At 64.2% G+C, this 55,956-nt stretch carries 57 protein-coding genes (1 of these 57 only partly in view); 31 read left to right on the top strand and 26 right to left on the bottom strand.

The genetic code is table 11. The features are described from left to right. On the bottom strand, positions 1-970 hold the 5' portion of the coding sequence (locus N7650_RS21900; protein ID WP_279899992.1) for a PLP-dependent cysteine synthase family protein. It extends 125 nt beyond the left edge of the window; the window shows 970 of its 1,095 coding nt (coding positions 1-970); its start codon is at positions 968-970; the stop codon falls past the left edge of the window. Positions 971-1,175: 205 nt separating this feature from the next. Here N7650_RS21900 and nhaA point away from each other — a divergent pair, with 205 nt between their 5' ends. Next, on the top strand, positions 1,176-2,357 hold the full coding sequence (nhaA, locus tag N7650_RS21895; RefSeq protein WP_009398594.1) for a Na+/H+ antiporter NhaA: 1,182 nt from the start codon (positions 1,176-1,178) through the stop codon (positions 2,355-2,357). 66 nt (positions 2,358-2,423) lie between these two features. On the opposite strand, the gene N7650_RS21890 is transcribed toward nhaA, so the two are convergent. Continuing rightward, a complete protein-coding gene (locus N7650_RS21890) occupies positions 2,424-2,888 on the bottom strand; it encodes a glycine zipper 2TM domain-containing protein (RefSeq protein WP_009398593.1) in 465 nt (154 codons plus the stop codon). 144 nt (positions 2,889-3,032) lie between these two features. Between N7650_RS21890 and N7650_RS21885 the strand changes: the two genes are divergently transcribed. Next, positions 3,033-3,266 carry a hypothetical protein gene (locus N7650_RS21885; RefSeq protein ID WP_279899991.1) on the top strand — a complete coding sequence of 78 codons (234 nt, stop codon included), beginning with the start codon at positions 3,033-3,035 and terminating at the stop codon, positions 3,264-3,266. Here the strand turns inward: N7650_RS21885 and pdxH are convergent. The 5 genes from pdxH to dinG all read right to left on the bottom strand — a co-directional run bounded on the left by pdxH (position 3,263) and on the right by dinG (position 10,930). After that, positions 3,263-3,910, bottom strand: coding sequence for a pyridoxamine 5'-phosphate oxidase (pdxH, locus tag N7650_RS21880; RefSeq protein ID WP_009398591.1), 648 nt, complete (start codon positions 3,908-3,910; stop codon positions 3,263-3,265). The two genes, N7650_RS21885 and pdxH, sit on opposite strands and share 4 nt — an antisense overlap. Positions 3,911-3,929: 19 nt before the next feature. Further along, positions 3,930-4,937: an OmpA family protein gene (locus N7650_RS21875; RefSeq protein WP_279899989.1), complete on the bottom strand. Its 1,008-nt coding sequence runs from the start codon at positions 4,935-4,937 to the stop codon at positions 3,930-3,932. Positions 4,938-5,024: 87 nt separating this feature from the next. Further along, positions 5,025-6,170, bottom strand: a complete 1,146-nt coding sequence (locus N7650_RS21870) for a serine hydrolase (RefSeq protein ID WP_279899988.1) — start codon at positions 6,168-6,170, stop codon at positions 5,025-5,027. Positions 6,171-6,387: 217 nt separating this feature from the next. Continuing rightward, the gene (locus N7650_RS21865; RefSeq protein WP_279899987.1) at positions 6,388-8,634 is read right to left on the bottom strand and encodes a beta-galactosidase; all 2,247 of its coding nucleotides are present in this window, start codon (positions 8,632-8,634) and stop codon (positions 6,388-6,390) included. Positions 8,635-8,785: 151 nt separating this feature from the next. Beyond that, positions 8,786-10,930 (bottom strand): ATP-dependent DNA helicase DinG, encoded by a 2,145-nt coding sequence (dinG, locus tag N7650_RS21860; RefSeq protein WP_279899986.1) that lies wholly within the window; start codon positions 10,928-10,930, stop codon positions 8,786-8,788. Positions 10,931-11,029: 99 nt separating this feature from the next. Between dinG and N7650_RS21855 the strand changes: the two genes are divergently transcribed. Next, a complete protein-coding gene (locus N7650_RS21855) occupies positions 11,030-11,494 on the top strand; it encodes a CopD family protein (RefSeq protein ID WP_009398585.1) in 465 nt (154 codons plus the stop codon). Between the two features lie 82 nt (positions 11,495-11,576). On the opposite strand, the gene N7650_RS21850 is transcribed toward N7650_RS21855, so the two are convergent. The 4 genes from N7650_RS21850 to N7650_RS21835 form a co-directional block, all read right to left on the bottom strand. Beyond that, complete coding sequence (locus N7650_RS21850) at positions 11,577-12,335, bottom strand: hypothetical protein (RefSeq protein ID WP_009398583.1); 759 nt, start codon at positions 12,333-12,335, stop codon at positions 11,577-11,579. After that, entirely contained in the window at positions 12,328-12,600 is a 273-nt protein-coding gene (locus N7650_RS21845) for a DUF1145 domain-containing protein (protein WP_009398581.1), read from the bottom strand. The genes N7650_RS21850 and N7650_RS21845 overlap by 8 nt, the downstream gene beginning before the upstream one ends. A 59-nt stretch (positions 12,601-12,659) precedes the next feature. Next, positions 12,660-13,382 carry an OmpA family protein gene (locus tag N7650_RS21840; RefSeq protein ID WP_009398579.1) on the bottom strand — a complete coding sequence of 241 codons (723 nt, stop codon included), beginning with the start codon at positions 13,380-13,382 and terminating at the stop codon, positions 12,660-12,662. A 90-nt stretch (positions 13,383-13,472) separates the two neighbouring features. Beyond that, the gene (locus N7650_RS21835) at positions 13,473-14,171 is read right to left on the bottom strand and encodes an OmpA family protein (RefSeq protein ID WP_037060005.1); all 699 of its coding nucleotides are present in this window, start codon (positions 14,169-14,171) and stop codon (positions 13,473-13,475) included. 140 nt (positions 14,172-14,311) lie between these two features. Between N7650_RS21835 and N7650_RS21830 the strand changes: the two genes are divergently transcribed. The 8 genes from N7650_RS21830 to N7650_RS21795 all read left to right on the top strand — a co-directional run bounded on the left by N7650_RS21830 (position 14,312) and on the right by N7650_RS21795 (position 22,239). Beyond that, positions 14,312-14,806, top strand: a complete 495-nt coding sequence (locus N7650_RS21830) for a DUF6231 family protein (protein WP_009398574.1) — start codon at positions 14,312-14,314, stop codon at positions 14,804-14,806. Between the two features lie 4 nt (positions 14,807-14,810). Next, positions 14,811-15,287, top strand: coding sequence for a YchJ family protein (locus N7650_RS21825; RefSeq protein ID WP_009398572.1), 477 nt, complete (start codon positions 14,811-14,813; stop codon positions 15,285-15,287). A gap of 2 nt (positions 15,288-15,289) precedes the next feature. After that, entirely contained in the window at positions 15,290-15,763 is a 474-nt protein-coding gene (locus N7650_RS21820; protein ID WP_170394326.1) for an LEA type 2 family protein, read from the top strand. Positions 15,764-15,769: 6 nt separating this feature from the next. Next, positions 15,770-15,973 (top strand): SEC-C metal-binding domain-containing protein, encoded by a 204-nt coding sequence (locus tag N7650_RS21815; protein WP_279899982.1) that lies wholly within the window; start codon positions 15,770-15,772, stop codon positions 15,971-15,973. Positions 15,974-16,204: 231 nt separating this feature from the next. Then, a complete protein-coding gene (locus N7650_RS21810) occupies positions 16,205-16,846 on the top strand; it encodes a glutathione binding-like protein (RefSeq protein ID WP_009394438.1) in 642 nt (213 codons plus the stop codon). Positions 16,847-16,969: 123 nt separating this feature from the next. Beyond that, entirely contained in the window at positions 16,970-19,399 is a 2,430-nt protein-coding gene (locus N7650_RS21805; protein WP_279899980.1) for a penicillin acylase family protein, read from the top strand. A gap of 165 nt (positions 19,400-19,564) precedes the next feature. Then, complete coding sequence (locus tag N7650_RS21800; protein ID WP_279899978.1) at positions 19,565-20,584, top strand: ligase-associated DNA damage response exonuclease; 1,020 nt, start codon at positions 19,565-19,567, stop codon at positions 20,582-20,584. Next, the gene (locus N7650_RS21795; RefSeq protein ID WP_009394435.1) at positions 20,581-22,239 is read left to right on the top strand and encodes an ATP-dependent DNA ligase; all 1,659 of its coding nucleotides are present in this window, start codon (positions 20,581-20,583) and stop codon (positions 22,237-22,239) included. Before N7650_RS21800 ends, N7650_RS21795 begins: the two co-directional genes overlap by 4 nt. A 139-nt stretch (positions 22,240-22,378) precedes the next feature. Here N7650_RS21795 and N7650_RS21790 read toward each other — a convergent pair whose 3' ends face one another. From N7650_RS21790 to N7650_RS21755, 8 genes are all read right to left on the bottom strand, one after another. Beyond that, positions 22,379-23,836: an MFS transporter gene (locus N7650_RS21790; RefSeq protein WP_100228073.1), complete on the bottom strand. Its 1,458-nt coding sequence runs from the start codon at positions 23,834-23,836 to the stop codon at positions 22,379-22,381. Further along, complete coding sequence (locus N7650_RS21785; protein WP_009394432.1) at positions 23,733-24,722, bottom strand: prephenate dehydrogenase dimerization domain-containing protein; 990 nt, start codon at positions 24,720-24,722, stop codon at positions 23,733-23,735. The genes N7650_RS21790 and N7650_RS21785 overlap by 104 nt, the downstream gene beginning before the upstream one ends. 3 nt (positions 24,723-24,725) lie before the next feature. Further along, a complete protein-coding gene (gene pabB, locus N7650_RS21780; RefSeq protein ID WP_009394430.1) occupies positions 24,726-26,735 on the bottom strand; it encodes an aminodeoxychorismate synthase component I in 2,010 nt (669 codons plus the stop codon). Continuing rightward, positions 26,723-27,091 (bottom strand): chorismate mutase, encoded by a 369-nt coding sequence (locus tag N7650_RS21775; RefSeq protein WP_279899974.1) that lies wholly within the window; start codon positions 27,089-27,091, stop codon positions 26,723-26,725. The genes pabB and N7650_RS21775 overlap by 13 nt, the downstream gene beginning before the upstream one ends. A gap of 17 nt (positions 27,092-27,108) precedes the next feature. Beyond that, positions 27,109-28,389: an aminotransferase class I/II-fold pyridoxal phosphate-dependent enzyme gene (locus N7650_RS21770; protein ID WP_009394428.1), complete on the bottom strand. Its 1,281-nt coding sequence runs from the start codon at positions 28,387-28,389 to the stop codon at positions 27,109-27,111. Continuing rightward, positions 28,386-29,231, bottom strand: coding sequence for an RsmD family RNA methyltransferase (locus tag N7650_RS21765; protein ID WP_009394427.1), 846 nt, complete (start codon positions 29,229-29,231; stop codon positions 28,386-28,388). Before N7650_RS21765 ends, N7650_RS21770 begins: the two co-directional genes overlap by 4 nt. Further along, complete coding sequence (locus tag N7650_RS21760; RefSeq protein ID WP_009394426.1) at positions 29,228-30,658, bottom strand: FAD-dependent oxidoreductase; 1,431 nt, start codon at positions 30,656-30,658, stop codon at positions 29,228-29,230. Before N7650_RS21760 ends, N7650_RS21765 begins: the two co-directional genes overlap by 4 nt. A gap of 368 nt (positions 30,659-31,026) precedes the next feature. Next, positions 31,027-31,689 (bottom strand): LuxR C-terminal-related transcriptional regulator, encoded by a 663-nt coding sequence (locus tag N7650_RS21755; protein ID WP_009394425.1) that lies wholly within the window; start codon positions 31,687-31,689, stop codon positions 31,027-31,029. 320 nt (positions 31,690-32,009) lie between these two features. Here N7650_RS21755 and N7650_RS21750 point away from each other — a divergent pair, with 320 nt between their 5' ends. The 7 genes from N7650_RS21750 to pdeM all read left to right on the top strand — a co-directional run bounded on the left by N7650_RS21750 (position 32,010) and on the right by pdeM (position 39,357). Further along, entirely contained in the window at positions 32,010-32,792 is a 783-nt protein-coding gene (locus N7650_RS21750) for a transporter substrate-binding domain-containing protein (RefSeq protein WP_279899972.1), read from the top strand. A gap of 64 nt (positions 32,793-32,856) precedes the next feature. After that, the gene (locus tag N7650_RS21745; RefSeq protein ID WP_009396468.1) at positions 32,857-33,585 is read left to right on the top strand and encodes an ABC transporter permease; all 729 of its coding nucleotides are present in this window, start codon (positions 32,857-32,859) and stop codon (positions 33,583-33,585) included. Continuing rightward, complete coding sequence (locus tag N7650_RS21740; RefSeq protein WP_009396469.1) at positions 33,582-34,292, top strand: ABC transporter permease; 711 nt, start codon at positions 33,582-33,584, stop codon at positions 34,290-34,292. The genes N7650_RS21745 and N7650_RS21740 overlap by 4 nt, the downstream gene beginning before the upstream one ends. A gap of 12 nt (positions 34,293-34,304) precedes the next feature. Beyond that, entirely contained in the window at positions 34,305-35,420 is a 1,116-nt protein-coding gene (locus N7650_RS21735) for a M14 family metallopeptidase (protein WP_279899971.1), read from the top strand. A gap of 9 nt (positions 35,421-35,429) precedes the next feature. Continuing rightward, positions 35,430-36,194 carry an ATP-binding cassette domain-containing protein gene (locus N7650_RS21730; RefSeq protein WP_009396471.1) on the top strand — a complete coding sequence of 255 codons (765 nt, stop codon included), beginning with the start codon at positions 35,430-35,432 and terminating at the stop codon, positions 36,192-36,194. 54 nt (positions 36,195-36,248) lie between these two features. Next, complete coding sequence (locus N7650_RS21725) at positions 36,249-38,714, top strand: ligase-associated DNA damage response DEXH box helicase (protein WP_279899970.1); 2,466 nt, start codon at positions 36,249-36,251, stop codon at positions 38,712-38,714. After that, positions 38,698-39,357 (top strand): ligase-associated DNA damage response endonuclease PdeM, encoded by a 660-nt coding sequence (gene pdeM / locus N7650_RS21720; RefSeq protein WP_279899968.1) that lies wholly within the window; start codon positions 38,698-38,700, stop codon positions 39,355-39,357. The genes N7650_RS21725 and pdeM overlap by 17 nt, the downstream gene beginning before the upstream one ends. Positions 39,358-39,359: 2 nt before the next feature. On the opposite strand, the gene N7650_RS21715 is transcribed toward pdeM, so the two are convergent. Then, positions 39,360-39,584 carry a hypothetical protein gene (locus N7650_RS21715; protein ID WP_009396477.1) on the bottom strand — a complete coding sequence of 75 codons (225 nt, stop codon included), beginning with the start codon at positions 39,582-39,584 and terminating at the stop codon, positions 39,360-39,362. A gap of 85 nt (positions 39,585-39,669) precedes the next feature. After that, positions 39,670-40,236, bottom strand: coding sequence for a dCTP deaminase (dcd, locus tag N7650_RS21710; RefSeq protein WP_009396478.1), 567 nt, complete (start codon positions 40,234-40,236; stop codon positions 39,670-39,672). Between the two features lie 335 nt (positions 40,237-40,571). On the opposite strand from dcd, the gene N7650_RS21705 reads away from it, so the two are divergent. Beyond that, on the top strand, positions 40,572-40,781 hold the full coding sequence (locus N7650_RS21705) for a cold-shock protein (protein WP_009396490.1): 210 nt from the start codon (positions 40,572-40,574) through the stop codon (positions 40,779-40,781). Positions 40,782-40,933: 152 nt separating this feature from the next. On the opposite strand, the gene apbC is transcribed toward N7650_RS21705, so the two are convergent. After that, the gene (gene apbC, locus N7650_RS21700; protein ID WP_009396492.1) at positions 40,934-42,028 is read right to left on the bottom strand and encodes an iron-sulfur cluster carrier protein ApbC; all 1,095 of its coding nucleotides are present in this window, start codon (positions 42,026-42,028) and stop codon (positions 40,934-40,936) included. 154 nt (positions 42,029-42,182) lie between these two features. On the opposite strand from apbC, the gene metG reads away from it, so the two are divergent. The 7 genes from metG (at position 42,183) to N7650_RS21665 (ending at position 47,990) form a co-directional block, all read left to right on the top strand. Then, positions 42,183-44,225: a methionine--tRNA ligase gene (gene metG / locus N7650_RS21695; protein ID WP_279899967.1), complete on the top strand. Its 2,043-nt coding sequence runs from the start codon at positions 42,183-42,185 to the stop codon at positions 44,223-44,225. Between the two features lie 59 nt (positions 44,226-44,284). Continuing rightward, a complete protein-coding gene (locus N7650_RS21690) occupies positions 44,285-44,962 on the top strand; it encodes an Rnf-Nqr domain containing protein (RefSeq protein ID WP_279899966.1) in 678 nt (225 codons plus the stop codon). Next, the gene (locus tag N7650_RS21685; RefSeq protein ID WP_009396500.1) at positions 44,959-45,930 is read left to right on the top strand and encodes an RnfABCDGE type electron transport complex subunit D; all 972 of its coding nucleotides are present in this window, start codon (positions 44,959-44,961) and stop codon (positions 45,928-45,930) included. Before N7650_RS21690 ends, N7650_RS21685 begins: the two co-directional genes overlap by 4 nt. Continuing rightward, entirely contained in the window at positions 45,927-46,535 is a 609-nt protein-coding gene (locus N7650_RS21680; protein ID WP_009396502.1) for an RnfABCDGE type electron transport complex subunit G, read from the top strand. The genes N7650_RS21685 and N7650_RS21680 overlap by 4 nt, the downstream gene beginning before the upstream one ends. Before the next feature lie 8 nt (positions 46,536-46,543). Further along, entirely contained in the window at positions 46,544-47,071 is a 528-nt protein-coding gene (locus N7650_RS21675; protein WP_279899965.1) for an Rnf-Nqr domain containing protein, read from the top strand. Next, positions 47,068-47,706, top strand: coding sequence for an endonuclease III (gene nth, locus N7650_RS21670; RefSeq protein ID WP_279899964.1), 639 nt, complete (start codon positions 47,068-47,070; stop codon positions 47,704-47,706). Before N7650_RS21675 ends, nth begins: the two co-directional genes overlap by 4 nt. Before the next feature lie 104 nt (positions 47,707-47,810). Next, on the top strand, positions 47,811-47,990 hold the full coding sequence (locus N7650_RS21665) for a hypothetical protein (RefSeq protein ID WP_009396510.1): 180 nt from the start codon (positions 47,811-47,813) through the stop codon (positions 47,988-47,990). 67 nt (positions 47,991-48,057) lie between these two features. Here N7650_RS21665 and N7650_RS21660 read toward each other — a convergent pair whose 3' ends face one another. After that, positions 48,058-48,684, bottom strand: a complete 627-nt coding sequence (locus N7650_RS21660) for a response regulator transcription factor (RefSeq protein ID WP_009396511.1) — start codon at positions 48,682-48,684, stop codon at positions 48,058-48,060. Between the two features lie 464 nt (positions 48,685-49,148). Here N7650_RS21660 and N7650_RS21655 point away from each other — a divergent pair, with 464 nt between their 5' ends. Continuing rightward, positions 49,149-49,667, top strand: a complete 519-nt coding sequence (locus N7650_RS21655) for a hypothetical protein (RefSeq protein ID WP_009396512.1) — start codon at positions 49,149-49,151, stop codon at positions 49,665-49,667. Positions 49,668-49,697: 30 nt separating this feature from the next. Here the strand turns inward: N7650_RS21655 and N7650_RS21650 are convergent, their stop codons facing one another. After that, the gene (locus N7650_RS21650) at positions 49,698-50,915 is read right to left on the bottom strand and encodes an argininosuccinate synthase (RefSeq protein ID WP_009396513.1); all 1,218 of its coding nucleotides are present in this window, start codon (positions 50,913-50,915) and stop codon (positions 49,698-49,700) included. 128 nt (positions 50,916-51,043) lie between these two features. Then, positions 51,044-52,039 carry an OmpA family protein gene (locus tag N7650_RS21645; RefSeq protein ID WP_279899960.1) on the bottom strand — a complete coding sequence of 332 codons (996 nt, stop codon included), beginning with the start codon at positions 52,037-52,039 and terminating at the stop codon, positions 51,044-51,046. Positions 52,040-52,169: 130 nt separating this feature from the next. Between N7650_RS21645 and pyrC the strand changes: the two genes are divergently transcribed. Together pyrC and rnt are read left to right on the top strand one after the other, a co-directional pair. Beyond that, positions 52,170-53,216, top strand: coding sequence for a dihydroorotase (gene pyrC, locus N7650_RS21640; protein ID WP_279899959.1), 1,047 nt, complete (start codon positions 52,170-52,172; stop codon positions 53,214-53,216). After that, entirely contained in the window at positions 53,213-53,887 is a 675-nt protein-coding gene (gene rnt, locus N7650_RS21635) for a ribonuclease T (RefSeq protein WP_064303657.1), read from the top strand. Before pyrC ends, rnt begins: the two co-directional genes overlap by 4 nt. A 63-nt stretch (positions 53,888-53,950) precedes the next feature. Here the strand turns inward: rnt and N7650_RS21630 are convergent, their stop codons facing one another. Then, positions 53,951-54,553, bottom strand: a complete 603-nt coding sequence (locus tag N7650_RS21630; protein WP_009399747.1) for a peroxiredoxin C — start codon at positions 54,551-54,553, stop codon at positions 53,951-53,953. Between the two features lie 230 nt (positions 54,554-54,783). Between N7650_RS21630 and N7650_RS21625 the strand changes: the two genes are divergently transcribed. Both N7650_RS21625 and bfr read left to right on the top strand, forming a co-directional pair. After that, the gene (locus N7650_RS21625) at positions 54,784-55,005 is read left to right on the top strand and encodes a bacterioferritin-associated ferredoxin (protein ID WP_279899957.1); all 222 of its coding nucleotides are present in this window, start codon (positions 54,784-54,786) and stop codon (positions 55,003-55,005) included. A 208-nt stretch (positions 55,006-55,213) separates the two neighbouring features. Beyond that, positions 55,214-55,684 (top strand): bacterioferritin, encoded by a 471-nt coding sequence (gene bfr, locus N7650_RS21620; RefSeq protein WP_009399751.1) that lies wholly within the window; start codon positions 55,214-55,216, stop codon positions 55,682-55,684. The last annotated feature ends 272 nt before the right edge of the window (positions 55,685-55,956 follow it).

Genomic DNA, 55,956 nt, shown 5'->3' with positions numbered 1-55,956 from the left:
TCGTCGCGTAGCGCTCCCCACTATCGCACAGGATCGCCACGATCGACCCCGACTCCCCCGCCGATTGCATATGCAGCGCCGCCTGCAAGGCCCCGATCAGGTTGGTCCCGCTCGAGCCGCCGACCCGCCGTCCCAGGCGCTGCGCCAGGTAGTGCATGGCCGCCAGCGACAGTGCATCCGGCACCTTGACCATCGCATCGATCACCGCCGGCAGGAACGAGGCCTCGACCCCCGGCCGACCAATGCCCTCGATGCGCGAACCGCAGTCCAGGCGCAGCGAACGATCGCCACTGCGATAGCAATCGAAGAACACCGAACGCTCGGCATCTGCGCATAGCACCCGCGTCGCGTGGCGGCGGTAGCGCACGTAGCGGCCCAGGGTCGCCGTGGTCCCGCCGGTGCCGGGGCTGGAAATCAGCCAGGCCGGTTCGGCATGCCGCTCGAAGTGCATCTGGCTGAAGATCGACTCGGCGATGTTGTTGTTGGCACGCCAGTCGGTGGCACGCTCGGCGTAGGTGAACTGATCCATGAAGTGGCCGCCGCTTTCCCAGGCCAGACGCTCGGACTCGGCGTAGATCTGCGTCGGGTCCTGTACCAGGTGCGGCTGGCCACCATAGAACTCGATCTGCGCGATCTTTTCCCGCGATGTGGTGGCTGGCATGACCGCGATAAAAGGCAAGCCCAGCAGCCGGGCGAAATACGCTTCGGAAATGGCCGTCGAACCGCTGGACGCCTCGATCACCGGCGCTCCGGGGCGCAACCAGCCATTGCACAAGGCATAGAGAAACAACGAACGGGCCAACCGGTGCTTAAGGCTGCCGGTGGGGTGGCTGGACTCGTCCTTGAAGTACAGGTCGATATCCGGAAAGCCCGGCATGGACAGGGGAATCAGATGAGTATCGGCACTACGCTGGAAGTCGGCCTCGATGATGCGAATGGCTTCACGGACCCAGGTGCGGTGATGATTCATGGGGCGGTTCTCATGCGTCAGGGGCAAATGGCTGTAGAAACGACTACCGTCCATTAGGCAACTTCCTACATCCTTGCCAGAAAAGCCCGATAGCCATGAAAACACTGAAACAGCTTATAACAAAAAAGAATATAGTTTTTATTTTAATGAATATCACAACGGGTTAGGGTGTTCGACCTTTTTGTCATTCGATGGAGGAGCGACCTTGCCTCTACGTAGCACATTCACCCGGTTCTTCCAGCTCGAAGCCGCCAGCGGCCTGCTGCTGATCGCCGCTGCGGTGCTGGCCCTTATCGTCAACAACTCGCCGCTGTCCTGGCTCTACAACGGCCTGCTGGAGGTACCGGTGGCCGTGCAGGTGGGTGCCCTGAGCATCGCCAAGCCGCTGCTGCTGTGGATCAACGACGGCCTGATGGCGCTGTTCTTCCTGCTCATCGGCCTGGAAGTCAAGCGCGAGCTGGTCGAGGGGCATCTGTCCAAGCCGTCCCAGGTGGTCCTGCCCGGCGCGGCAGCCCTTGGCGGCATGCTGGTGCCAGCCCTGATCTACTGGTTCATGAACCGCGACAACCCCGCCGCGATCGCAGGCTGGGCCATACCCACCGCCACCGACATCGCCTTCGCCCTCGGCGTGCTGGCGCTGCTCGGCAAGCGCGTGCCGGTGTCGCTGAAGCTGTTCCTGATGACCCTGGCGATCATCGACGACCTCGGCGCGATCATCATCATCGCCCTGTTCTATTCCGGTGCCCTGTCGACCCTCTCGCTGATGCTGGCAGCCGCCTGCATCGCCGCACTGATCGCGATGAACCGCCTCGGCGTGGTCAAGTTAGGTCCGTACCTGGTGATCGGCCTTGTCCTCTGGGTCTGCGTACTCAAGAGTGGCGTGCATGCAACCCTGGCGGGCGTCACCCTGGCGTTGTGCATCCCGTTGCGCACGCGCAATGCCGAAACCTCGCCCCTGCTCACCCTGGAACACGCCCTGCACCCGTGGGTGGCCTTCGGCATCCTGCCCTTGTTCGCCTTCGCCAACGCCGGCGTGTCCCTCGCCGGGGTGACTCTTGAAAGCTTTACCCACGCCGTGCCCATGGGCATTGCCGTGGGCCTGCTGGCGGGCAAGACCATCGGGGTGTTCGGCCTGACCTGGATCGCCATCAAGCTGGGCCTGGCCGCCCTGCCGGCCGGGGCCAACTGGGGGCAGGTCCTCGGCGTGGCGATTCTCTGCGGCATCGGCTTCACCATGAGCCTGTTCGTCGGCTCCCTGGCCTTCGTCCCCGGCGCCAGCGAGTACGTGGGCATGGACCGCATGGGTATCCTCACCGGTTCGGTCCTTGCGGCCATCATCGGCTACACCATCACCGCCCTCTCCAGTCCGAAACAGCCAACCAGCTGACGATCGAGAGTCGTAAAAAAACCCCGAGCGGCTCAAGCCGACCGGGGTTTTCTTTTGCCGCAAGCCTTAGTGACTGACGCGGCTGGTGCCGTTTACGGTCATGATGCGCACGCGCTCGCCGACCCGGAAAATCTCGTTTTCCTGAACCTGCTGCACATAGGCACGCATGCTGCCGTCGTCTTCGCGCACGGTGATTTCCACGCCCTGGGTACGGGTCAGACCTTCTTCGGCGGCAGAGCCGGCCAGACCACCGGCAACCGCACCGATCACAGCGGCGACGATACTGCCGCGGCCGCCACCGATGGCGCTACCGGCAACCCCGCCGACCACCGCACCTGCACCACCGCCGATTGGCGTCTTGGTGCCTTCGATCTTGACCGGGCGCAGGGATTCGATGGTGCCCATGCGCACGGTCTGCACGCGGCGCGCCTCGTCACGGGAATAGGAATCACCGGACAGGTTCGAGGCACAACCGCCCAGCAACAGCGACATCGTGGTGAACGATGCGACCAGCAGTACAGATTTACGCATAGGAATCACTCCTTAAGACAGGTGCCCATTAGACTGCGCGCGTTGACGACTGTCACGACGTGCGATGGATAAAATTGCTTTCATTCAGCTCCGGTACAGGGGCATTCGGTCGGAACCGTCAGACAACCTGCAGGAAGAATAGACATGGATTACTTCATCATCGCCATCACCACCCTGGCCGGCCTGTATTTCCACGGCTGGCTCTATGTGCGGATCAGACGATGGACCGATCGTGACCTGGCGCTGTCCTTTGCCGGCAAGGACGAAGGCAAGCGTACATACATGCTGCAAAGGTTGGATGCGGCAAGAGCGCAAAAGGTCAAGCGAAAGGAGCTGGCGGCCTGGCTGGAACGCGAGGCCGCCACCTACGCCGGTTAAGGAGCCAGGCGCTCACGCAGCCAGTTGCCCTGCTCCAGACGGTAATTCAGGCGGTCATGCAGACGGCTGGCGCGCCCCTGCCAGAACTCGATGCGCTCCGGAAGCAGCCGGTAACCACCCCAATGCTCCGGGCAGTGCGGCTGGGTATCGCTGAAGCGCTGCTCGGTAGCCTTGAGCAGGGCCTCAAGCTCGCCACGGTCGGCGATCACCCGGCTCTGCGGCGAGGCCCAGGCGCCCAAGCGACTGCCCAGCGGGCGTACCTGGAAATACGCGTCGGACTCCTGCGCCGACACCTTCACCACCCGTCCTTCGATACGCACCTGCCGCTCCAACGCCGGCCAGAAAAAGGTCATGGCGGCGAACGGGTTGGCCAGCAGATGCTGGCCCTTGGCACTCTCGTAGTTGGTGAAGAAGGTGAAACCGTGCTCGTCCAGGCCCTTGAGCAGCAGAACACGGCAATGCGGTCGGCCATCGGCATCGACGGTGGCCAGGGTCATGGCGTTGGCTTCCACCGGCGCCTGCTCGGTTTTCACCGCGTCGGCGAACCACTGGTGGAACAGGGCGAACGGCTCGGCCGGGGCTTGCGCCTCGGCCAGGCCGTCACGGGTGTAGTCACGGCGCATATCAGCCAGTGTCTGGGTCATCTACAGCGTTCCTTGAGGATCAGTTGGTCTTCGCAGGGCTGTTGTTGACTGCCACCTTCTTGGCGGCAGGCTCGGCTTTTTTCGCAGCCGCTTTGGCTGGAGCCGCTTTTTTAGAGGCCGCGGCGGTTTTCGCCGGGGCGGTTTTCTTCGCCGTGGTGGCCTTGGCCGCGGCTTTCGCGGCAGCCTTGGCCGCCGGTTTTGCAGCAGGCTTGGCGGCAGCGGCGGCCGGCTTGACGTCCTGCACCGCGACCAGCTCGGCCGGGCTTGGGGTCGGTTGCTTATATTTGGCCACCAGGGCGACCAGCGTCTCTTGCGGGGTCAGGATCATTTCCACGCGGCGGTTCAGGGAGCGGCCCTGGAGGCTGTCGTTGGCCGCACGCGGAGCGACCGAGCCCATCCCGCGCAGGGTCAGGCGGTCACGCTGCAGGCCACTGAGACGGAAGATCGCCGACACCGATGCGGCGCGCTCCAAGCTGAGTTTCTGGTTAGTGGCGGCAGCGCCACTGCTGTCGGCATGGCCGAGGATCAGCACAGCGGTTTTCGGATCGGTTTCGATTACCTTGGCCACCTTAGTGATCGGGCCGAGGCTGATCGGCAGGAGCATGGCCGGACGGTCCGGGTTGTAGCCGCTGTCCACTGGCAAGGTCACCACCAGCACGTCTTCGCGGCGCTCCAGCTCCAGCTTGCTGTCCTTGATCGCCTCGCGCACCTTCGGCTCGTAATTATCCAGCCAGGCCTGGGTGGCCTTGACGTCGACCTTGGGCACCGCAGCGACCTTGTCCGCAGGTTTGTCATCGCTGCCGCCGAACGGCCACCACCAGTTGCCGCCCTCGGACTTGGCTTCGGCCTTGGCCTCGGACCTGGCGACCTTCTCCTGCACCGCTTCCTTCACTTCCTGGTCAGCCACCTTGTCCGAGCCGAACGGCCACCAGCCGTGGCCACTGTCCGCAGCGCCTTTCTGGGGGTTCTGGGCGCAGCCAGTGATGGCCAGGCACAGGGCGAGAGCTAAGGTTTTATGTGAAGACATCAGCGATACACCATGAAAATGAAGGAAAAATAGAAAAGAGCTGGTCACAGAATAGCCAACCGTGCCCGCGAGTACAGTGGCACCCGATCAAAGGCAGTCGGCGAGAACCCGCACCAGTTTCTGCGCGCGAGGGTCCATGAGGATGTAGGGGCCCAGGGTATTGGTGACGAACCCGAAGGCAACGTCATGTTCCGGATCGGCGAAACCTACCGAACCGCCCGCCCCGGGGTGCCCGAAGGCGCGAGCGCCAAGGCCGAAGGTGGCGTTGGCCACGGTGGGCTGGTCGAGCATGCAACCGAGGCCGAAACGGGTCTGGGTCAGGAGCGTCCTGTCGTCGCCAAGGCTGTGTTCGCGGGTCAATTCGTCGAGCAGTTCCGACTCCAGCAGGCTGCCGTCCAGAAGACCGGCGTAGAAACCGGCCAGGCTGCGGGCATTGCCGTGACCATTGGCCGCCGGCTGCTGCATGCGCCGCCACTCGGGCTTGTTGGTGCTGGTGAGGATCGCCGGGGGATTGGTGAAGGCCCGGGTCGACAGGGCCTGGGGTTCGCTCATGGTGACCTTGAGCAGGCGCTGCGCCGCTGCATCGCCCAGGTTGCCCTTGCCCCGGGCAATATGGGCGACGCGGTGGAATTCGGCATCGTCCAGGCCGATGTGGAAATCCAGCCCCAGGGGCCTGGCAGTGCGGGCGACGATGGATTCGCCGGGGCCGCGGCCATCGGCACGGCGGATCAGTTCACCGACCAGCCAGCCATAGGTGATCGCCGCATAGCCGTGCGCGGTCCCCGGCTCCCACCAGGGGGCTTCGGCGGCCAGGGTGTCGACCATGGTCTGCCAATCATAGAGGGCTTCGGCGGGAAGCAGTTCGCGGATCGCCGGGAGGCCGGCGCGGTGGCTGAGCAGTTGGCGCAGGGTCACCGATTCCTTGCCGGCCTGGGCGAACTCGGGCCAGTAGCGGGCCACCGGGGCGTCCAGTTGCAGCTTGCCCTCGCCCACCAGTTGCAGGGCGGTCACGGCGGCAAAGGTCTTGGTGCAGGAAAACAGGTTGGCGATAGTGTCGCTGTGCCAGGCCTCATGGCCGTCCTTGTCGGCCGTGCCGGCCCAGAGGTCGACTACCGTCTCGCCACCGACCTGGATGCACAGGGCCGCACCGCGCTCCTGGGGATCATCGAAAAGTGCCGCAAAGGCCTCGCGTACCGCCTCGAACCTGAGTTCGAAATGACCCTGGATCTGCACCCGTTGACTCCCCTGGAAGCTGACTGAAAAGTGGCGTGCATTGTTTCAGCCCGCGAAGGATTTTGGAACAGACATGGGTCGGACAATGACCACTATTCATGTGGGCAACGCGCAACCTGTGGGAGCTGGCTTGCCAGCGATAGGGCCAGGCCTCACAACATCTTTGTCATTGCCGGCCTCATCGCTGGCAAGCCAGCTCCCACAGGGGGTTTGCGTGCTACTTGTTGGCGGGCTCGGCCTCGGGCTTGTGCGCCACACCCACGATCTGCTTCCCGACCTGCAGATTGGCCTTGCGCACCTGTTCGATAAAGCCCTGGTACGGCACATCGGTAATCCCCACCAAGCCGAAATGACCGTTTTCGCCATCGAGCAGGCGCCCGCTGGCCGGCTGGTCGAAGAACTGGAACCAGTGCACACCGACGATCGCCGGCTCCTCCAGCGCCGCCTTGAGGAACGCGGCGTAAGCCGGCCCGCGGTCCTCTTCCCGTGCCACCTCCATCGGCCCCGGCCAGAACGGCCCGCGATCGCGAGAGCCGAAGTGGAACTCGGAGACCAGCACCGGCTTGTCCAGCTCGCGCAAGCGGGCGAAGTCGTAGCCATCCTGGGGTTTGGGCGTATAGAAGTTGAAACTCAGGACATCGCAGTACTGGGCGCAAGCCGCCACCGCTTCCGGTGTGGTCACGGCGAAACGACCGCCCAGCAGCAGATGGTTGGGCGCATGCCATTTCAGGGCATCGGAGATGGTCTTGAAGTAGGCATCGGCGAAGGAGCGCTGGAAGTGCTTGAAGTCTTCTTCGATCTGCGGGTGCTCGGCGCTTGGCAGCGGCGCCTCGAAGCCCGGATCTTCCATCAGTTCCCAGGCGGTCAGCTGGATACCCCAGGCCTTGGACAGGCCTTCCTGGTTACGGTACTTGTCGCGCAACTGCTTGAGGAAAGCGCGCTTGGCCGGTACGTCGGTGGTCAGGCGCAGGGTGCCGTAGGCCAGGCCATAGCGGGATTTCGGGTCATCTCCCGGGGCTGCCCAGGCCAGTTCGTTGTCGGCGAAGTAGCCGATCAGGAACGGGTCGTCACGATGATCACGGGCGGCGATGGCCACGGCACGCTCGGTGGCCATGGCGAAACGCGGGTCGAACGGGTCGGGCATGGCGCCCCACCAGTCCATGCCGGTGCTGATGCTGGCGTAATCGCCGACGATCGCCAGCGGCAGGGTGTAGGGCACCCGCTCGGCCTGTTCCAGGCTCGACTCGCTCCAGTTGCCAAGGGTGTTGAAGCCCCAGGCCTGCAGGCGATCGAGGGTGTGGGCTTGCCAGCGGGCGGTGTCGAGGACAGGCGGCGGGCAGGGTTTGGCATCTGCCGTCGGCGTCGGACACGGCTTGCCGTAGGCCCTTTCCAGGTTGGCGGCATAGAAATCGAACCAACGGCCCTGGTTGAAGTTGCGGCCTTTCGACGAGGCATTGCCGTCGTTGTTGTTACCTTCGCCGTAGAAGGCAGCCAGCGGCGAGTCGGCATTCGGCAAGTCGCTGAACATGCTTTCGCGACCGGCGACATAGGTGCGCCCGGGCTCGTCATTCACCGCATTGACGCCCAGGGAGTAGAACGGATGCCCTTCCGGGGTCACCAGGTACCAGCGACCATCGCGCTTGACGGTGCGGAAGAAGCCCTTGGCATCGAAGGTCTGGCCGCCGGTCCAGCCGCCGAAGCGGTCCAGCGGTTGCTTCTCGCGCTCGGCGAGCCAGGTCTTGAGTTGTTGCTGTTCTTTACCGGCTGCGGCCTTGAGCTGTTCGTCGCTGGCGACCTTTTCCGGCCAGCGGCCCCGGCTGTATTGGCCGTAGCCGTCGATCAGCTGGCTATAGGCGGCCTGTTGCAGGCGCTCGTCATCCTGCACGTTGATCCGCTCGATGAGCACGCTCTGGGCGACGTTGGGCTGGTTCATCGACAGGCTGATGGCGCTGACCTGGCTCAGGTCCAGCTCGCCGCTGCTGCTGGCAACGATCAGGCGCTGGCCCTCGTACGTCCACGGCATCGGCGGACCGGCGCGCATGCCCTGGCTCAAGGACGAAGCGGCCTGCAGCGGGATCACCACGGTCTGCGCCGGGCCGGCGGGCAGGTCGATGCGGCTGGTGAGGGTCTTGCCATCGGCGCTCTGCACAGTGACGTTCAGGGTCAGGGCCCAGTCCATGCCGCTTTGCAGGCGCAGGGTCAGGGTTTTCTGCGCGGACCAGTCCCACACGCCGGACTGCGGGCTCATGCGCAGGCTGGGCCGCGGCACCGGGTTGAACACCACCCGCCGCAGCACCTCACCCTCGGCCGTCTGTTCCGCGTTGTACTGCGGCAGGCTGGCATCCTCGGTCGCCACGTTGACCACCGAGGTCGGGCGCACGAAGTTGAACAGCGTCTGTTGCGCAGCCAGCAAGGGTTGGCTGAGCACTAGCAGGAAGGCGGCAGGAAGGGTACGGCGCAACATGGGGCTGGAGTTCTCCTTGAGGGGCCTTTTCAGGGGCCTTGGTTCCGGTGATAGACAGCGGCAAGTGCAAAAGATTTTAGGCCTCATCGCTGGCAAGCCAGCTCCCACACCCCTGTGGGAGCTGGCTTGCCAGCGATGAGGCCCTCAAGAACTACGAAATTTCCCGACGGAACGGCGGCAGCGCATTGAGGATAGCCTTCCCATAGCGCTGGGTGACCACCCGACGGTCAAGCAAGGTGATGGTCCCGCGATCCAGCTCGGTACGCAGCAAACGCCCGCAGGCCTGGATCAGCTTCAAGGAGGCATCCGGCACGGAGATCTCCATGAACGGATTGCCTCCCCGCGCTTCGATCCACTCGGCCAGCGCCGCTTCCACGGGATCGTCAGGCACGGCGAAAGGAATCTTGGCGATCACCACGTGCTCGCAGTACGCCCCCGGCAAGTCCACGCCCTCGGCGAAACTGGCCAGGCCGAAGAGTACGCTGGACTCGCCGTCATCGACCCGTGCCTTGTGCTTGTTCAGGGTTTCCTGCTTGGACAGGTTGCCCTGGATGAACACCTGCCGGCGCCAGTCGCGGTCCAGGCCGTCGAACACGTCCTGCATCTGCTTGCGCGAGGAGAACAGCACCAGCGACCCCCGCGAGCCTTCCACCAGTTCCGGCAGGTCACGGATGATCGCGGCGGTGTGGGCAGCGGCGTCCCGCGGGTCGGCGCGCAGGTCCGGGACCCGCAGCACGCCAGCGTCGGTGTGGTGGAACGGGCTCGGCACCACCGCCGTGACCGCGGCCTTCGGCAGGCCCGAGCGCATGCGGAAACGATCGAACGTGCCCAGTGCGGTGAGGGTCGCGGAGGTGACCAGGGCACCATGGGCGACATTCCACAGGTTGCGCCGCAGCATCTCGGCCGCAAGGATCGGGCTGGCATTGACCTCGATATCGAACAGCGCGCCGCTTTCGGCCAGGGTCAGCCAGCGCGCCATGGGCGGGCTGTCTTCCGGGTCCTCGGCGGTGAAGGCGGTCCACAGCTCCCAGTTGCTGCCCGCGCGGGTCAGCAGGTTGCCGAACAGCGGGTACCACTCTTCGGCCTGATGGCTGGGAATACCGATATTGACCTCGCCATCCATGCCTTCCTTGAGCAGGTCGGCCAGGCGGGTGAACAGGTCGTTGAGGCGGGCGAAGCCCTTCTTCAACTCGATGCCGATCTCGCGGATATGCTCCGGGACCACCCCGCCGATGAAGCGGTAACGCGGGCGTTCACGGCCTTCGGCATCCTCGCCGGGGCGGAAATCGGCGACCTGCTCGCAAGCGGCGAACATGAATTGCTGGTGGTTCTTGATCTCCCGCGCCAGCTCGGGAACCTGCTCGATGTACTTGCCCAGGTCACCCGGCAACGGGTTCTGCGCCAGCAGCTTGGTCAGGTTCTTCGCGGTCTGCTCCAGCCAGTCCGCCGTGGAGCGCAGGCGGCTGTAGTGGGCGAAGTGGCCGATGGCCTTGTCCGGCAGGTGATGACCTTCGTCGAACACATAGATGGTGTCGCGCGGATCCGGCAGCACTGCACCGCCGCCCAGGGCCAGGTCGGCCAGGACCATATCGTGGTTGGTGACGATCACGTCGACCTTGCCCATGCCTTCGCGAGCCTTGTAGAAGGTGCACTGGCCGAAGTTCGGGCAGTGGCGTCCGGTGCACTGGCTATGGTCGGTGGTCACCCGTGCCCAGTCCTGGTCTTCCAGGGCGGTGGGCCAACTGTCGCGGTCACCGTCCCAACGGTTGCCGGCCAGCTTCTCGATCATGCTGTTGAAGAGTTTCTGGCTGGCTTCGTCCACCTCGATCCTGAAGCCTTCTTCCTCGAAAAGCTGGGCCGTGGCGCTTTGCGCATGGCCTTCCTGGAGCAGCAGGTCGAGTTTCGACAGGCACAGGTAGCGGCCTCGGCCCTTGGCCAGGGCGAAGCTGAAGTTCAGGCCGCTGTTGCGCATGAGGTCGGGCAAATCCTTGAAGACGATCTGTTCCTGCAGGGCGACGGTAGCGGTGGCGATCACCAGGCGCTTGCCGGCAGCCTTGGCCGCGGGAATCGAGGCGAGGCTGTAGGCCACGGTCTTGCCGGTACCGGTACCGGCTTCCACCGCCACCACCGCCGGTTCGCCGCTGCGCCGGCCTTCGTCATCGCAATCGATGTCGCCGAGGACCTTGGCCACTTCGGCGATCATCAGGCGCTGGCCATAGCGAGGCTTGAGGCCCTTGGCCTCGAGGAAACGCGAATAGGCGCCCTGAATCTGGGACTTGAGTTCGTTGCTGATCATGGTCTCGGGCGCCCGCGAAGGGCTGGATATATTTTCAGTGTTTCGAATGAGCGGGCTATCATACCCGCCAATTTCCCTTTGCGCTGAATGGAGTGCCCGATGACCGCCTTTGCCCTTCCTTATAGCCTGCATGTGCTGGCCGCCCTGGTGTGGGTCGGCGGCATGTTCTTCGCCTGGATGGTCTTGCGTCCGGCGGCCGCCACGGTGCTGGAGGGCCCGGCCCGCTTGCAATTGTGGCTGGAAGTGTTTTCCCGGTTCTTCAGCTGGGTATGGATCGCGATCCTGGTTCTAGCAGTCAGTGGTGTCGGGATGTTGCATATGCACTTCGGCACCCTCGACACCGCGCCGCGGCATGTGCAGGTGATGATTGGCGGCGGCATCGCGATGTTCGCGCTGTTCATGCGCATCCAGAGCCTGCTGCTACCGGAAATGCGCAAGGCAGTGGAGGCCGGGGACTGGGCAGCGGGCGCTGCCGTACTGGGAAAAATCAGGAAGATGGTGGGGATCAATCTGCTGTTGGGGATTGCCGTGGTATTGGTGGCAGCTACCCGGCTTTCCTTCTGACTTCGAGGGCCTCATCGCTGGCAAGCCAGCTCCCTGTGGGAGCTGGCTTGCCAGCGATGAGGCCCTGAAGAACAAAGAAGATTCAGAGGCGCTGAACACTCAACTCGCCAGCAGCCCCAGCCATCCCAGGCTGCCCTTCCAGCCCGGGCCGGCCATCGGCCCCGGCCTCGGTGCGATACACCAGGCAGCCCTTGCTCGCCCCACCCTGCCCGGCTTTGCCCGCTGCACCGGCCTTGCCCGGCGCCCCACCTTCAAGCCGCACCTTGATCTGTTCGGCCGGATAATCCGCCGGCAATGCCAGGCGCACCCGGCCACCGGCCGAGCCGTCGTGGCCGTCGCCACCGTTGTCGCCATTCGCCCCGCGACTGGCCGAACCCCAGGTGCAGCCGCCGGCCTTGCCATTGGCGCCATCCAGCCCGACATACCCCGGCGCTCCGGCGCCGCCCCGGGCGTCGATGGCCAGTACGGGCGCCTGCAACTGCTGCAAGCGCAGATCGAGGTTGCGCCCCGGCCTGGCGGCGCGCTCATAGGTACCGGCCATGCCGGTGGCGGTAATCAGGCTGCCTTCATCCAGTTGCGCCCGCTCCACCGCGATGCGCAAGGTTTCATCGGCCGGCACCACGGAAATCCGCGCGTCACGTCCCAGGTGCAGTTGGTCGACCTTGAGCTCCACCAGGCTGGCCGGCAGGACCAGGGTGGCCGAGTCCGCCACCTCGAGCCGCTCCAGATGCACCACGCCGGCCTTGCCCGCCAGGCGCAACACCGAGTGGGGCTCGACGTTCAGTGAACCGGCCAGGGCCAGCGGGCTGAACATCGCAGTCAACAGCAACAGCTTACGCATGCGGTACTTCCTTGGGTGCGGGAATGGAGAGGATATGGAAGATGCCCACCAGGAGGATCTGCAAGCGGTCGAACCAACGGTGGCTGCGCTCGCGCAGGCGACCGTTATAGAACAGCACTTCCAGCAGGTGCAAGCCCAGCAGGGCGGCGCCCGCCAGGTTGATCAACTGATGGAAGGGTTTCTCCGCCGGCATCAGCAGATTGGCCAGCACCACCCACCAGAACAGCACGGTCAGGACCTTGAACAGGCCCAGCAGTGTTTTCATCCGTCGTTCTCCTCAAACCGTGGCGGCCCGTGCGCAAACGGACCGCCAGCGTTGCCGGATCAATTCAGATGCAGCTCGACCCGGCGATTCTGCGCACGCCCTTCGTCGGTTTCGTTGTCGGCCACCGGCTCGCTTTCGCCACGGCCCATGCTGGTGACTTTCTGCGGCGCAATGCCCTCGTTTATCAGCCAGGTCGCCACCGCCCCGGCACGCCGTTCGGAGAGCGCCTGGTTGTAGGCATCGGTGCCCTTGCTGTCGGTATGCCCGACCACCCGGATACTCAGGACCTGCGCACCGCTCAATCTTTCCACCAGCCCTTGCAGTTGCTGCCGGGCCGCCGGGGTCAGTTCGGCGGAATCGAAGGCGAACAGCACGTTGCCCTGGTCGCTCAGGGTAATCACCTCGGGCTGCGGCGGTTCAGGCTCGGCGACCTTCTGCGCAGGCGGGTACTGCGGCAACGGGCAGCCGTTGTGGCTGACTGGGGTGTTGGCCGGCGTATCCGGGCAACGGTCGCGGCGGTCGAAGACCCCGTCACCGTCCTGGTCGCCATCCTGGACAAAACAGATCAAGCCACCGGCAATGGCACCGGCCGCCGCGCCACCACCGGCCCAGGCCGAACTTTCGATGGCGCCGAGACCGCCACCGACCAGCCCGCCCAGCAGGCTGCAGATCGGCCAGGTACGTTGATTGAGCGGAGCGCTGCCGTCGCTGTGGGTTGCACAACCTGAAAGCAGGCCGGCTGCCAGTAACACCGGAAGCGCGGCCTTGGTGAGTGCGTTCATGGGGAAATGCCTCCTGTGTTACCGGCCATTACCGGCACACAGGAGTAAAGACCGGCCCGTGGCAGTTCTCAAGCCACGGGCCGCGGGACATCAACGCTGGATCTTGATCTCGGTACGGCGGTTCATGGCCCGGCCTTCCGCAGTTTTGTTATCGGCGACCGGCTGGCTTTCACCTGCGCCGCTGACCGAAACGAAGTAACCCTGCGGCACTCCGCTTTCCACCAGGTAGCGAACCACCGAGTGGGCACGTTTGTCCGACAGCCGCTGGTTGTAGGCATCGGAGCCGACACTGTCGGTATGTCCGGTCACGGTCAGTTGCACACCCTCTTTCTCTGCCCGCAGGCGTTCGGCGATGGTGTTCAGGCGCGACTTGTCGGCAGCGGTCAGCTTGTCGGAGTCGAAGGCGAAGTGCACATCGCGGATGACGATGGTTTCCTCCTTCACCACCACCACTTCCTCGACCACAGGCGGTGCGGGCGGAGCCAGCGGGCAACCGGTGGCATCCACCGGAGTGCCACGCGGCGTGCCCGGGCACTTGTCGCGGCTGTCCGGTACGCCATCGCCGTCTTCATCGCCATCACCATGCACCCAGCAATACGCAGCCGCCATCGAGCCGCCCACCAGCGCGCCCCAACCCGCCCAACTGCTGCTTTCAATGGCGCCCAACGCGGCACCGCCGACACCCCCGACCGCCGCGCATTTCGGCCAGTCGGTCTTTTGCAGACCTGCACAACCAGTCAGTACGCTGGTTAGCAGAACCAGAGGTAAAGCTGTGCGAACTATGCTCATCTGTTGCTTCTCCATGGGAAATGTGCCTTGCGGTACCGCTGCTCTGGGAGTAAAGACCGCCGATTCCATCTCCGCCAGCAATAAGCCATGACGCGAAAGCCTTTGCCCGCTAGGCTTGGCGGAACAGACGAGGATCTTCGATGACCGAGAGTTTTTCTTCGCGCACGCCGCAACAGGCCCTGGCGGCGCTGCTGGATCACTACGCCCCGCACAGTGTGCTGCTGGTGGGTGCGTCCTTCCCTGCACTCGACGCCTTCGCCGCAGCGCATCCGCGAGCCAGCATCGATATCGCCAGCCCCGGCCCGCTGCCGGCAGAACTGGCCGGCAAGCGCTACGACCTGGCGTTGCTGGTGGATTGCCTGGAGCACCTGGAGAAACGCGACGGCCTGCAACTGCTGGGCGGCATCCGCAATCTCAATGCCAGTCGTATCGCCGTGCTCGCCGACAAGGGCGCCAGCCAATGGGAAGACCGCGACTTCTATTCCCTGGCCTTGCAGGCCAGCGAGCGTTTCCGCCGCGACGAGCAGGTGCTCGACCTGTTCACCTACGACGTGCGCGACTACAAGCAGGTCCCGGATTGGCTCAACGCCAAGTTCTGGGCCAACCCGCAAAATTTCGGCAAGTACTGGTGGTGACACGATGAGCGTTTCGGTTTGTCCCTGCGGCAGCGGCAACCTGCTGGACGCCTGCTGCGGGCATTATCACGCCGGGCATCCGGCTCCCGACGCCCAGGCCCTGATGCGCTCGCGCTACAGCGCCTATGTGCTGGGCCTGGTCGATTACCTGGTGGCTACCACCCTGCCGGTGCAGCAGGCCGGGCTCGACCGCGCCGCCATCGCCGCGTGGAGCGCCCAAAGCACCTGGCTGGGACTCGAGGTTGAATCGGCCGAGGTGTTCGGCGGCCAGCCCGAGCATGCCTTCGTTACCTTCACCGCGCGCTGGCACGACCTGGACGGTGAACACAGCCACCGTGAGCGCTCGGCCTTCGTGCAGAACCAGGGCCGCTGGTATTTCATCGACCCGACCGTGGGCCTCAAGGCCGGGCGCAACGACGCCTGCCCCTGCGCCAGCGGGCAGAAGTTCAAGAAATGCTGTTCGAGTTACGTCGGTAACTGAGCATGGCGATGCTGGCGCGCCTGCTGCTGTTCAGCCTGCTGCTGGGCCTGGGCGGTTGCGCCAGCTGGTTCGACAGCGACTGGCGCGAACCGCAAGTGCACCTGGTCAAGATCGAAACGGTGAAGGCGCGCCTGCTGCAGCAGCATTTCATCCTTCACCTGCGTATCGATAACCCCAACGACAGCACCCTGCAGGTTCGCGGCCTGAGCTATGCCGTACGCCTCAACGACATGCTGCTGGCCGAAGGCGACGACGGCCAGTGGTTGCGGGTCGATGCCAATGGCAGCCGGATCTTCAAGGTCGAGGTGCGTACCAACCTGTGGAAGCACGCCAGGCCGGTGGCGAAGATGCTGCGCCAGCACACGCCCCTGCATTACCGCCTCGAGGGCACGCTGCGCACCGGATTATTCTTCGCCCGCGACCTGCACTTGGCGCGCAGTGGTGAGATAATCCCCGGCGATTTTTTCCCGGAGTAACCTGCAATGAACCAGCAACCCCACGTCCACGGCCCAGACTGCAACCACGACCACGACCACGATCACCACCACGACCACGGCCATGTACATGGCCCGCACTGCAACCACGGCCACCAGGAGCCGGTGCGCAACGCCCTGAAGGACGTCGGTCGCAACGATCCTTGCCCGTGCGGCAGCGAGAAGAAATTCAAGAAGTGCCACGGCGCCTGAGTTTGGTGGCTTTGTACGAGAAGTGACTGCGCGGCGATCAGGCAAGGCGAAAACAGGCGAGGAAGCGGAGTTTGCTGGTTGCAAATGAGCATTCCGAGCCTGTTTTCAACGCAGCATGATCGTCGCGCAGGCATTTATCGTACAAAGCCAAGTCTGTAACAGCGGTCGGGCTTTGTGGTATCCATGACGCCCACCGCTGCGCTGGAGCGCAGCAGACTGACGGAGCGCCTCATGATCGATCTGTACTACTGGACCACCCCCAACGGCCACAAGATCAGCCTGTTCCTTGAGGAGACCGGCCTTCCCTACCGGATCCACCCGATCAACATCGGCAAGGGCGAGCAATTCGCCGCCGACTTCCTGAAAATCGCCCCCAACAACCGCATCCCGGCCATCGTCGACCACGACACGGCGGACGGCCAGCCATTGTCGCTGTTCGAATCCGGGGCCATCCTGCTCTACCTCGCCGAGAAAACCGGGAAATTCATTCCCCAGGATCTGCGCGGCCGCCAGGAAGTCCTGCAATGGCTGTTCTGGCAGATGGGCGGGCTCGGCCCGATGGCCGGGCAGAACCACCATTTCAACCGTTTCGCGCCGGAAAAGATCCCCTACGCGATCAAGCGCTACGTCGACGAGACCGCGCGCCTGTACGGCGTGCTGAACAAGCGCCTGGCCGACCGACCGTTCGTCGCCGGAGAGGCCTACAGCATCGCCGATATGGCGATCTATCCGTGGATCGTTTCGCACAAGTGGCAGGAGCAGAATCTCGACGATTTCCCCCACCTGAAGGCCTGGTTCGAAGGTATTCAGGCGCGTCCGGCGACCCAGCGCGCCTACGCCCTGGTGGAGAAGATCAACCCGCCGCAGAAATAAGCTCACATGGCCGGCGCGCGGCTTTGCAAATAAAGCCCGCGCCCCTGCTTGCATGGCGCTGGCGCGCTCACTAACGTAGCGCCTTTCGCCGCCAGCCTTCCCCTTGCATGCAGGAGCTTCGCCATGGCCTCGCCAGCCTTTCCCCTTTCACGTCTGCGCTTCGGCGTCGCTGCGGCCGCGCTCGGCCTGCTAAGCCTCGGCGGTTGCCAGATGGGCAATGTCCGCGACAGCGTGCCGCCCAGCGTCGGCGTGCAACCGCTCAAGGGCCTGGCGAACAACGTGTCGGTACGGCGCAGCGCCCAGGGCCTGCCGCTGATCGAAAGCAGCTCCTTCCATGACGCCCTGTTCAGCCTCGGCTATGTGCATGCCTCGGACCGCATCGGGCAGATGCTGGCCATGCGCCTGCTGGCCCAGGGACGCCTGGCCGAGATGGCCGGCGCCGACGCCCTGGATGCCGATCGCTTCATGCGCGCGGCAAACCTGCGGCAGAGCGCCAGCCAGCTCTACGCCGACGCCTCGCCACGGGTGAAGCGCTTCTTCGAGGTGTATGCCCGGGGCGTCAACGCCTACCTGTTCCGTTACCGCGAAAAACTGCCTTCGCCGATTGCCGACTATCGCCCGGAATACTGGAAGGCCGAGGACTCGGCGCTGGTCTTCGCCCTGTACAGCTTCAGCCAGTCGGTGAACCTGCAGGAAGAACTGGCGGCCCTGACCCTGGCGCAGAAAGTCGACGCCGACAAACTGGCATGGCTACTGCCGACCTACCCGGACGAACCGCTGGCCGAGGCCGAGGCAGACAAGCTCAAGGGCCTCAACCTCGCCAGCCAGTTGCCCGGCCTGGCCTCGGTGAGCGCCGTCAGTGCGCAACTGGCCGCCTTCAATGTGCTCGGCAGCGGCAATTCAGCCAACTGGGCCATCGCCCCGCAGCGCAGCCGCAGCGGCAAGAGCCTGCTGGCCGCCGACAGCCAGGGCGCCTGGGTGCTGAGCCCGGTGCAGATTCGCACCGGCAAGTACCAGGCCGCCGGCTTCACCCTGCCGGGCCTGCCGTTCGTGCTCTCCGGTTTCAACGGCGCGCTGGCCTGGAGCAGCAGTGCGGTAATGGGCGACAACCAGGACCTGTACCTGGAGAAACTGCGTCGCAGCGGCAACCAATTGAGCTACGAAGTGGACGGCCGCTGGCAGCCGGCGCGCGCGCGCAACGAGACCTACATCATCAAGGGCCGCAGCCCGCTGCGCGAGGTCATCTACGAAACCGGCCACGGCACGCTGCTCACGGGCGCCCAGGGCGGCCTTGGCCTGGCCCTGAAAATGCCCGACCTCAAGGGCGATCGCAGCCTCGATGCGCTGTTCGACCTGAGCCGCGCGCGCAATGTCGAGCGGGCCTCCGAAGCCAGCCGCGAGATCGGTGCGGCGGCGTTGAACATGATCTTCGCCGACGCCAGCAACATTGGCTGGCAGGTCACCGGACGCTATCCGAACCGTCGCGAAGGCCAAGGCCTGGTGCCGTCGCCGGGCTGGGAAAGCCGCTACGACTGGGACGGTTACGCCGACCCGATGCTGCACCCCTACGACCAGGACCCGATGCAGGGCTGGCTCGGTACCGCCAACCAGCGCAGCGCCCCCAAGGGCTACGGCATGCAGTTGTCCAGCAGTTGGTCCTATCCGGAGCGGGCCGAGCGCCTGGCGCAACTGGCCGGCAATGGCAAGCATGACGGTCGCAGCCTGATCGCCATGCAGAACGACCAGATCACGCTGTTCGCCGCCAGGCTCAAGGCGATGTTCGAAGCCCCGGGCATGGCCCAGCCGCTGAAAAAGGCCATCGAGGCCCTGCCGCCGGAGCACAAGGCCAGGGCCCGCGAGGCCTATACCCGGTTGATGGCTTTCGATGGACGTCTTAGCCAGACCTCTACCGATGCCGCGATCTACGAGCTGTTCCTGCAGGAAAGCACCAAGGCCATCTTCCTCGACGAACTGGGCCCGGAGTCGGGCCCGGCCTGGCAGGCGTTCGTCAGCACCGCGCGATCCTCCTACTCGGCGCAGGCCGATCACCTGCTGGGCCGGGACGACAGCCCGTTCTGGGATGACCGCAACACCCCGGCAAAAGAAGACAAACCGACGATCCTGGCCCGCAGCCTTGCCGCGGCGATCAGTGAAGGCGAACGGCAGATGGGCGCGGACCGCCGTACCTGGCAATGGGGACGCCTGCACCAGTACCAATGGCCGACGGCGAACCTGCTCGGCATTGGCGACAACATCGAGCGTCGGGCCCAGGCAACCGGCGGCGACCACAGCACGCTGAATCCGTCGGGGTATGCCTGGGGCCAGGACTTCAAGGCCTCGTTGCCTTCGTCGATACGCATGGTGGTGGACTTCGGCCAGGCCGAGCCGTTGCAGGTACTGACCAGCGCCGGGCAATCGGGGAACCCGGCAAGCCCGCAATTCAACGGGCTGGACGGCTGGTTCCGCGGGCAGTACCAGAGCGTGCCGTTGCAGGGGCAGAACCATGAGCGGGTGTTTGGCAGCAAGCGGCTGACGCTGGTGCCTGGCAAGTGACCTCGAGGTCCTCATCGCTGGCAAGCCAGCTCCCACGGGAATCGCGTCTGTGGGAGCTGGCTTGTCGGATCGCCGCACCGCAGCGATAGGCCCTCAAAAACAAAGAACTTCCCAAGCCGGTCACCGCTCTATCGATACAAGCCCACCCACTCCGGCCCCACGCCCATGGACCTTGTCATCGCCCGCCCCGAAGGCCTCTACTGCCCACCCGGCGACTTCTACATCGACCCCTGGCGCCCGGTAGACCGCGCGGTCATCACCCATGGCCACGGCGACCATTCCCGCCCCGGCAACCAGCATTACCTCTGCGCCGAACCCGGTGCCGGCATCCTGCGTAGCCGGCTCGGCGCAGACATCAACCTGCAGACCCTGCCCTACGGCCAGACGCTGCTGCACCATGGCGTCACCCTCAGCTTCCACCCTGCCGGCCATGTCCTCGGCTCGGCCCAGGTGCGCCTGGAATACCAGGGCGAGGTCTGGGTCGCGTCGGGCGACTACAAGGTCGAGCCCGACGGCACCTGCGCGCCGTTCGAGCCGGTGCGCTGCCATACCTTCATCACCGAATCCACCTTCGGCCTGCCCATCTACTGCTGGCAACCCCAGCAGGAGATCTTCGAGCAGATCAACGCCTGGTGGCGCGACAACCAGGCCAAGGGCAAGGCCAGCGTGCTGTTTTCCTACGCGTTCGGCAAAGCCCAGCGCATTCTTCACGGGATCGACGCCAGTATTGGCCCGATCCTCGCACATGGCGCGGTGGAGCCGCTGAACCGCGTCTACCGCGAGGCCGGGGTGTACATCCCGGAAACCCGCTATGCCGGCGATATCCCACGCAACGACCCGTTGCTGCGCCAGGCCCTGATCATCGCCCCGCCGTCCGCCGGCGGAAGCAGCTGGATGCGCCGCTTCGGCGACTACAGCGATGCCTTCGCCAGCGGCTGGATGCGCTTGCGCGGCACGCGGCGGCGGCGCGGGGTGGATCGCGGCTTCGTGCTTTCGGACCATGCCGACTGGCCCGGCCTGCTCTGGGCCATCGGGCAGACCGGCGCCGAGCGGGTGATGGTCACCCACGGTTCGGTGCAGGTGCTGGTGCGCTACCTCAAGGAGCAAGGCCTCGATGCCCGGGGCTTCGTCACCGAGTACGGTGAGGAAGACGATGCCAGCACCAGTGGCGAGGCCGAAGCATGAAGGCCTTCGCCGAGCTGTACCTGCGCCTCGACGCCACGACCTCCAGCAACGCCAAGCTGCAAGCGTTGCAGGACTACTTCACCCAGGCCCCGGCCGAGGATGCCGCCTGGGCGGTGTACTTCCTTTCCGGGGGACGCCCTCGGCAGCTGGTGCCGACCCGCCTGCTGCGCGAGCTGGCCGTGCGCCTGTCGGACCTGCCCGAGTGGTTGTTCGAAGAGAGCTACCAGGCGGTGGGTGACCTGGCCGAGACCTTCTCCCTGCTGCTGCCGGAGAGCGAGCACAGCAGCGATGCCGGGCTGGCGTACTGGGTCGAGGAACAACTGCTGCCCCTGCGTGGCCTGGCGCCCAATGACCTGGCCGAACGCCTGCCGCCCCTGTGGGCGCAACTGGACCGCAACAGCCTGCTGGTGTGCATGAAACTGATCACCGGCAGCTTCCGGGTGGGCGTGTCGAAACTGCTGGTGACCCGTGCCCTGGCACAACTGGCCGACCTGGATGCCAAGCAGGTGGCCCAACGCCTGGTCGGCTATACCGACCTGCGCCACAGCCCCACACCCGAGGGCTACCTGGCCCTGATCGCCCCGCCCAGCGCCGAGGAACATGCGCAGCGCGGTGGCCAGCCCTACCCGTTCTTCCTGGCCCATGCCCTGCAACAGCCGGTGGAGCAGTTCGACGCCCTGCTCGGCCCGGTCGGCGACTGGCAAGCGGAATGGAAGTGGGACGGTATTCGCGCGCAACTGGTCAAGCGCGACGGGCAACTGTGGATCTGGTCGCGCGGCGAGGAACTGGTCACCGAGCGCTTTCCCGAACTCCATGCCATCGCCACCTGCCTGGCGGACGGCACGGTGCTCGACGGCGAGATCGTGGTGTGGAAGCCCGACACGCGCACCGATGCCATCGCCGTACAGCCCTTCGCCCTGTTGCAGCAGCGTATCGGACGCAAAACCCTGGGCAAGAAACTGCTGGCCGATGCACCGGTGGCCTTGCTGGCCTACGACCTGCTGGAGTGGCAGGGCGAGGACTGGCGCAACCGGCCGCAGTACCAGCGGCGCCAACAACTGGAACAGGTGGTCGGCAATTGCGCGGCATCGGTATTGCAACTGTCGCCGGTACTGACCGCCAGTGACTGGAATGATCTGGCCCGACAACGCGAAACATCACGTAGCCTGGGGGTCGAGGGGCTGATGCTCAAGGCCCGGGAATCGCTCTACGGCGTGGGACGGACCAAGGACATGGGCGTGTGGTGGAAGTGGAAGATCGATCCCTTCACCGTGGACGCGGTGCTGATCTATGCGCAGCGCGGACATGGCCGGCGCGCCAGCCTGTACAGCGACTACACCTTTGCCGTCTGGGATGCGCCGGCGGGCTCGCCGGAACGCAGCCTGGTGCCCTTTGCCAAGGCCTACTCCGGGCTGAGCGATGCCGAAATGCGCAGCGTCGATGCGCTGATCCGCAAGACCACCATCGAAACCTTCGGCCCGGTACGCAGCGTGACGCCGAGCATGGTCTTCGAACTGGCCTTCGAAGGCATTGCCCTGTCGAAACGGCACAAGAGCGGGATTGCAGTACGCTTCCCGCGGATGCTGCGCTGGCGGCAGGACAAGCCGGTGGAGGAAGCGGATGACCTGGCGACGTTGCAGGGGTTGCTCAGTTGACCCGGGTCTTGTGGTGGTGCTGATGGCCTAATCGCTGGCAAGCCAGCTCCCACAAGGTTCTGCACCATTCTTGAGGGCAGCGGTGAACCTGTGGGAGCTGGCTTGCCAGCGATGAGGCCATGAGCATCGACAACACCCCTTACCTGACCCGCAATCCCCGCATCACCACCAACGCAAAGGCCACGACCACCACCGCCACCACCCCGCTGGTCACCATCACCCCTTCCCGGAACGCCAGCCCCGCCGCCGGCGCCAGCCCGTCCACGGCATAAGCCTCGGCCAGCGTTGCCGCAGAAACCCCATCAGGCACCACCAGCGACAGCCGATACACCGCTGCCACCGCCCCGCCAATCAAGGTGGTCCCCAGCACCACCCCGACCTCATACGCCGTCTCGCTCACCGACGAAGCACTCCCTGCGCGGTCCGCCGGCACGCTGCCCAGCACCAGGTCATTGGACACACTGGTGATCGCCGCCACGCTGACGTTCAGCAAAAGGAAGGCAATGCCCAGGCTCAGCACCGTGGCCTCCACCAGCGCCATCAGCGCAAAGGCCGCCGCCGCGCCAAGCAGGCACAAGGCAATCAGGCGATTCGGCACCACCCGCTGCGCGACCGGCACCACCGCCATCCCGGCCATGATCGCCAGCGCCTGCCCCGGCACCAGCACCAGGCAGGCCGCCAGCGGCGACAAGCCGAACACCAGTTGCAGCAACTGGGTAGCAAAAAAGATGAAACCGATCAGCAAGCCGAGGCTGACCAGGTTGACCAGGATCGACACGCTGAACGCCGGTCGGCGAAACAGCCGCAGGTCGAGCAGCGGCTGGTCCAGTCGCAGTTGCCGGCGCACGAACAGCAGCCCCCAGGCCGCGCCTGCGAGCAGGCAGAGCACCGCCTGGGCATCGAGGCCCGTGGCCGCGGCATGCTTGAGGCCGAGCATGATCCCGGTCATGGCAGCGAGGCTGAGCAGGATGCTGGCCAGGTCGATGGCGCCCCCGGCCTGCCGCTCGGTCTCCTTGATCGAGGGTGCCAGCAGCAATACCGGCAACAGGAACGGCAAGGCCACCAGAAACACCGAGGGCCAGCCGAAGAACTGCAATAGCACTCCGCCCAGCAGCGGCCCCAGCGCCGAGCCGAGGGTCAGGCAGGTGGCCCAGACTGCCACGGCGACCCGCCGTTCTTCACGCTCGGGAAAGGCGCTGCTGATCAGGGCCAGGGTCGCTGGCAGGATCATCGCTCCAAAGACGCCAAGCAGCGCCCGACCCGCGATCAGTTGCCAAGACTGCTGGGACAGCGCCAGCAGCAAGGAAACCACGGCGAAACCGCCGCAGCCGATGAACAGCAGGCGCCGGTGGCCCAGCCGGTCACCACTGCTGCCCATGGTGACCAGCAACCCGGCCAGCACCAGCGAATAGGCGTCGATCATCCACAATTGCGCAGCGGCGCCAGGGTTCAGGTCTGCTGCAATCCGTGGCAGGGCAAAGTTGAGGATGGTGTTATCGATGGTCACCAGCAGGACCGGCAGCATGATCACCAGCAGTGCCGCTCCCTTGGCGCGATCCCGCATCATCGAGAACAGAGGGCTTGACGCTTCGTGCATCGGGTAACTCTCCCTGGTACAGGTTCAACAGATTGAAAAGCCGCGTGCAGGTACGGCTGTATCCGGCGGCCCCCGGACCGAACCAATGGCGCACCGCCTCAAGCTCGGCGGCGAAGGCATCCGCCGAGTCCTGGCGGCAAAACTGGTGCAGCAGATCCAGCCCGCCGGCGAGGTGCTCGCGCTGACGGGCGCCATGGCGGTTGTGACGCTGGATATCCCAGTAGGTCTGCGGCGGGTTGTGCAGGATGCGCGCGGCCAGCGCGAGCAACGCCTGCATCGGCGGCGGAGCCAGTTCGGCCAGCAGCCCGGGATCACACTCGCTGCGTTGCAGGGCAAAGGCAAAGGCCATGACCGCCGCATGGGGCAGGGTCTGGCACACCGCCATGGTCCGGTCATGTTCCTCGGGGCCCAGATGCCGCACGCGCATGCCCTGCGCGGTGAGCAAGGTGGCGAAGCGCGCCCCGGCCGCGCCGGGTTCGCGTTCGCACAACACCACCGGGCGGCCGCGGCAATCCAGGGTCGGCGAGAACATCGGGTTGATCCCCAGCGACGGCACACCCGGCAGCAACCTTGCGGCACATTCCTGGAACGGTTGCTGCACCGAACAGGTATTGACCAGCAGGCGCAGCGCCGGCATCGCCCCCCCACAGCGCTCCAGCACCTGCAAGGCGACCTCCTCGGGCAGGGCCAGGACCAGGGCAGTGGTGGCCTCGAGCAGTTCGGGCGCCTGCTCCGGCAGGTCGAGGGCGTCCATCACCCGCTGGTCGAAGGCGCGTCCGGCAGGCTCCCGGTCGATGATCAGTGGTGCATGGCCGGCATCGGCCAGCAGCCCGGCAATAAAGCGTCCGACGATGCCGGCTCCACCGACGACCAGATAGTTGTCCAAGGTTCACCTCCTGAGGCTGTGGAACGGCACGCTCGCCTTTACCAGCGTCTCGCGCATTTCTTCGGCCGGGTCCGAGGCGGCGACTATGGCGCCGCCGATACCGAAGCTGGCGGTGCCATCCTTGAGCACGGCGGTGCGGATGACAATGCTCAGGTCGGTGTAGCCGTCCATGCCGATCCAGCCCAGGGCACCGGAATACACGCCGCGCGCCGAGGACTCCAGGCGATCGATAATCTGCATGGTCCGGCGTTTCGGCGCACCGGTCATGGAGCCTCCGGGAAAGCAGGCGCGAATGGCCGCGAACGGCGCGATACCTGCGCGCAACTGGCCTTCGACGGTGGACACCAGTTGATGCACCGACGAGTAGCTCTCGATGGCGAAAGCCCGCGGTACCTTGACCGAACCGGGTACGCAGATGCCGTTGAGGTCGTGCCGGACCAGATCGACGATCATCAGGTTTTCCGCGCGATCCTTGGCCGAGTCGGCCAGCTCCTGGCGCAGCGACTGGTCGATCTCGGTATTGCAGCCCCGCGGCCGGGTGCCCTTGATCGGCCTTGAAACGATGCGCCCGCTGCTGTCGATACGCAGGAAGGTTTCCGGCGAGGCACTGAGGATGGCGAAGTCACCGGTATCGATGAAGGCCCCGTAGGGCACCGGGCTGATCGCCCGCATGCGTTGGTAGGCCTTGAGCGGCGCGTCATCACAAGGCATGCGTGCGCGGTTGGTCAGGCAGATCTCGTAGGACTCGCCGTCAAAGATTTCACGCAGGCAGCGGTCGACCTTCTCCTGGTAGGTGGCGGCGCAGTCGGCCAGCCCCAGGGACGATTCGCACACCGGGCCCGGAAAGAACTGCGGAATGCGCGCCCGGCTGGTCTTGCCCGGCGGTTTCAGGGCGAGGCGTTCCCCCCAGAGATAACAGAGCCAGGCCTTGTTGCGCAGATGGTCGAACACCAGCAGGTTGCGCGGCAGATACAAGAGTGCGTCCGGCAGCTCGGAGACATGGATGTTGTCGGAACCGGTCAAGGCCTTGAGTTCGTAGCCCAGGTAACCCACCAGCCCACCGGTGAAGGGAAAGGGCGCCTGGGGTCGATCGGGCTGGCGCAACCGGGCCATGACCTGCCCCATCAACTCGAAGAAGTCGCCCCGCAGCAGGCTTCGCCCGTGCGGGCCCTGAATGCTCAGTTGACGGTTCTCCACGTCATAGCCGAACACCAGGGCCGAGGCCGGGTCGCAGGCGCCCATCAACGAGTAGCGGGCCTGGCCGCGGTCAGCCAGTTCGCTGTCGAGCCAGAACGCCGCGCCCTGTTCGCCGAACTGGCTGGCGAAGGCGTCCAGTGGTTCCGGCACCCGCGCCAGCGGCTGGAAATCGAACGCCAGGCGCTGCGGACCGCCCGCCTCTTGCAGGGCCCTGACGATATCAGCCTCGCGACGGTGGGCACGGCCCGCTGTCACCATGCCCGCGAAATTGCGCAGGATCTGCCGGCCATGCTCGGAGTCGATGGACTCGGGATGGAACTGCACACCCCAGATCGGTCGCTCGCGATGGGCCAGGCCCATGACCAGGCCACAATCGGAACGGGCGCTGACCTCCAGGCACTCCGGCACCCGGGTACAGACCAGCGAGTGGTAGCGCACCACTTCGAAATCCTGGACAAGCCCCGCGAACAGGCCCTGCCCGGTATGGCGGATGCGCGTGCGGTAGCCATGCACCGGCTGCGGCGCGTGCTCGACCTTGCCGCCAAAGTAGCAGTTGATGCCCTGGTGCCCGAGGCACACACCCAGCAAGGGAATACGCGCCCTCTCCAGCACTTCGCGACACACCCCGAAGTCCGCTTCGCGGGTCGGGTGCCCCGGCCCGGGCGACAGCACCACGGCGTCGAAGCGGGCCAGGTCGAGTTGCTCGAAACTGCAGGTATTGGGCAGCACCACCGGCTGTTCGCCACAGACCTCATAGAGGTACTGGGCGATGTTGTTGGTGAAGGAGTCGAAGTTGTCGATGATCAGCGTGCGCATGGTTCACGCCCCTCCGGCGACGCTTCGAGCACGGCCATGACCCGCCGCTCCTCGTCGCAGGTTTCCTCGATGATCAGTCGGAACAAACCATCCAGGTACTCGGGGCGCAACTTACGCGGACCGGACAGGGCGCGAACCTGATCGAGCGTCGAGTTCACGCGCAGCGGCTGCATTATCGCGATGCCGCGGGCCGACTTGACCCTGGCGATAAGCCGGCAGACCTGCATGCGCTCGGCGAGCAAGTCCACCAGCAGTTCGTTGATCCGGTCAAGTTGTTTGCGATAGGGCTGCAGCTCGGCGCTGGCATTGCCATTGCCATGGCCATGGCCATGGCCATCGCAAGTATCCAGGGACATGGACGTTCCTCCGCGTTTCAGTGCTGGCTACTGGCCCGGCCGGTCTGCAGGTTGAGCTGCAGGTTGAGCTGGCGGGCCAGGCTATCGATCTGCTCGCTGCTGTGAGCCGCCGACACCGCGCAACGCAGCAGTGCACGACCGGTCTCGACGATCGGATAGAACACCGGGAACGCCACCATTCCCGAGGCTCGCAAGGCATTGGCGGCAAGGATGCCCTGGCGCTCGTCGTCGAACATCGCACCCCGGATCGGCGCACGCAGTCGGGCATTGAGCAGGGTTGGCCCGACCTGGTCGTCGAGGCGTTGCACATTGCTCCACAGCACCTGCTGCAAGGTACGGATTTCCGATGACAGGTGTATCTGCGCGGCGGCGACATTCACCGCCTGCAGCGGTACCGGGATGCTGTGCCCGAACACAAGCGGATTAGCCAGGGCGCGCAACTGCCCAGCATTCGCCCCGCGCTTGAGTACGATGAAGCCGCCGGCGCCACCGAAGGCCTTGCTAAGCGAGCCGGCGATCAAAGTGTTGCCCGGCAGTCGATGTCCGAGACTCTCGAAGGCGTAGCCGGCACCATAGCAACCGCTGATGGAAATACCGTGGGCGTCGTCGACGTAGAGGTAGCCGTGGTGGCGCTGCAGCCGCTCGCTAAGTTCGGCCACCGGCAGCAGGCCGGACATCGAGCCGACGCCGTCGATGAGCATGACCGGGGTCAGGCGCTCGCGTTCGCAGTGCACCAAGGCTTCTTCGAGGCCATCGGTGTCGGCGCTGTCGACCCGGCGCACCGGCCCGAACTGGGCAAGCAGGCCACGCAGCGCCTGCATCGAGGCATGGGCGGTGCGGTCCACCAGCCACATTACCCCGCGCTCGCGGACCAGGTAGCCGTCCATGCATCCGCTACCGAGCAGGGGCAGTACGCCAAGGTGGGCATTGCTGGTGGAACTGAACACGGTAACGCTGCAACCGCCATAGATTTCGCCGAGCAGGTGCTCCAACTGGCGCAAATACAGCGGGCTCATCGCCGAACGGCTAGCGGACAGGTGCACGCCGAAGCGCTCCAGCGCAACCTGGGCAGCCAGGATCAGGGCCGGATGGTTCTCCAGCCCCAGGTAGGAACAGGAGACGAATTCGGTGCAAATGCTGCCGTCCAGCAGGGTCAGTTGCTTGCCATTGCGCGCAATCACCTCGAAGCCGGTCAGGCCGTCGGCCGCGGCACTGTCGAGTGCATCGCTGGTGCGCTGGCGACGAATGTTCATCCAGTTTTCTTCGCTGCCGGCCGGCAGCGGGTCATGGTCGTTCATGGCGCTCTCCCTACGGTGAAAACGGAAGCTCCCGTCGCGTCGCTGAAGTCGTCGTCACGGCAATGGTGGATGGCCTGGAAACCATGGCGCTCCAGGGCAGCAGCGACCTCTCGGGACTGGGTTTCGCCGTGCTCGATCAGCACGACCCCGCCGGCACGCAACAGGCCGGCGGCACAGACGGCACTGGCGACGATCAGCTCGGCGCCCTGGCGGCGGGCATAAATGGTGCCCGGCGGATGATGCTCGCCCCATTCCGGCAGCAGTTCGGTGCCAGGCGGCACATAAGGCGGATTGCTCACCACCACGTCGACACGACCACGAGCCGTGGCGAAGGCCTCCGGGCGGGTGATATCGGCCGCCAGCACGCTGACTTCCCGCTGCGCATCGAGGCGACGGATGTTGCGTTGCAGATAGGTCCTGGCGGTGCTGTCGTTATCGACACAGACGGTCCGGGCAGCGGTCGCGGCCCAGATGGCCAGGCCGATGGCGCCGACACCGGCGCACAGGTCATAGACCGTGGAAGCGCAGGTCAAGGCCAGGTTGAGCTCGATCCAGCGGACCATGGCCAGGCTCTGCCGGCGCGGCACGAAGGTGCCGCTGCCGACCAGCAGGCGGCGCCCGCCGAAATCGGCGTAACCGAGGATATGCCCCAGCGGGATGCGTGCGCAGCGCTCGGCGATATCGTCGCGAAAGGCTTCCAGGCGCTGCGGGTCGAGGGCGCGGCCGCCCTTGAAATGCTTGTCGGTGATGGCCTGCAGATCGCCCTGCGGGTCCCACAGGCCCGCCTCGCTCAACTCGCGCAGGGCCAGGGACTGATGATGTTCGAACGCGCAAAGGATCATGACCAGGCCTCGTAGTAGGCGGCCAGACGCTGGTACATCGAGTGGTACAGCCAGGAGAAGGCCACCAGTTCCGGTGGCGGGGTGAAACGCGGGTGCAGCGAGGTGATCAGGCGCGTGTAGTTTTCGCTCATGCCCTGGTCCAGCAGCGGCATCCAGTAGGGCTTGATGTTCCAGCGGTACTCGTAGCCGGTGGCGAACATCTGCCGTACCGTCTCGGCCACCGTCTCGTCCCGCGGCAGTCCGGCAAGGGGTTCGCGGATCGGCGTGAAGCGGGACAGGTCGAGGCTGTTGTCCAGGCCCTCGATACGGTCGGCGATCCAGGTGGCCAGCAGCGGTGACTGGTGCAGGCCGTCGCGATAGGTGCCGGTGACCATCCACAGGCCGTCATAGTCGCAGGCGCCGATCAGCGGGAAGCCGTCGGCACTGACCGGACGGTTGCCAACCTGGATATCGACTATCGCGGCATCGTGCAGGTCGAGGTTGAGCTGGTCGACGGCGCAATCGAGGAGGAACTGCACGTCGGACACCTGGGCGTGGCTGCGCGGTTGCTCGGCAAGGATGTTGGTGGCGCCGATATAGAGCAGGTCGTCACCACGGGGAACGCAGTGCAGGCCGCAGGCGAAGGCGCGGTTGGGCGTGCGGATTACCGTTTGCGGTACCTGCCGCCCGGCAGGCAGGCGCAGAAGGATGGATACGCCGTAACCGGCGAACAGCGGCGGGATATGCCGGCGGATGTCCTCCAGGCCGTCGAACAGTTCCAGGGAATGCACGCCGGCGGCAACCACCACATGCCGGGCCGGCAGATGGCGGCCATCGTGCAGGGCCACACCCGTGGTGCTCCAGCCTTCGCTGAGGACCGCACGGGCATTGCCGTCGATGATCTCGCCGCCACAGCCGAGCAGCGCGGCGTCGAGTTTTTCCAGAAGCAGATGGGCGTCGATGGCGTTTTCGTCGGGGATCAGCAGGGCCTGCATCGGCCGCACCAGGTCGTTGGCCTTGATCCAGTCCAGCTCAGCGGGAAGCACCGGGGTGTAGAAGGTCTGGTAGTCGCGCAGCGCCTGTTCGATAGCGCCGAAGTTGACACTGTCGATCTCGGCCATGCCGGCCGAGTTGAGGATCACCTGGGTACCGCAGGCGCTGAGCAGGCCCGCCGGGTTGCCGCTGGCCCGGGCCAGGCGTTCGCACCAATGGGCCCAGAGGCCCTTGGCCTGGATATCCATGGCCAGTTTCAGGCGACCATGGTCACTGGCCAGAAGACCGCGGGTGACTTCGCCGAAACAGCCGTTCATGGCCCCGGCTGCCCGGGAAGCGGCAGTACGCCGGGCAGTCTCGCCGACCCGGCAGACGCTGAGTCCGCGGCTGGCCAGTTCGAAGGCAATGGACGCGCCGACAGCACCGCTGCCGACCACAACAACGTCGTGGATCATGGGTGTCTCCCGCGATGAGTGAAAGCAATAAAACAGGACGGCTGGCACTGTAGGAGTGCAGTGCCAGGAGACAGGCTGCCGGCTTGTCTCGAACCCGTCCGAATGTCCAGGGCGAGCGACGCGGACAAAGGGTGGGATTGTCCTTGCGTCGTTCACCGCTCGACAGCACGGCGAAGACACTAGGGGCATCGGCGCGGGGGGACAACTACCGGAACAGGCAGGTGAAATCGTGTAGGAAAAGTCCCGTCGAATGGCGCCACGGCGCAGGTCGGCTCACTTTTTCATCGGGCCGGAATTGCGTTTTGCACCTGCGCATCCGCTTTAAACACTCGCCGGCACGACAGGTTGCCGGGCGACCGATGGCAGCCTCAGATCAGCCCGAGCGCGGCCGCCTGCGCCGCTGCCTGTACCCGGTTGGGCGAGTCGAACTTGCGCAGGATGCTCTTGATATGGAAGTTCACCGTGTGCTCGGACAGCTCGAGGATCGCGGCGATGCCCTTGGAGCATTTGCCATCGGCGATCCAGCGCAGGATCTCGGTTTCCCGGTCGCTGAGATGGAGGGTGCAGGGGCGGCCTTCGACACGTTCGAGGTGTTCGTCGAGCAGTTCCAGCAGGCTGCGCAGGTGCAGCTTCAGGGGCAGCAGCTCGCTGGCTTTGAGCGGGCCTTTCTGACGGGCGACGCAGAGCATGTGCCAGCTACCGTCGCGACCACGCTGGGTGAAGGTGGCTCCGCTGGCGAAGCCGAAGTCGCGCAGGCTCCCGGGGGCGTCGGCCTGGTCGTCCCAGAGCAGCAGGCCTGGGGGCGGGAACTGATCCTGGTCGGCCAGCCAGGCGGCGGGATAGGTGCCGGTGAACTGCCCACGGGCCTGACTGAACGGCAAGGGGCGGCGGCGGCCCCAGGCGAAGCGCTGGAAATCCAGGGCGCGGGTCAGGCGCGCGGTTTCCTCGAACAGCTCGTCCGGGGTGTGGCAATCGTCGAAGCGGGCATTGGCTTCGAGCCACCAGTGCATGAAGTCGGGGGTGGGCCTCATTGGCGGGGGTCCTGTCCTTGATGTAGTGCACTCAATGGCCTCATCGCTGGCAAGCCCAACCCTGTGGGAGCTGGCTTGCCAGCGATGAGGCCAGCAGCAGCACCATAGCATCCAGCCCCCCATGCACCGACAAACAGCCTCCCACTCCACCCCCAGCGCCAAAACAGGGCGGCGCCATGCATCCCCTGAATCCCCCAACCCCAACCCGGACAGCACTTTTGGAACGATGGTGCGGAAATTGCTATCACTGCGATGTCGGGCCGCGACCGGTAACGGTGCACGGCCATACCCAATATCCGCCGTTTCACAAGGACTACATGATGAAAAAAGCATGGCTGACGCTTTCCGCTGTTGCTCTGTGTCTGGCTGCCGGCAGTACCTTCGCCAAGGAATACAAAGAGCTGCGCTTCGGCGTCGATCCTTCCTATGCTCCGTTCGAGTCCAAGGCCGCCGACGGCAGCCTGGTGGGCTTCGATATCGACCTGGGCAACGCCATCTGCAAGGAGCTCAAGGTCACCTGCAAATGGGTCGAGAGCGATTTCGACGGCATGATCCCGGGTCTGAAGGCCAACAAGTTCGATGGCGTGATTTCGTCGATGACCGTCACCCCGGCACGGGAGAAGGCCATCGACTTCTCCGATGAACTGTTCAGCGGCCCTACCGCGCTGGTCTACAAGAAAGGTTCCGGGCTGAGCGCCGATATCGCCTCGCTCAAGGGCAAGACCGTCGGCTACGAGCAAGGCACCATCCAGGAAGCCTACGCCAAGGCCGTACTGGACAAGGCCGGGGTCAAGACCCAGGCCTACCAGAACCAGGACCAGGTCTACGCAGACCTGCTTTCCGGCCGCCTCGACGCCTCGATCCAGGACATGCTGCAAGCCGAGCTGGGCTTCCTCAAGTCCGAGAAGGGTGCCGGCTATGAAGTGAGCAAACCGGTGGACAGCGAGCTGCTGCCGTCCAAGACCGCCGTCGGCATCCGCAAAGGTAACACCGAGCTGAAGGCACTCCTGAACAAAGGTATCAAAGCGTTACACGATGACGGCACCTACGCCGAAATCCAGAAGAAGCACTTCGGTGACCTGAACCTCTACAGCGGCAAGTAACCGCCGAACCAGTGCCCGCCCCACAAGGGTGGGCACTTTTATTTCTGCCTCGGGGTTCGCCTCCATGCTCGACCAACTGCTCGCCCTTCTCGGGCTTTCCGCTTTCAGTCTGAAAGGTTTCGGCCCGCTGCTCTGGCAAGGCACCCTGATGACCGTGGAACTGGCCTTCATGTCCCTGCTGGTGGCGGTGGGCATCGGCCTGGTCGGCGCCAGCGCCAAGCTGTCGCCGATCCGCATGCTGCGCCTGCCGGCCCAGCTCTACACCACGTTGATCCGCGGCGTGCCGGACCTGGTGCTGATGCTGCTGATCTTCTACAGCCTGCAAACCTGGCTCACCAGCCTCACCGACTACCTGGAATGGGAGTACATCGAGATCGACCCGTTCGCCGCCGGGGTCATCACCCTGGGCTTCATCTACGGCGCCTATTTCACCGAGACATTCCGCGGCGCCATCCTTGCCGTGCCACGTGGCCAGGTCGAGGCCGCCACGGCCTATGGCCTCAAGCGCATGCAGCGCTTTCGCTTCGTGGTCTTCCCGCAAATGATGCGCTTCGCCCTGCCGGGCATCGGCAACAACTGGATGGTGATGCTCAAGGCAACCGCGCTGGTCTCGATCATCGGCCTCGCCGACCTGGTCAAGGCCGCCCAGGACGCCGGCAAGAGCACCTACCAGTTGTTCTTCTTCCTGGTCGTCGCAGCGCTCATCTACCTGGCCATCACCAGCGCTTCGAACCTGATCCTGCGCTGGCTGGAACGGCGCTATAACGTCGGCACCCGGGAGGCGCTGCGATGATCGAACTACTCCAGGAATACTGGCGGGCCTTCCTCTATACCGACGGCACCCATATCACCGGGCTGGCCATGACCATGTGGCTGCTCAGCGCCTCGCTGGCCATCGGCTTCCTCGTCTCCATCCCGCTCTCCATTGCCCGGGTTTCACGCAAGCTCTGGATACGCTGGCCGGTGCAGTTCTACACCTGGCTGTTCCGCGGCACACCGCTCTATATCCAGTTGCTGATCTGCTATACCGGGATCTACAGCATCGCCGCAGTGCGCGAGCAACCGCTGCTGGATGCGTTTTTCCGCGACGCGATGAACTGCACCATCCTCGCCTTCGCCCTGAACACCTGCGCCTACACCACGGAAATCTTCGCCGGGGCGATTCGCAGCATGCACCATGGTGAAATCGAAGCCGCTCGCGCCTACGGCCTGCACGGTTGGAAACTCTATGCTTACATCATCATGCCGTCGGCACTGCGCCGGTCGCTGCCGTTCTACAGCAACGAGGTGATCCTGATGCTGCATTCGACCACGGTGGCCTTTACCGCGACCGTGCCGGATATCCTGAAGGTGGCGCGGGACGCCAACTCGGCAACCTTCATGACCTTCCAGTCGTTCGGCATCGCGGCGCTGATCTACCTGGGCGTCACCTTTACCCTGGTCGGCCTGTTCCGCCTCGCCGAACGGCGCTGGCTGGCCTTCCTCGGCCCTGCTCACTAGGACTGATTTTCCATGCACCACAAGACCCACGACCTGCTGGCCCCGGTTCCCGGCATCGCCCGGCAGATCCACAGCTTTCACTTCGGCCCCCGGGCCGGCGGCAAGATCTACATCCAGGCCTCGCTGCATGCCGACGAACTGCCCGGCATGCTGGTGGCCTGGCACCTCAAGCAACGCCTGGCCGAGCTTGAGGCGCGCGGCCTGCTGCGCAAGGAGATCGTCCTGGTCCCGGTAGCCAACCCGGTGGGCCTGGAGCAGGTGCTGATGGACGTCCCGTTGGGACGCTACGAACTGCAAAGCGGCGAGAACTTCAATCGGCGCTTCGTCGACCTCAGCGACCAGATCGGCGACCAGATCGAAGGCCACCTGAGCCAGGACCCGCGGCACAACATCGAGCTGATTCGCGAATACCTGCGTCGCGGCCTCGACGCCCATCCGGCCAACACGCCGCTGCAATCCCAGCGCCTGACACTGCAACGCCTGGCCTGCGATGCCGACATGGTCCTCGACCTGCATTGCGACTTCGAGGCGGTGGAACACCTCTACACCACGCCGGAAGCCTGGGCCCAGGTCGAACCGCTGTCACGCTACCTCGGGGTGCAGGCCAGCCTGCTGGCTACCGATTCCGGCGGGCAGTCCTTCGACGAGTGCTTCACCCTGGTCTGGTGGCAATTGCAGCAACGCTTCGGCAAGCAGTTCCCGATCCCGATGGGCAGTTTTTCAGTGACCGTCGAGTTGCGCGGCCAGGGCGACGTCAGCCACCCGCTGGCAGAGGCCGACTGCACCGCGATTCTCGACTACCTGACCCGCTTCGGCGCTATCGAAGGCGAGCCGGCGCCACTGCCGCCGCTGCTTTACCCGGCCACGCCACTGGCGGCGGTGGAACCGGTGGCGACGCCACTGGGTGGCCTGCTGGTGTTCCACGTGACGCCCGGCCAGTACCTGGAAGCCGGACAATTGGTGGCCGAGGTGATCGACCCCCTCAACGACCGGGTCACCCCGGTACGCAACACCCAGGCCGGCCTGCTCTATGCCCGCTCGCTGCGACGCATGGCCACCGCCGGGATGGTCATCGCCCATGTCGCTGGCCGCGAGGCCTATCGCAGCGGCTACCTGCTGTCGCCTTGAGGAATCACTGTGTACAAACTGACCATCGAAGAGCTGCACAAGAGTTACGGCGAGCACAAGGTGCTCAAGGGCGTGTCCCTGAAGGCGAAGACCGGCGACGTGATCAGCCTGATCGGCGCCAGCGGCTCGGGCAAGAGCACCTTCCTGCGCTGCATCAATTTCCTCGAACAACCCGACGACGGGCGCATGACCCTGGATGGCAAGGACATCCGCATGGTCCACGACCGCCATGGCATGCACGTGGCCGATGCCGACGAGCTGCAACGGCTGCGTACCCGGCTGGCCATGGTGTTCCAGCATTTCAACCTGTGGAGCCACCTCAGCGTGCTGGAGAACATCTGCATGGCCCCGCGCCGGGTACTGGGGATCGGCAAGCAGGAAGCCGAGGAACGGGCGCGGCGCTATCTGGACAAGGTCGGCCTGGCGCCACGGGTGGCCGACCAGTACCCGGCCTTCCTTTCCGGCGGCCAGCAACAGCGCGTGGCCATCGCCCGCGCCCTGGCGATGGAGCCGGAGGTGCTGCTGTTCGACGAGCCCACCTCGGCGCTCGACCCGGAACTGGTGGGCGAAGTGCTCAAGGTGATCCAGGGCCTGGCCGAGGAAGGCCGGACCATGATCATGGTTACCCACGAGATGGCCTTCGCCCGCCAGGTGTCCAGTCAGGTCATGTTCCTCCACCAGGGGCTGGTCGAGGAGCAAGGCGCCCCGGCGGATGTACTCGGCCAGCCGAAGAGCGAACGCCTGCAGCAGTTCCTGCGCGGCAACCTGAAATAAAACCAACCGGGGCGGCCGATGGTCTGTGAAGACATAGCCCTTGCCGAGCCGCCCATGCCCGCCACTCCTAACCTCGCCGATGCCTGGTTCGCTAGCCGCGACTGGACCCCGTTCGCCTTTCAGCGGCAGGTCTGGGCGGCAGTGGGGCGTGGCGAATCCGGCCTGCTGCACGCCAGCACCGGCGCGGGCAAGACCTATGCGGTATGGCTCGCGGCCCTGCGCGCCTTCGCTGGCCAGGGTTCGCCGGTCGCGCCCTTGCAGGTGCTGTGGATCACGCCGATGCGCGCCCTCGCCGCCGACACGGCGCGAGCCCTGCAAGCGCCGCTGGACGACCTCGGACTGCCCTGGACCGTCGGCGTACGCAGCGGCGATACCGGCAGCGCGGAGCGTGCCCGCCAGGCCCGGCGCCTGCCCTCGGCCCTGATCACCACCCCGGAAAGCCTGACGCTGCTCCTGACCCGGGCCTCGGCGCAACGCGACTTCGCCAGCCTGCGCATGGTGGTCGTGGACGAATGGCACGAATTGCTCGGCAACAAGCGCGGCGTGCAACTGCAACTGGCACTGGCCCGCCTGCGCACCTGGCAGCCGGGCCTGGTGGTGTGGGGATTGTCGGCAACCCTGGGCAATCTCCAGCATGCCCTCGAGGTCTTGCTGCCCCAGGGCGGTCGCCTGGTCGAGGGGCGCCAGGACAAGCGCCTGCTGGTAGACAGCTTGCTGCCCAAAGCGATCGAACGCTTTCCCTGGGCCGGGCATATGGGCCTGAGCCAGCTGGAACAGGTCGCCAGCGAGATCGACGGCTGCCAGAGCTGCCTGGTCTTCACCAATACCCGGGCCCAGGCCGAACGCTGGTACCAGGGCCTGCTGGAAGTACGGCCGGAATGGGCGGGGCTGATCGCCCTGCACCATGCTTCGCTGGCCCGCAGCACCCGTGACTGGGTGGAACGCAGTCTCAAGGATGGCGGGCTGAAAGCGGTGGTCTGCACCTCCAGCCTCGATCTGGGAGTGGATTTCCTGCCGGTGGAGCGAGTGCTGCAAATTGGCTCGGCGAAAGGCGTGGCGCGGCTGATGCAGCGCGCCGGACGCTCCGGGCATGCTCCGGGACGGGCTTCGCGGATCACCCTGGTGCCGACCCACAGCCTGGAACTGGTGGAGGCCGCGGCCGCGCGCCAGGCCCTGGCGGCCGGGCAGGTCGAGGCGCGGCAATCGCCACGCCTGTGCCTGGACGTGCTGGTCCAGCATCTGGTCAGCATGGCACTGGGCGCCGGCTTTCGGCCCGAGTCGTTGCTGGAGGAGGTGCGCAACACCTGGGCATTTCGCGACCTGCGCGACAGCCAATGGCAGTGGGCACTGGATTTCGTCCGGCATGGCGGCAGCTCGCTGAGCGCCTACCCCGATTACCAGCGGGTCGAGCCCGGCGAGGACGGCGTCTGGCGGGTGGTCAGCGAGCGCCTGGCGCGGCGCCACCGCATGGGCATCGGCACCATCGTCAGCGACGCCAGCATCCAGCTCAGGTTCTGGAGCAAGGGCGGTGGTGGTGCCAGCCTGGGCAGCGTCGAGGAAGCTTTCATCGCCCGGCTGCGGCCGGACGACGCCTTTGTCTTTGCCGGCCGCGTGCTGGAACTGGTGCGGGTGGAGAACATGACCGCCTATGTTCGCCGCAGTAATTCGCGCAAGGCCGCGCTGGCACGCTGGAATGGCGGGCGCATGCCGTTGTCCAGCGAACTGGCCGATGCCCTGGTAGCGCAACTGGATGCCGCAGCCCATGGGCGCTTCATCGGTGCGGAAATGCAGGCGGTGCGCCCGCTGCTGGAGCTGCAACGCGAATGGTCGGCGCTGCCCACCCGTGACAGCCTGCTGGCCGAGACCTGGCATTCGCGGCAGGGCTGGCACCTGTTTCTTTACCCCTTCGCCGGGCGCATGGCCAATCTGGGCCTGGCCAGCCTGATCGCCTGGCGCGCCAGCAAGGAAGCACCGCTGAGCGTATCGATCGCAGTAAATGACTACGGTTTCGAACTGCTTACCCCCACCGCCGTGGACTGGGCAGCGCTGCTGCCCTCGGCGCTGAGCCCGGACAACCTGCTGGAAGACGTGCTCGCCAGCCTCAATGCCGGAGAAATGGCCCAGCGGCGTTTTCGCGAGATCGCGCAGATTTCCGGGCTGGTGTTCGGCGGATATCCGGCAGCGCAGAAGAGCACGCGGCAGATCCAGGCCTCCAGCGGGCTGTTCTTCGAGGTGTTCCGCCGTCATGACGCCGGCAACCTGCTGCTGGGCCAAGCCCGCGACGAGGTGCTGCGCGAGGAGCTGGAGATCGAGCGCCTGCAACGCCAATTGCTGAAGATGAACGAACTGCACCTGGACCTGCGCGACCTGCGGCGCCCCGGCCCACTGGCCTTTGCCCTGGTGGTCGAAGGCATGCGCGAGACCATGAGTACGGAAAAGCTGGCCGACCGCATCGCGCGCATGGTCGCCGACCTGGAACAAGCTGCCGACGGGAGGTCGCGCCGTGCCCGCTCACGTTGAGATCGAACTGCGTGGCGAACGCCTGTGGCTGCTGGCCGACCGCGCCTTGTACTGGCCGGCGCGCAAGGCATTGCTGGTGGCGGACGTGCATATCGGCAAGGCTGCCAGTTATCGCGCGCTGCACCAACCGGTGCCGCGAGGCACCACCGCCGCGACGCTGGAGCGCCTGGACGGGCTGCTCGACGCGTACGCCTGTGAACGAATGATAGTCCTGGGCGATTTCATCCATGCCCGCTCCGGGCGCGCACCGGCAACCCTCGCCCTGCTTAGGGCGTGGCGCGAGCGTCATGCGCAATTGCATATCCATCTGATCCGCGGCAACCACGACCGCCATGCTGGCGATCCGCCCACAGAGCTGGGTGTGGAGGTGGTCGATGAACCTTGGTTGGTAGGTCCCTTCGCCCTGCAGCATGAACCGCTGGCACATCCGACACACACTGTGCTGGCCGGCCACGTGCATCCGGTATGGATATTGCGCGGCCGGGCGCGGCAGCGACTGCGCCTGCCCTGCTTCGTGATCGACGAGCAGGTCAGCCTGCTGCCAGCCTTCGGCGAGTTCACCGGCGGCTGGGAAGTAGACCTGCGCCCGCCAGCACGGCTGTATCTGGCGGGTGACGGCCAGGTCTGGGCGCTGGCGCGCTGAACTCAGGCTACCGGGGCGGGAGGCGGTTCATCGGGCAGGGTCGGTTCGCCGGGTTCCATGGGCGGCGTGTCGCCTGGCTGCGGCGGTTGCGGGGTGTCCGGGTCGGGTTGCCCGGGCACGCCACCGGCTTGCAGTGGCGGATGGGCGAGCAATGACCAGGCCAGCAGTCCGATCTGGTTGGGCTGCAGCAAGGCCAGCTTGGCGCTGATGGTCGGGTCGAGTTTCATTGGCTGCTCCTGACGAGACTATTCACCTCGTTGGAGTGCCGAAAGCCGGGGGAATTCCCCCGGTTCGTCGGATAACAGCCTGGGATCAGGTACGGGGCAGGGTCACACCACGCTGGCCCTGGTACTTGCCGCCACGGTCTTTGTAGGACACTTCGCACTCTTCATCGGATTCGAGGAAAAGCATCTGCGCCACGCCCTCGTTGGCGTAGATCTTCGCCGGCAGGGTGGTGGTATTGGAGAACTCCAGGGTCACATGGCCTTCCCACTCCGGTTCCAGCGGGGTGACGTTGACGATGATGCCGCAGCGCGCATAGGTGCTCTTGCCCAGGCAGATGGTCAGGACGTTGCGTGGAATCCGGAAATACTCGACGGTACGGGCCAGGGCGAAGGAGTTCGGCGGGATGATGCAGACATCGCTCTTGATATCGACGAAGCTGCCGGCGTCGAAGTTCTTCGGATCGACGGTGGCCGAGTTGATGTTGGTGAACACCTTGAACTCGTCGGCGCAGCGCACATCGTAGCCATAGCTGGAGACACCGAAGGAGATCAGCTTGTCATTGCCGTCGTTGCGCACCTGGCGCTCGACGAACGGCTCGATCATGCCGTGTTCCTGCGCCATGCGGCGAATCCACTTGTCCGATTTGATGCTCATGGCGGGGTTCCTGAAATAGCGGGGTGAAAAAGGTGACGCGCATCTTACCGGGACGCGCGCGCGCTTCAAAGATTTAGCCTGCATCCGATTGCCGGACGGAGCCCGGCAGGCCACGAACGGCGCCGTCAGTCACGAATTGCGCAAAAGGCCCACGAGACCATTGGCACCTCGTGGAAAAAGGGTTATGGTGCCGCCACTGTGCTGCACGTTGTCACTGAGAATCTCTACTTGATGCAAGATTTCGATCGCCCATCCATGAATTTTCTGTCTTTTTGCACTCAGTCCCGGCCAGGGCGTTCCTGAGCCGTAATCAACTTTGTCCAAGGAGACAGACCATGTCCAATCGCCAAACCGGTACCGTCAAGTGGTTCAACGATGAGAAAGGCTTCGGCTTCATCACCCCACAATCCGGTGACGACCTGTTCGTACACTTCAAAGCCATCAAGGCTGACGGCTTCAAGAGCCTGAAAGAAGGCCAGCAGGTTTCCTTCGTCGCTACCCGCGGCCAGAAAGGCATGCAAGCTGAAGAAGTCGAAGTTATCTAACTTCTGCTGATTCGCTTTCATAGCGTTCAAAAAAACCCGCCTCACGGCGGGTTTTTTTATGCCTGGATTTTAGGGTGTGACTACTGGCCCGCTGGCAAGCCAGCTCCCACACGTGTGGGAGCTGGCTTGCCAGCGATAGAGCCCGAACAGGCTCAGTCGTCGCTGATGGTGATATTGGGCATCGCCGGCGCCGCCGCCTCTTGCAGCACCAGCCGCGCGCCCACCGAGCGGGCCAGCTCCTGGTAGACCATGGCGATCTGGCTCTCGGGCTCGGCAATCGCGGTCGGCTTGCCATTGTCGGCCTGCTCGCGGATCAGCATCGACAGCGGCAGCGAGGCCAGCAGCTCGACCCCGTATTGCGCCGCCAGCTTCTCGCCGCCACCTTCGCCGAACAGATGCTCGGCGTGCCCGCAGTTCGAGCAGATATGCACGGCCATGTTCTCGACGACGCCCAGCACCGGGATATTCACCTTGCGGAACATCTCCACGCCTTTCCTGGCGTCGAGCAGCGCCAGGTCCTGGGGCGTGGTGACGATCACCGAGCCGGCTACCGGGACCTTCTGCGCCAGGGTCAGCTGGATATCGCCGGTACCTGGCGGCATGTCGATCACCAGGTAATCGAGGTCGTCCCAGGCGGTCTGGGTCACCAGTTGCAACAGCGCGCCGGAGACCATGGGGCCGCGCCAGACCATCGGCGTGTTGTCATCGGTGAGAAACGCCATGGACATGACTTCCACGCCATGGGCCTTGATCGGCACGAACCACTTCTGTTCCTTGACCTGCGGTCGGGTGCCCTCGGGGATGCCGAACATGATCCCCTGGCTCGGGCCGTAGATATCCGCGTCGAGAATGCCGACCCGCGCGCCTTCGCGGGCCAGGGCCAGGGCCAGGTTGGCAGCGGTGGTGGATTTGCCCACGCCGCCCTTGCCGGAGGCCACGGCGATGATGTTCTTCACATTGGCGAGGCCGGGAATCTGCGCCTGGGCCTTGTGCGGCTCGATCACGCAGTCGATGGTCACCTTGGCGGCGCCGACGCCGTCCAGCCCTTCGATGGCGGTCTGCAGGACCTGCGCCCAGCCATTCTTGAACAGACCGGCGGCATAGCCCAGTTGCAACAGCACGCCAACCCGGTCGCCCTCGATCACGATGGCGCGAACGCAGCCGGCGCTGACCGGGTCCTGGTTCAGGTAAGGGTCGGTGTATTGACGAAGGACGGCTTCAACCGCTGCGCGAGTGACGGCGCTCATGGAGACTCCCGATAAAAGACTGATCGAAACAGGCAGCTATGCTAACCCGTGTGTCCGCCCCGGGACGCCCACGGGGTGAAATATATTTCCCGGCGCTTTATAGTTGCCGATCACCGTTTTTCCCCTGATAGCCGAATTAAGTAGCCGAGCCCCCATGTCCGAGCCACGCCAGATCCTCGTTACCAGTGCCCTGCCCTATGCCAATGGTTCCATCCACCTTGGCCATATGCTCGAGTACATCCAGACCGACATGTGGGTGCGTTTCCAGAAGCACCGTGGCAACCAGTGCATTTACGTCTGCGCTGACGATGCACACGGCTCGGCGATCATGCTGCGCGCGGAAAAGGAAGGCATCACTCCGGAACAGCTGATCGACGGCGTGCAGAAGGAACATGCTGGCGATTTCGCCGATTTCCTCGTCGATTTCGACAATTTCCATTCCACCCACGCCGAAGAAAACCGCGAGCTGTCCAGCCAGATCTACCTGGCACTGCGCGACGCCGGCCACATCGCCACCCGCTCGGTCACCCAGTATTTCGATCCGGACAAGAAAATGTTCCTGGCCGACCGTTTCATCAAGGGCACCTGCCCGAAATGCGCGGCCGAGGACCAGTACGGCGACAACTGCGAGAAATGTGGCGCCACCTACGCGCCGACCGAGTTGAAGAACCCCAAGTCGGCGATTTCCGGCGCCACCCCGGTGCTCAAGGACTCCCAGCACTTCTTCTTCAAGCTGCCTGACTTCCAGGCCATGCTCCAGGAGTGGACCCGCAGCGGCACCCTGCAGGACGCCGTGGCCAACAAGCTCGCCGAATGGCTGGATTCCGGCCTGCAGGAGTGGGACATTTCCCGCGATGCGCCGTATTTCGGCTTCGAGATCCCGGACGAGCCAGGCAAGTATTTCTACGTCTGGCTGGACGCACCGATCGGCTACATGGCCAGTTTCAAGAACCTCTGCGCACGGCGCCCGGAACTGGACTTCGATGCCTTCTGGAACAAGGATTCCACCGCCGAGCTGTACCACTTCATCGGCAAGGACATCGTCAACTTCCACGCACTGTTCTGGCCAGCCATGCTCCAGGGCGCCGGCTACCGCAAGCCGACCGCGATCAACGTGCACGGCTACCTGACCGTCAACGGCCAGAAAATGTCCAAGTCCCGCGGAACCTTCATCAAGGCGCGCACCTACCTGGATCATCTGTCGCCGGAGTACCTGCGTTACTACTACGCCTCCAAGCTCGGCCGTGGTGTCGACGACCTCGACCTGAACCTCGAGGACTTCGTGCAGAAGGTCAACTCCGACCTGGTCGGCAAGGTGGTCAACATCGCCAGCCGCTGCGCCGGCTTCATCCACAAGGGCAACGACGGCGTGATGGTTGCCGGCGACGCCGCGCCGGAGCTGACCGAGGCCTTCCTCGCCGCCGCACCGGGGATCGCCGAGGCGTATGAAGCCCGTGATTTCTCCCGCGCCATGCGTGAGATCATGGCCCTGGCCGACCGTGCCAACGCCTGGATCGCCGACAAGGCGCCGTGGTCGCTGAACAAGCAGGAAGGCAAGCAGGACGAAGTCCAGGCCATCTGCGCCCAGGGCATCAACCTGTTCCGCCAGCTGGTGATCTTCCTCAAGCCGGTCCTGCCGGTGCTGGCCGCAGAGGCCGAGGCGTTCCTGAACGTCGCCCCTCTGACCTGGAACGATCACCTGACCCGCCTGGAAAACCACAAGCTGAACCCGTTCAAGGCGCTGATGACTCGCATCGAGATGGCCAAGGTCGAAGCCATGGTCGAAGCCTCGAAGGAAGATCTCGCCGCCAGCCAGGCCCCTGCGGCGCCAGCCGGCAACGGCGAACTGGCCAAGGACCCGCTGTCCCCGGAGATCGATTTCGATACCTTCGCCGCGGTGGACCTGCGCGTCGCCCTGATCGTCAAGGCCGAGGCCGTGGAGGGCGCCGACAAGCTGCTGCGCCTGACCCTGGACATCGGTGACGAACAGCGCAACGTCTTCTCCGGGATCAAGTCGGCCTACCCGGACCCGGCCAGCCTGGAAGGTCGCCTGACCATGATGATCGCCAACCTGAAACCGCGGAAAATGCGCTTCGGCGTTTCCGAAGGCATGGTCATGGCCGCCGGCCCTGGCGGTGAAGAGATCTACCTGCTGAGCCCTGACAGCGGCGCCAAGCCCGGTCAGCGCATCAAGTAACCCCGTCGCCCCGGCCTCACTGCCGGGGCGTTTTCATTGCATGGTCGGTGCCGGATGCCATGACCGAACTGATCCTCGCCCTGATCGGCGCCGCGCTGGTCAATAACATTGCCTTGCAGCACCTGCTGGCGATCGACCCGTTGCTGCGAAGGAAACGCGGCCCCTGTGGGAGCTGGCTTGCCAGCGATTGCGGTGGTGAACCCACCATCGTCATCGCTGCGGTTCGGCGGCCCGACAAGCCAGCTCCCACAGGGTTCGCGTCGCGTCTGAGGTTGCATGCATTGGGGCTGGCGACGCTGGTAGCGATGTTGCTGGTCAGCGTTTCAGGCCAGTTGCTCTACCGCTACGCCCTGCAACCCCTGCAACTCGACTACCTGCGCCTGTTCGTCTTCCTTCCGCTTTGCGTGCTGGGCCCAGCGCCCATTCTCGCCGGCCTGCAACGCTGGCTGAAGGGCTGGCCGTTCACCAGCCTGCAGCCGCTATTGACCGGCAACGCCGCGCTGCTTGGCCTGTGCCTGCAACTGAGCGGCGAGCATCAAGGCGTGCTGCACGCCGCCATGGTCGGCCTCGGCAGCGGCCTGGGGTTCTGGCTGGTGCTGGCCCTGTTCGACGATCTGCGTCAGCGCAGCCAGCATGAAGATGTCCCAAGGGCCTTTCGCGGACTGCCCATCGAACTGATGGGCGCCGGGATCATGGCCATGGCGTTTCTTGGCTTCAACGGACTGTTCGCCTCATGAACACCGACCCGCGACTGCGCGATGCCATGCAACAGGTGTTGCTGGCGTGCCTGCCCGGCGTGCTGGTGCTGTTCTGGGTATATGGCTGGGGCGTGCTGTGCAATCTGCTGTTGTGCGCCGCCTCCGCCTTGCTGACCGAGGCCGCACTGCTGCGCCTGCGCGGGCACCCTGTGCTGCCCGCGCTGAACGATGGCAGTGCCCTGGTCAGCGCCTGCCTGCTGGCCGTCGCCCTGCCCGCCTATGCGCCCTGGTGGATACCGGTGATCGCGGCGGGCAGCGCCATCGCCCTGGGCAAGCAGCTGTATGGCGGGGTCGGGCGCAATCCATTCAACCCGGCAATGCTCGGCTACGCCGTGGTGTTGCTGTCGTTTCCCGTACCGATGACCCATTGGCCTGCACCCCAGGCGCTGGACCTCGGGCATGCCTTGCAGGCCCTGTCGGGGTTTGCCGAACGGCCGGATGCTTGGGCCCAGGCCACGGTGCTGGACGGCCTGCGGCAGAATCGCAGCCTGACCATCGACGAGTTGTTCGCCAGCCATGCCGGCTTCGGCCACCTGGCCGGGCGCGGCAGCGAGTGGGCCAGCCTGGCGTTTCTCGCCGGTGGGCTGTTCCTGCTGCAACGCAAGGTGATCAGTTGGCAGACGCCCGTGGCGATGCTCGGCAGTCTGTTCCTCGTCAGCCTGCTGTGCTGGAACGGTTCAGGGTCGGACTCCAACGGCTCGCCCCTCCTGCACCTGCTGGCAGGTTCGACCATGCTGAGCGCCTTCTTCATCGTCACCGAGCCGGTCAGCGGGCCGAAAACCCCGTGGGGCCGGTTGGTGGGCGGCGCAATGGTGGGTGTGTTGATCTACCTGATCCGCACCTGGGGCAACTACCCCGATGGCGCAGCGTTCGCGGTGCTGCTGATGAACCTCTGCGTGCCGGCGCTGGACCGCTTGGCACAACAGCGACGTCCGGAGACGGCATGAACGTACGCGGACCGCTTGTCGTGGGCCTGCTGACGCTGATCAGTGCAGGCGCCAGCATTGCCTGGCAGCACTACTGCGCGCCGCTGATCGCCGCTGCCGAAGAGGATCAACAGGCCCGGGCCTGGCTCGCGGTATTGCCAGAAGCGAGCTATGACAACCAGCCACTGCAGCAGCCGATCGCCCTGCCGGATCCTGACCTGGCCCATAGCCGCATTCAGGCCGGCTACCTTGCCAGCTTGCATGGCCGGTCCAGCGCGGTGCTGCTGCTGAGCCGTTTTCCGGGCTACGCCGGGCCGGTCGACCTGCTGATTGCCATCGACCGCGACGGCCGGGTGATCGCCAGTCGCGTGCTGCAACAGCAGGAAACCCTAGGCCTGGGCGCGCGCATCGCGGAGCCGGGCAATACCTGGCTGCAAGGCTTCAACGGCCACGGCCAGGGCAATACCCCGGACAGCGCCTGGGCGCTGAAACGCGATAATGGCCAGTTCGATCAATTGGCTGGCGCGAGCGTTACCTCCCGCGCCGTTATTCACGCGATCCAGGACGCCTTGCGCTACTTCGACCAGCATGCGCCGCAATGGCTAAACGAGGGCACAGCTCCGTGAAGAGCCCCGTGAATAGATCCTCCCTGGCCGTCCTCAGCCTGGCGCCACTGCTGGGCGCAAGCCAGACATTGCTGCACGCAGCGACCATGACAGCGCTGAGCGTCGTGGCGATTGTCGTGCACCGGGCCCTGATGACACCGCTGCGTCGGCAACTGGATGCAAGCTGCGCGATGATCGCCAGCGTACTGCTCGCCGCCGCCGTGGTGACCTGCCAGACCCTGACCCTGCACGCCTGGGCGCTGGAACTGCGCCAGGCCCTGGGTATCTACCCAGAATTGATCGCCGTGTCCTGCCTGCTGGTCGAACAGAGCCTAGGCTCGCCTGGCCAGTGGCGTCGCCTGGCGCTGCTGCTTGCTGGCTACGGCGCCCTTTTTCTGCTGCTCGGTGCCTGCCGCGAATTGCTCGCCAGCGGCGCCCTGCACCTCGCAAGCCTGGCACCGGGAGCGCTGTTGCTGCTCGGCTTGCTGCTGGCCTTGATCAAACGAGCCTGTCCAAAACAGGCCGCTCCGACCGTGAAGGAAACTGCTGACAGATGAATGCCACCAAACGCCTGGAGATTTTTCGCAGGCTGCACGAAGACAACCCCGAACCCAAAACCGAACTGGCCTACAGTTCGCCGTTCGAGCTGCTGATTGCCGTGATTCTCTCGGCGCAGGCCACCGATGTCGGGGTCAACAAGGCCACGGCAAAACTCTTCCCGGTGGCCAATACTCCCGCGGCCATTCATGCCCTTGGCGTGGAAGGGCTGTCGGAGTACATCAAGACCATCGGCCTGTACAACAGCAAGGCTAAGAACGTTATCGAAACCTGTCGCATCCTCGTCGAACAGCACGGTAGCGAGGTACCACAAACCCGCGAGGCGCTGGAAGCGCTCCCGGGCGTCGGACGCAAGACCGCCAACGTGGTGCTCAATACCGCCTTCCGCCAACTGGCCATGGCGGTGGACACCCATATCTTCCGTGTCAGCAATCGCACCGGTATCGCCCCGGGCAAGAACGTGGTGGAAGTGGAAAAAGCCCTTCTCAAGTTCGTGCCCAAGGCGTATCTGCTGGATGCCCATCATTGGCTGATACTGCACGGCCGCTATGTGTGCCAGGCGCGCAAGCCCCGTTGTGGCAGTTGTCGAATCGAAGACTTGTGCGAGTACAAGCACAAGACCTGCGACGATTGAAGAAATAGGAAAATTCAGCCAGTCCGATTGAAAAAATCTTTTTTACCAGTCTCTGGAATATCGATATAAGGGGCGCCAACGGCCCTCTTGGAACGGAGTGACACATGAGCACTGATAAAGAAGACCTGGATATAGACGACGACGCCCCGGTAGCCGAAGAGTTCGTTGCGGAAAACCCGGCGCTTGTCGCCAAGACCAACCTGAGCAAGCGCCGCACCATCGATAACCTGCTTGAAGAACGCCGCCTGCAAAGGCAACTGGCCGATTACGACTTCGATCTTTGAAACGCCATGGTCCGAAAACAAGAAAGCCTCCTGTGAAAGCGGAGGCTTTTTGCATTGCGGACCGGAATCAGACCAGGCCGTTGCGCTGTGCCAGTTCGATCAGGTCGACCAGGGAGCGGGCATTGAGCTTGAGTAACAGTCGGGTCTTGTAGGTACTGACGGTCTTGTTGCTGAGGAACATGCCGTCGGCGATTTCCTTGTTGGACTTTCCTTTCGCCAGTTGTTGCAGAACCATCATTTCCCGCCCCGACAGGCGTCCGACCATATCCGCCTCGCTGGAACCGCCAAGGTTGGTCCGCACCGAGTGCAATGCCTGGTTGGGGAAGTAGCTGTACCCGGACAGCACGGCCTTGATGGCGCTGAGCAGTTCGGTCAGGTCCTGTTGCTTGCAGACGTATCCGGCAGCGCCGGCCTGCATGCAGCGCATGGAAAAATGCCCGGGTGCCTGGGAGGTGAGGACCAGCACCTTGATCACGATACCGTTGGCCGTCAGCCGCCCTATGACCTCCAGGCCATCGAGCTTGGGAATCCCTATGTCGAGGATGACGATATCCGGAAGATGCTCCCGGGCCAGTTGCAACGCATCGACGCCGTTGTCCGTTTCCCCAATCACTTCATAACCATGCCGGTCCATCAGCATGCGCACGGCCAAGCGAATGACAGGATGGTCATCGACGATCAGCACTTTATTCATGGGCAAGATCCATTCTTAAACTATTCGACTTATTAGAAGCCCGCACAATAGCCCAGTCGGTAGAAGCAATGCATGATCACTGCGACACGCATGTGCACGCTCAGAAAGGGACTACCCAAATAAAGGAAAAACCCTACGGATATTTCCTACAGGCAATGTATTTGAAAACAACTCCCCGCCATATTTACATTAAATAGGCATATAACGATGCTAGCCGGGGAGGTCGAAAATATCGCTAAGAATATTGGCTGATCATATGCAGGAAATGTCCTTAATATCCCTGAAATAAGTCTGATTGCCATTGGATCCTTCATCCACCCTCGCGTCCTTCGCCCGTGGAAACAATGCTCCATCCAGAGCCTTCACCCCCTGATACATGGATCCATTGCGTTGCACACTGCGTGCACCCTTCCTATTTCCCGCGCCGATACGCAGCTGAAGACCGCGAAACAGAGACCATGCCCATGAGCAGTCCAGAACCGAAGAGCCCCCTGACCATCATCGCCATCTTCGCCGGAATCATCGAAGCATCGGCCCTGGCGTCCTTACCGTTTCTGGATGAAAGCAGCCAGAGTATCTACACCTGGTTCCTCGTGGGTTTTCCACCGTTTCTGACATTGCTGTTCTTCCTGACCCTGAACTTCAATACCAAAAGTCTCTACGGCCCAGAGGAGGCCAGCAGTGAAAGTCATTATGAGGAAAGCGACATGCTGGCAGCGGACTTGTCGGAAAAAACTTCCCACCCTCAAACTTCTCCGACACTTGCACTTGAGTTTTCACACAGCCTGGAATATTCCACCGTTGTGCTTTCCGGCCCGGATGCGCAGGCCTTGCTTGAGGTCGTAGCCCGCCACGTCCTGCGCAAACCCCGCGCCGGGGGCGTGGTCATGCATAACGTAGAACTGGGTACCCGGGTCAGCATCGTCACCGAGAGTTCGCGCAACTCTTCCTCTGCGGCCGGGCATAAAAAAACCCGGCAATGAATGCCGGGTTCTTCATATCGCAGTGGCGAATCAGAGCGGCGAACGGCCCTTGCTCGCAGCAATGCGCATACGCAGGGCGTTGAGCTTGATGAAGCCGGCTGCGTCAGCCTGGTTGTACGCTCCGCCGTCTTCTTCGAAGGTGGCGATATTGGCGTCGAACAGCGAGTCGTCGGACTTGCGGCCGGTGACGATGACGTTGCCCTTGTACAGTTTCAGGCGAACCACGCCGTTCACATTGACCTGGGAGGCGTCGATCATCTGTTGCAGCATCAGGCGCTCAGGGCTCCACCAGTAGCCGGTGTAGATCAGGCTGGCGTACTTCGGCATCAGCTCATCTTTCAGGTGAGCGACTTCGCGGTCCAGGGTGATCGACTCGATGGCGCGGTGAGCCTTGAGCATGATGGTGCCGCCGGGCGTCTCGTAGCAGCCGCGGGACTTCATGCCGACGTAGCGGTTCTCGACGATGTCCAGGCGACCGATGCCGTTGGCGCCGCCGATGCGGTTCAGCTCGGCGAGTACGGTGGCCGGGGTCATCTCGACGCCGTCGATGGCAACGATGTCACCGTTGCGGTAGGTCAGCTCCAGGTAGGTAGCCTGGTCCGGGGCGTTTTCCGGGGAAACGCTCCAGCGCCACATGTCTTCCTCGTGCTCGGTCCAGGTATCTTCCAGGACACCGCCTTCATAGGAGATGTGCAGCAGGTTGGCGTCCATCGAGTACGGCGACTTCTTCTTGCCGTGGCGCTCGATCGGGATGCCGTGCTTCTCGGCGTAGTCCATCAGCTTCTCGCGGGACAGCAGGTCCCACTCGCGCCATGGCGCGATGACCTTGACGCCCGGCTTGAGCGCGTAGGCGCCCAGCTCGAAGCGGACCTGGTCGTTGCCCTTGCCGGTAGCGCCGTGGGAAATGGCGTCGGCGCCGGTTTCATTGGCGATTTCGATCAGGCGCTTGGCGATCAGCGGGCGGGCGATGGAAGTACCGAGCAGGTACTCGCCTTCGTAGACGGTGTTGGCGCGGAACATCGGGAACACGAAGTCTCGGACGAACTCTTCGCGCAGGTCATCGATGTAGATCTCTTTCACGCCCATGGCCTGTGCCTTGGCACGGGCCGGCTCGACCTCTTCGCCCTGCCCCAGGTCAGCGGTGAACGTCACCACCTCACAGTTGTAGGTATCCTGCAGCCACTTGAGAATCACCGAAGTATCAAGGCCGCCGGAATACGCCAGTACGACCTTTTTTACGTCCGCCATGCCATCACTCCACGGGGTTGTACGGAAAACCCCGGATTCTACCGCTCTCCGGCTCGAATTTACAGTGGGGCGACAGCTTGTGACGACAAAGCGACAGGAACTGTCGTGGGCGCGACGGGCGGTCGCGCTCAGGACTTCGGCGCAGGTTTGCCGGGCTGTGCCTGGGCCGCCGGACTCGCAGGCGCCGCAGGAGTTGCCGGCGCGGCGGCCGGCGTCGAGGCGGCGGGGATCACCGGATCCGCCGGCTTTTCCACGACCGGTTTCTCGACCGGTGCAACGCGGTCGAGCTGGATGTTCACGCGCCGGTTGCGCGCGCGGTTGGCTGCGGAATTGTTGGCCGCCAGCGGATAACGCTCGCCGTGGAAACGCACCACGATGTTCTCTTCCGGCACGCCGTGGGCCTTGAGGTATTCCTGCACCGCCAGGGCTCGCCGGCGCGACAGGTCGCGGTTGGTCAGGCGGTTGCCGCTGTTGTCGGAATGTCCGTCCAGCTCGATATGGTTGACGGTCGGGTCGGCTTTGAGGAAATCGAGGATCACGTCGAGGCGCGCACGGGCGTCGGCATCCAGGTCGATGCCGTTGCCCGGGAAACCGATTCGCGCCTGGCGGATCTGGTCGAAGTTCATCGGCAGCAGCTTGGCCGAACAGGCCTGGTAATCAGCGTAGGCCTTGTTGAACCGGACCGGCAACAGGTGCACTTCCATGACCTGCCCGCCTTCGCCGGCATAGTTGCGGATCACCGTGCTGCGCCCGTCCATCAGGCCATTGATCAGGCGGCTGGCCTGGCCCTGGGAACTGTTGAACAGCACGCCGCTGCGGGCCATGCGGATCGAGCCGAGGTTGATGTCACCGCGCCCCGGCTGCCAGGGTGCGGCGGCGGCCAGCAAGGTCGCCGAGCCGCTGCCGAGCATGTTGTTGCCCGAGCGCAGGCGGAAGGTCGCCTGTTCACCGGCGCGGCGCACGAACTCGCCCGTGCCGAAATCGGCGATGGGCTGGATCAGGCGGCACTCGAACTGATCGCCTTCGACCTTCCATTCGATATTTTCCACTCGCGTCTGGAACGTGAGGGCGGCCACCGGAAAGCTGGCGAACAGACTGAGCAGGGCTATATAACGCTGGCGCACGGGCGGCTCCACAAAATTCCATCACTTACCAGCAGGCTATCGGACGCCTGCGGCAAAACTTGATAGCGAGTGCTCGGGGAAGGCTTTTCCGGTAGCATTCGCCCAGAGTTCGAACCGCCTGGAAACCCCAATGTCCGATCGCCTGACCCTCCTGCGTCCCGACGACTGGCACATCCATCTTCGCGATGGAGCCGTGCTGCCTCATACCGTCCGGGACGTGGCGCGCACCTTCGCCCGCGCCATCATCATGCCCAACCTGGTGCCGCCGGTGCGCAACGCCGACGAAGCCGGTGCCTATCGCCAGCGCATCCTCGATGCGCGCCCGGCGGGTAGCCCGTTCGAGCCGTTGATGGTCCTGTACCTCACCGACCGTACCCAACCGGAAGATATCCGTGCGGCCAAGGCCAGCGGTTTCGTCTACGCCGCCAAGCTGTATCCGGCCGGCGCGACCACCAACTCCGATTCCGGAGTCACCAGCATCGACAAGATCTTCCCGGCACTGGAAGCCATGGCCGAAGTCGGCATGCTCCTGCTGATCCACGGTGAAGTGACCCGTGGCGAGATCGACGTGTTCGACCGCGAGAAGCTGTTCATCGACGAGCACCTGCGTCGTGTGGTCGAGCGTTTCCCGACCCTGAAAGTGGTGTTCGAACATATCACCACCGCCGAGGCCGCGCAGTTCGTCAAGGAAGCCCCGGCCAACGTCGGCGCGACCATCACCGCACAGCACCTGCTGTACAACCGCAACCACATGCTGGTCGGCGGTATCCGCCCGCACTTCTATTGCCTGCCGATCCTCAAGCGCAACACCCACCAGATCGCCCTTCTGGACGCGGCCACCAGCGGCAACCCGAAGTTCTTCCTCGGCACCGACTCGGCGCCCCACGCCCGTCATGCCAAGGAAGCGGCCTGCGGCTGCGCCGGTTGCTACACCGCCTTTGCTGCGATCGAGCTGTACGCCGAAGCGTTCGAGCAACGCAATGCCCTGGACAAGCTGGAAGGCTTCGCCAGCCTGCACGGCCCGGCATTCTATGGCCTGCCCGCCAACACCGAGACCATTACCCTGGTCCGCGAGGACTGGACCGCCCCGGACAGCCTGCCATTCGGCGACAACACCGTGGTTCCGCTGCGCGCCGGTGAGCAACTGCGCTGGCGCCTGCTGGAGGAAAGCAAGTGAGCGACGATCAGTTCGACGACGACCAGGAAGGTCTGGGCGGCGGTGGTTCGCGCCACCCGATGGCGCAGCGTTTCCGCGGCTATCTGCCGGTAGTGGTGGACGTCGAGACCGGTGGCTTCAATGCTGCCACCGACGCACTGCTGGAAATCGCCGCCGTCACCATCGGCATGGATGAAAAGGGCTTCCTGTTCCCAGAACACACCTATTTCTTCCGCGTCGAGCCGTTCGAGGGTGCCAACATCGAGCAGGCGGCCCTCGAGTTCACCGGAATCAAGCTCGACCATCCCCTGCGCATGGCAGTCAGCGAGGAATCGGCACTGACCGATATCTTCCGCGGCGTGCGCAAGGCGCTGAAGGCCAACGGCTGCAAGCGGGCGATCCTGGTCGGCCACAACAGCAGCTTCGACCTCGGGTTCCTGAACGCCGCAGTGGCGCGCAACGATCTCAAGCGCAATCCGTTCCACCCGTTCTCCAGCTTCGACACCGCCACCCTGGCCGGCCTCGCCTATGGCCAGACCGTGCTGGCGCGGGCCTGCCAGAGCGCAGACATCGACTTCGACGGCCGCGAGGCACATTCCGCCCGCTACGACACGGAGAAGACCGCCGAGCTGTTCTGCGGCATCGTCAACCGCTGGAAGGAAATGGGCGGCTGGCACGATTTCCACGATTGAGTGGAATGTGCAGACACAAAAAAACCGGCCGATGAAAGGCCGGTTTTTTTGTGTCTGGCGAAATTACAGCTTGCCAGCGTTCTCGCTCAGGTAGGCAGCAACGCCTTCTGGCGAAGCGGTCATGCCCTTGTCGCCTTTTTTCCAGTTGGCAGGGCAGACTTCGCCGTGCTCTTCATGGAATTGCAGGGCGTCGACCAGGCGCAGCAGTTCGTCCATGTTGCGGCCCAGCGGCAGGTCGTTGACGATCTGCGAGCGAACCACGCCATTGGTATCGATCAGGAAGGCGCCACGGAAGGCTACGCCACCTTCGGATTCAACGTCGTAGGCCTTGCAGATCTCGTGGGAGATGTCGGCGGCCAGGGTGTACTTGACCGGGCCGATACCGCCGTTGTTGACCGGGGTGTTGCGCCAGGCGTTGTGGGTGAAGTGCGAGTCGATCGAAACGCCGATGACTTCGACGTTGCGCGCCTGGAACTCAGGAATGCGGTGGTCCAGGGCGATCAGCTCGGACGGGCAGACGAAGGTGAAGTCCAGTGGGTAGAAGAACACCAGGCCGTACTTGCCCTTGATAGCGGAAGCCAGGTTGAAGCTGTCGACGATTTCGCCATTGCCCAGTACGGCGGCAACGGTGAAGTCCGGGGCTTTTTTGCCAACGAGCACGCTCATTCGATATCTCCTGATGGTGTTTGGAAACTGACTACGCAGAAGGTCGCAACCTTCTGACAGGGGTTGAGCATCATACACGGCCTCGGGCGGCACGCCGAGTCGTGGCCAATGGACTGATCTCCTACCGGCGGTCGCTCTGCCCTGCATCTTTGAGAAAGAGTTTTGACAAGCATTCTCATTACCATTAGGCTTCACTGCATTCGAGCCTAACGCCTGATGGTCTTCTTTCTATGTATGTGTGTCTTTGTGTTGGTGTAACCGACGGACAGATCCGCGATGCGATCTATGAAGGATGCTGTAGCTACAAGGAAGTACGCGCCGCCACCAACGTGGCAAGCCAGTGCGGCAAATGCGCGTGCGTTGCCAAGCAGGTGGTGCGTGAGACCCTGACCGAAATCCAGGCCAGCCAGGCGGCCGCCCTGCCCTATCCGGTGGAATTCACCGCGGCGTGAAAATTTGTTTTTCCCCATTTATAAAGAACCGGACCTCGTGTCCGGTTTTTTTATGCCCGAAATTCAATTAGTTAGCGTTAAAACGAGGAATACAAACATTCTTATTCCTATTAAATTTCACTTATTATTCAATAGCTTAGGTTTGACATGCCTACCTGCCCGGCTCACACTCGCGGTTATTGGCACATAGACAGGGCAGGACCCCACCATGAAAGGCGACGTAAGCGTCATCCAGCATCTCAACAAGATCCTCGGAAACGAGCTGGTCGCGATCAACCAATACTTCCTGCATGCGCGCATGTATGAAGACTGGGGTCTGGATAAGCTCGGCAAGCACGAATACAAAGAATCCATCGACGAGATGAAGCACGCTGACAAGCTGATCAAGCGGATTCTATTCCTCGAAGGCATCCCCAATGTCCAGGACCTGGGCAAGCTGCTCATCGGCGAGCACACCCGTGAGATGCTCGAATGCGACCTGAAGATCGAGCAGAAAGGCCTGATCGACCTGAAAGCGGCGATCGCCCACTGTGAAACCGTTGGCGACTTCGGCAGCCGTGAACTGCTGGAAGACATCCTTGAATCCGAGGAAGAGCATATCGACTGGCTGGAAACCCAGTTGAGCCTGATCGACAAGGTCGGGCTGGAGAACTACCTGCAGTCGCAGATGGGTGAGTGAGCGGCTGCATGCTTTAAGCTGCAAGCGGTGAGTAAGAGCAGTGGCCATCGCCGCTGCTTTTTTTTTGCCCAGGTTTTGTGTTGTTGCTACTGACCTCATCGCTGGCAAGCCAGCTCACACACCTGTGGGAGTCAGCCCGCCGCCCCGGCGCCGCGCTGTCGCGCAGCAAACATGAGGCGCCCGACCCCAGCTGCGCGGTGCCGCTTACATCTAAAGACAAAAGGCGGTTGGCCCGATAGGGCCAACCGCCTTTTGCTTTGTTAGGTTCAGTT

Origin of the sequence: Pseudomonas sp. GD04058, assembly GCF_029836855.1 — a bacterium.
Lineage (GTDB): Bacteria > Pseudomonadota > Gammaproteobacteria > Pseudomonadales > Pseudomonadaceae > Aquipseudomonas > Aquipseudomonas bharatica.
Note: the sequence above shows the minus strand (reverse complement) of the source record. Positions and strands in the feature narration are given on the sequence as shown.

Excerpts from the sequence above, each read along its gene's own strand:
- N7650_RS21820 (WP_170394326.1), top strand. The coding sequence starts at position 15,290 with ATGGCGATGCTGGCGCGCCTGCTGCTGTTCAGCCTGCTGCTGGGCCTG.
- N7650_RS21665 (WP_009396510.1), top strand. The coding sequence starts at position 47,811 with ATGAGCACTGATAAAGAAGACCTGGATATAGACGACGACGCCCCGGTA.
- N7650_RS21830 (WP_009398574.1), top strand. The coding sequence starts at position 14,312 with ATGACCGAGAGTTTTTCTTCGCGCACGCCGCAACAGGCCCTGGCGGCG.
- N7650_RS21685 (WP_009396500.1), top strand. The coding sequence starts at position 44,959 with ATGAACACCGACCCGCGACTGCGCGATGCCATGCAACAGGTGTTGCTG.
- dcd (WP_009396478.1), bottom strand. The coding sequence starts at position 40,236 with ATGAGCATCAAATCGGACAAGTGGATTCGCCGCATGGCGCAGGAACAC.
- N7650_RS21840 (WP_009398579.1), bottom strand. The coding sequence starts at position 13,382 with ATGAACGCACTCACCAAGGCCGCGCTTCCGGTGTTACTGGCAGCCGGC.
- N7650_RS21740 (WP_009396469.1), top strand. The coding sequence starts at position 33,582 with ATGATCGAACTACTCCAGGAATACTGGCGGGCCTTCCTCTATACCGAC.
- N7650_RS21690 (WP_279899966.1), top strand. The coding sequence starts at position 44,285 with ATGACCGAACTGATCCTCGCCCTGATCGGCGCCGCGCTGGTCAATAAC.
- N7650_RS21650 (WP_009396513.1), bottom strand. The coding sequence starts at position 50,915 with ATGGCGGACGTAAAAAAGGTCGTACTGGCGTATTCCGGCGGCCTTGAT.
- N7650_RS21705 (WP_009396490.1), top strand. The coding sequence starts at position 40,572 with ATGTCCAATCGCCAAACCGGTACCGTCAAGTGGTTCAACGATGAGAAA.
- N7650_RS21815 (WP_279899982.1), top strand. The coding sequence starts at position 15,770 with ATGAACCAGCAACCCCACGTCCACGGCCCAGACTGCAACCACGACCAC.
- N7650_RS21885 (WP_279899991.1), top strand. The coding sequence starts at position 3,033 with ATGGATTACTTCATCATCGCCATCACCACCCTGGCCGGCCTGTATTTC.
- N7650_RS21725 (WP_279899970.1), top strand. The coding sequence starts at position 36,249 with ATGCCCGCCACTCCTAACCTCGCCGATGCCTGGTTCGCTAGCCGCGAC.
- metG (WP_279899967.1), top strand. The coding sequence starts at position 42,183 with ATGTCCGAGCCACGCCAGATCCTCGTTACCAGTGCCCTGCCCTATGCC.
- N7650_RS21810 (WP_009394438.1), top strand. The coding sequence starts at position 16,205 with ATGATCGATCTGTACTACTGGACCACCCCCAACGGCCACAAGATCAGC.
- N7650_RS21775 (WP_279899974.1), bottom strand. The coding sequence starts at position 27,091 with ATGTCCCTGGATACTTGCGATGGCCATGGCCATGGCCATGGCAATGGC.
- N7650_RS21875 (WP_279899989.1), bottom strand. The coding sequence starts at position 4,937 with ATGTCTTCACATAAAACCTTAGCTCTCGCCCTGTGCCTGGCCATCACT.
- N7650_RS21755 (WP_009394425.1), bottom strand. The coding sequence starts at position 31,689 with ATGAGGCCCACCCCCGACTTCATGCACTGGTGGCTCGAAGCCAATGCC.
- N7650_RS21655 (WP_009396512.1), top strand. The coding sequence starts at position 49,149 with ATGAGCAGTCCAGAACCGAAGAGCCCCCTGACCATCATCGCCATCTTC.
- apbC (WP_009396492.1), bottom strand. The coding sequence starts at position 42,028 with ATGAGCGCCGTCACTCGCGCAGCGGTTGAAGCCGTCCTTCGTCAATAC.
- pyrC (WP_279899959.1), top strand. The coding sequence starts at position 52,170 with ATGTCCGATCGCCTGACCCTCCTGCGTCCCGACGACTGGCACATCCAT.
- N7650_RS21790 (WP_100228073.1), bottom strand. The coding sequence starts at position 23,836 with ATGCACGAAGCGTCAAGCCCTCTGTTCTCGATGATGCGGGATCGCGCC.
- N7650_RS21735 (WP_279899971.1), top strand. The coding sequence starts at position 34,305 with ATGCACCACAAGACCCACGACCTGCTGGCCCCGGTTCCCGGCATCGCC.
- N7650_RS21835 (WP_037060005.1), bottom strand. The coding sequence starts at position 14,171 with ATGAGCATAGTTCGCACAGCTTTACCTCTGGTTCTGCTAACCAGCGTA.
- bfr (WP_009399751.1), top strand. The coding sequence starts at position 55,214 with ATGAAAGGCGACGTAAGCGTCATCCAGCATCTCAACAAGATCCTCGGA.
- N7650_RS21630 (WP_009399747.1), bottom strand. The coding sequence starts at position 54,553 with ATGAGCGTGCTCGTTGGCAAAAAAGCCCCGGACTTCACCGTTGCCGCC.
- nth (WP_279899964.1), top strand. The coding sequence starts at position 47,068 with ATGAATGCCACCAAACGCCTGGAGATTTTTCGCAGGCTGCACGAAGAC.
- N7650_RS21795 (WP_009394435.1), top strand. The coding sequence starts at position 20,581 with ATGAAGGCCTTCGCCGAGCTGTACCTGCGCCTCGACGCCACGACCTCC.
- N7650_RS21800 (WP_279899978.1), top strand. The coding sequence starts at position 19,565 with ATGGACCTTGTCATCGCCCGCCCCGAAGGCCTCTACTGCCCACCCGGC.
- N7650_RS21745 (WP_009396468.1), top strand. The coding sequence starts at position 32,857 with ATGCTCGACCAACTGCTCGCCCTTCTCGGGCTTTCCGCTTTCAGTCTG.
- pabB (WP_009394430.1), bottom strand. The coding sequence starts at position 26,735 with ATGCGCACGCTGATCATCGACAACTTCGACTCCTTCACCAACAACATC.
- dinG (WP_279899986.1), bottom strand. The coding sequence starts at position 10,930 with ATGATCAGCAACGAACTCAAGTCCCAGATTCAGGGCGCCTATTCGCGT.
- N7650_RS21680 (WP_009396502.1), top strand. The coding sequence starts at position 45,927 with ATGAACGTACGCGGACCGCTTGTCGTGGGCCTGCTGACGCTGATCAGT.
- N7650_RS21750 (WP_279899972.1), top strand. The coding sequence starts at position 32,010 with ATGAAAAAAGCATGGCTGACGCTTTCCGCTGTTGCTCTGTGTCTGGCT.
- N7650_RS21825 (WP_009398572.1), top strand. The coding sequence starts at position 14,811 with ATGAGCGTTTCGGTTTGTCCCTGCGGCAGCGGCAACCTGCTGGACGCC.
- N7650_RS21805 (WP_279899980.1), top strand. The coding sequence starts at position 16,970 with ATGGCCTCGCCAGCCTTTCCCCTTTCACGTCTGCGCTTCGGCGTCGCT.
- N7650_RS21625 (WP_279899957.1), top strand. The coding sequence starts at position 54,784 with ATGTATGTGTGTCTTTGTGTTGGTGTAACCGACGGACAGATCCGCGAT.
- N7650_RS21660 (WP_009396511.1), bottom strand. The coding sequence starts at position 48,684 with ATGAATAAAGTGCTGATCGTCGATGACCATCCTGTCATTCGCTTGGCC.
- N7650_RS21765 (WP_009394427.1), bottom strand. The coding sequence starts at position 29,231 with ATGATCCTTTGCGCGTTCGAACATCATCAGTCCCTGGCCCTGCGCGAG.
- pdxH (WP_009398591.1), bottom strand. The coding sequence starts at position 3,910 with ATGACCCAGACACTGGCTGATATGCGCCGTGACTACACCCGTGACGGC.
- N7650_RS21855 (WP_009398585.1), top strand. The coding sequence starts at position 11,030 with ATGACCGCCTTTGCCCTTCCTTATAGCCTGCATGTGCTGGCCGCCCTG.
- N7650_RS21715 (WP_009396477.1), bottom strand. The coding sequence starts at position 39,584 with ATGAAACTCGACCCGACCATCAGCGCCAAGCTGGCCTTGCTGCAGCCC.
- N7650_RS21890 (WP_009398593.1), bottom strand. The coding sequence starts at position 2,888 with ATGCGTAAATCTGTACTGCTGGTCGCATCGTTCACCACGATGTCGCTG.
- N7650_RS21865 (WP_279899987.1), bottom strand. The coding sequence starts at position 8,634 with ATGTTGCGCCGTACCCTTCCTGCCGCCTTCCTGCTAGTGCTCAGCCAA.
- N7650_RS21770 (WP_009394428.1), bottom strand. The coding sequence starts at position 28,389 with ATGAACGACCATGACCCGCTGCCGGCCGGCAGCGAAGAAAACTGGATG.
- N7650_RS21845 (WP_009398581.1), bottom strand. The coding sequence starts at position 12,600 with ATGAAAACACTGCTGGGCCTGTTCAAGGTCCTGACCGTGCTGTTCTGG.
- N7650_RS21760 (WP_009394426.1), bottom strand. The coding sequence starts at position 30,658 with ATGATCCACGACGTTGTTGTGGTCGGCAGCGGTGCTGTCGGCGCGTCC.
- N7650_RS21850 (WP_009398583.1), bottom strand. The coding sequence starts at position 12,335 with ATGCGTAAGCTGTTGCTGTTGACTGCGATGTTCAGCCCGCTGGCCCTG.